A 56,951-nucleotide genomic window follows, 5' to 3' on the forward strand; every position below is an offset into this window, starting at 1 on the left:
GTTTAAATATCCACCATTTTATAGACTAATAGACATTACATTGCGTCACAAAGATTTGGATATGGTAAACGAGGCCGCGGATTATTTTACAACTCTCTTAAAACATAAATTAGGAAATAGGGTATTAGGACCTGAATTCCCGGTAGTGTCGAGAGTGAAAAATTATTATCTAAAAGGTTTATTGATTAAGGTAGAAAAAGAAAGCTCCATAAGTAAAGTAAAGCTAATGCTTCGCAGTTATATAGATGAACTTAATCAATCAAAAGATTTTAAAGCTGTTCAGGTAGTTGTGGATGTTGATCCATATTAAATTACTTACTTTACTTGCAAATACTCTAAAATGCCATCTACATAAGCATTTGCAATCTGTTTTACTCTAGACTCGGGTGTTCTATTTTTAGATTCTATTAATAATTTAAATTCTGTAGCATTGTCTTGATACATTGTTTCTCCATAACAAACAGTGCCTTGTATTAAACGTGTTAATGTTAAATTTCGATGAAAAACCCCTGCGGTATTACTTTCTAAGCAGTATTTGCTCAAATATTCGGCATCTGTATCCTTTGCCAGAGGAATTTTTGTTTTTTGCTCCATTTTTTGAGCTATACTTCCGGAAAAAGCAACAGATTTATCTAAATCATCTGTAATTAATAATCGTATAAGGTTTAGCTTTGTTTCTATGTTGTCAAGCTCTTCCGGCATAAAAGAACCGGGCACAAAGAACATATTGTAGTTTTTTTCAGAGGGAGTTCTCCAGTTTAAATTTTTTTCATCCACATTATAGTGTATTATTAATGTTAAATCGGGTTTAAAGGCATTTATTTTTCTCGCTCTTTCTTTTAATTCGTAATTCAAGAAAAATTTTCTAAAAGCTATTTTTTTTGAAGTTGTGCCAAGAAGTAAATCTTTTTCTTCTGCTGTAATTTCTTTATTTGCAAAGGCATTGGTGACATCCGTTTTTCTTTTTTTATTATACCATTCGTCAAATGTAATACCAAATGCAGTTTGGTCCGGTTTGGTTCGAGTAAGCAATACATTGGCGCCAAAACGTTCTAGTTTTTCTTTTATTAATTGAGCCGTTAGCAGGGTTAATTCTCCTTCTATCAAGGTGTCAGAGTAAGGAGGGAGGGTTAAGTATTTTTCTTCAATAGCAGCAGTTCTCGAGTTCCCCGCAAAATGTCCAGGATCTATTGCAATTTTAACACCCTCAAGAGTATTTTTACTTAGATTTTGATTGACATTAATGAGCGGTGTTGAGTTGATAATGGCAGAAAGCCTTACACTGTCTTTGATGTAGGTACCAATTGTGTCGTAGGAGATAGTTTTTAGGGCAATTTTCCATTTATCTAAATCTTGCCATTGTACAATAAGTTTTTGACGTTTATTGGTATCTACAATTCCAATTCCTTTCGAGCTAATATATACTAAAGAGTCGAGCCTGTTTTTTTTATCGAGCGACTTGCTTAGTTTTTTTGAATAAACATAAAATAAACTATCTCCGTTTATTTGAGCCGAATACTTGTTGGTAAATAAAAAAGTAAACAGAATAATGCTAAAAATTCTCATTTGAAATTACAGTTGTGTAAATTTACAACATGAATTTTACATTTTTAGAACAATTAGTAAAAGAAGTTTCTTTTAAAACTAGCCGAAGTGAGGGAAAAGGTGGTCAAAATGTGAATAAAGTGGCTACTAAAGTTGAATTGTTGTTTAATATTAAGGCTTCAAAGGTATTGTCTGCAGAGCAAAAACAAACAATAGCAGAGAAACTAAAGAATAGAATTGATATTGATGGCGTTTTGCATCTAATAGCTCAAACAGAACGTTCTCAGTTGGCAAATAAAGAAATTGTAGTTAAGAAATTCGTTGAGCTATTGAAAAAGGCACTAACAAAGCCTATTCTGCGTAAACCCACAAAGCCTTCTAAAGCCGCAAAAGCAAAACGGTTGGATGTTAAAAAACATAGGTCCGAAATAAAGAAGGGGCGAAGGGGTGGATTTATTTAGTAAGTGGCAAGGTTTGTTACAATATAATTGACAATTAGTTATAGTTTTACTGCATAATTTTGATTTTTAGGTTCACATGGATTTCTTTTTGGATTATTTGAGAAAACTAAAAATTGCTGATGTCTTAAATGCAAAAGATAGAATTTCAAGTATCGATTTTTTTAGAGGTATTGCAATAATAACTGTGGTTATTTACCATTTTGAAAGAATTCTTCCTTATGGTTATCTTGGAGTTGATTTGTTTTTTGTTATTTCAGGTTTTTTAGTTGGAGGTATTTTAATAAAGGATGTTTTATTAGAAAGGAGGATTAACTATTTTAAGTTTATACTTCAAAGGGGATTTAAAATTTGGCCATCTTATTATTTTTTTATTTTTTTAGGATTGGGAGTAGCATATTTACTCTATAGAAATAGTGAACCTAGTCAAATTATTCCTTGGTGGGATTTAAAAAGATATCTCCTTTTTTATCAAAATTATACAGGAGCTCCATTCCACAATATTTTTGATCATGTTTGGTCTTTGTGTGTGGAAGAACATTTTTATTTAGTATTTCCCTTTCTATTCATTTTTATACAGAAATTTATTAAAGCAGAATTGCGAAAAAAATATCTATTTATTTTTATGGGTTTGGTAATTATATGTGGAGTACTATTTAAGTTATTATCCTTACACTATACAAATAGTAAAGATACATATTCAGGAACCCATAATAGGATAGACGCATTGGCTTGGGGAGCAATGCTTAGTTTGATTATATTCAATTACGGAAATAGGCTAAAAGAAATTAAGAATATATACTTTGTTTCATTGTTAGGAGTGGTGATTTTTGTTCTTTCTATTTTTATTAAAGTAAAGTGTAATTCTTTTTATTTTGATAAGATTATTTTTCATTCGCTTGTTCCTTTTAGTTTTTTTTTACTTGTTTTGGGATTATATCATTATGATTTTTCCAGATTTAAAGTGATAAGAGTAATGGCATACTACAGCTATAATTGGTATTTATGGCATACCATATTTACAATTGTATGTTCCCAATATATAGGTGTCAATGTTGTTGGTTTGATTACTTACCTTATTATTACATTTACAGTAGCTGTTTTTGCTACTGTAATAGTAGAGGAGCCTACCTTGGCAATTAGAGGAAAGATTTTAAAAAAAATATTCGATTAGTTTTGGTATAAGGAGGATTCCAATCGTTTACTTTAACATGTAATTTAGTATTAAATCATAGTTTTGTATTATTTTAAGCACAGATGGTAATTAATAATAATAGTAATGTATAACGATTATAACGAATATGGTTATATGAGTTCGTATTTAACAATATGGGACTTATACATTACGCCCTTTTTTTTGATTATAATTTATTTTATTGGTAAGGTAATTAAGGAAAGGAATATTAGAACTAAGCCGTATTATAAATATTATCAAAGAGCCCTTTTTTTTAAAATATTTGGTTCAATTGTATTTTGTTTGATTTATACACTTTATTATGGAGGTGGTGATACCACCAACTATTATGAGTCTGGGGTTGCAATTGCCAATCTTTTAGATGTTGATTATCATAAGTTTTTTGACATACTTTATAATGGGGAGATCGATAAAAGAATACATTATTTTACAAATGAAACAGGTTTTCCTGTTTATAAGCGAGATGTTCACTCTGCTTTTGTATCAAGGATTATAGCTGTATTTACACTAGTTGGTTTTAAAGCTTATATTCCAACCACTATTCTTCTTAGTTTTGTTTGTTTTATTGGAAATTGGAAGTTATATGTTTTGTTTATTGAGTATTTTCCTAAAATTCAAAAAGAATTATTCATTGCTTTGCTAGCTATTCCATCAATTTTATTTTGGGGGGCAGGTATTTCAAAAGACACCATAACTCTTTCTGCATTGGGTTGGTATGTATATGGGTTCAATAAATTTTTTATTCTGAAAAAAGATAGAATAATCTCCGGTATTTATTTGGGAATAGCCTCCTATCTTTTAATTGTTATTAAGCCTTATATCTTTTTTGCTACGTTACCTGGTTCTGTTATTTGGTTTTTTAGCGATTTTACTCATAGGATTGGAAGTAAGTTGATTAAATTTCTAATAGGTCCTATCTTCTTATCTGTAGCCGTTCTATTCTCATATTATATTCTACTTAATTTTGGAGAGAATCTGGGACAATATAGCTTAGATAACGTATTTAATAAAGCATCTACCACCCAGAAAGATTTTAAAAACAACGAAGCCTATAGTAAAAACTCATTTGATATCGGTGATTTTGAGCCAACGTTAGCCGGATCACTTAAAAAAGCTCATTTGGCAATTGCAGCAGGATTGTTTAGGCCATATTTATGGGATGCTCGAAATGCGGTAATGTTGCTATCTGCCTTAGAGAATACATATATAGCCTTACTTACCTTTTTTCTTTTGTTGAGACTAAAATTTTTTGGATTCTTTTTTTTAATCAACAAACATCCATTACTTCTGTTTTCTTTTTTGTTTGCTCTTTTTTTTGCATTCGCTGTAGGTCTATCTACAGCTAATTTTGGTGCACTTGTTAGATTGAAAATTCCATGCATTCCCTTTTTCGTTGCTAGTTTATTTATACTAAAGCATTTATATCAAGTAAAAAGCGGAAGGAAGCTTGGTATTTAGTTCGAAAAATTATTTGTGTGTTTTTGAAAATTCTATTAGCACATCTATTTAAACTATTTACTTGTTATAAATGAAAATTTTTCTTTTAGGCCGAGTAAGTAACTCTCAATACTTATAACTTATTTTGCTTATGAAGATTGTTATTAGTAATGAAATGGATGTCTCAATCATAAATATTTGCCACAAGTGAGTGTTGAAGGCAAGCTTTCGAGTGATTGTTGTGGTAATTAAAATTCCGATAAAGTGAAAGCAGTATAATCCAAATGTAGTTAGACCTAATTTCGAAATCATTGTGAAATTAGATAGTTTAAAAAGACTGTTTTTAGAAAATGTCTGTTCTAATATTAAAAAAGTATAATACTCGCAATTAGTATTCGCTCAAAGATACGTATTCCATAAATTGGTAAAAGTAATTCATCTCTGAAAAAAAAGATTAACACAAAAATAATATAAATGAAGGATATAGTTTTTTTAGAAAACGACTCAACGAATGTTTTGAATTTAGGCAACATATTTATTAGCCAAGCACCTAGAGCTCCAACTGTCATATCGCCCATGCAAGAAAGAGTATGATGCTCTAGAATAATTGGACTGTCGTTTAAAGCTCTAAAGAGTATACTTACGAGAATAATTAATATAAATGGAATCCAAAGTTTTTTTATCGAAAAAAAATAGATTATTAAAGGCCAAACAAAATAAAATTGCTCTTCTATAGCTATACTCCAGAGTACACCTAATACAGAACAGTCAGGAAGCCCAAGTTTAATTAAATCAAAATTATTTGTAAAGGTAAGGTAGTTAATGTAGTTTGCCGTTTCATTTGGTGTTTGTCCTAAAAGATGTTTTAAAAAAGGAAATATAATAAATCCGAAGAATACACAGAAGTAAAATAATGGCCAAATCCTAAGAATTCTGCGTAACCAAAATTTGTTAATAGATATTTGACCATTTAGCTTTTTTTCTTCAATTAGTAAGAATGTAATTAGAAAACCACTTATGACAAAGAAAAAATTGACACCAATATTCCCATTTCCAAATATGTCTTTCTTAATAAAAGAATAAATTGGGCTGTTTTTTAAAATTATAAATTCGGTATGGAAGCTGTGAAAAAAGAAAACTGACAAGAAGCATAGAAATTTTAATCCGTCTAAATTTTCAAAATATAATTTCTTTTGCATTCTTTATAAAATTCTAGGCTATACTATTGCGTTTTTTTTAATTTAAGTTATTGTATAGTTGTTTTCATTTTTTTCAAGCCACATATGCAAAACTATTAATAGCCATAGTTTATTATATAATTCAGGCTTCCCATTTCTAAAAAAATGAATTAACTCTGACACCCATTTATAGGAAACAATATTGTATTTAGTTATAATCTTATTGCTTAAATATTTTTCAATAAGAAAGCTTAACTCATTTTTAAGCCATATTTCTAATGGTATTGCGAATCCTTGTTTTGGTCTGTTGAAAAATTCTTTTGGAATATATTGATACAAAATTTCTTTTAAAATGTATTTTGTAACACCATTTCTATATTTTAAATCAGGATGTATATTTAGTGAGTATTCAATTAATCTATGATCAAGCAGCGGCACTCTAGTTTCCAATCCAAAACACATGCTAGCTCTATCAACCTTACAAAGCAAATCATCTTGTAAGTAGTAGTTTAAATCAAATAAAACCTGTCGTTCATTACTAGTAAGTGTCCGATTTATTTTCTTATAAATATTTTTATCAAAATAGTATCTATCTGAAAAGTCTGGGTGTATATGTTCCAATAAATCCTTTTGTAAGAAGTACTGTTGTTCTTGAGAAAGTATATTATTGGGAATATCTTCATTGTCTATGAATCGCAATAAATCAAATGCTTTAGGGTTCTTTACTATATATTTTATAAATGGTTTAAGCTGATGTCTAAACTTATTTATAAATGGATTATTTAACCTTTTTGCCCAAATGTAAGATCCATATCCCATAAATAATTCGTCTCCTCCTTCTCCGGAGAGTGTTACTGTAACATGTTCTTTAGAAAGTTTTGATACAAGCATTGTTGGTATAAAAGAAGAGTCTGCAAAAGGCTCGTCATAAATTGCGGTAACTTCTTCAACAAGTTCTAAGGCGTCTTTATATGAAACAATGAATTCATGATGGTTTGTATTTAGGTGTGTTGCAATTTTCTTTGCATAGTTAGATTCGTTGTATTTAGATTCAGTAAAGCCAATTGAAAATGTATTTATTTTCGATCCTGATAAAGCAACAGCCATAGATGTAACTAAGCTAGAATCAATGCCTCCGCTTAAAAAAACACCGTAAGGGACATCGCTTTTTAAGTGATATTGAACAGAACTCATTAGTAAATCACTTAATTGAACCAATGCTTTTTTTTCGTCTTTGATTGCAATTGGTTTAATTATAGTATTTAAATTCCAATAAGGTGATATTTCTAGTTGTTGCTTGTTTATTTTTAATGAATGTCCGGCTTTTAGTTTTTTAATTTTTTGATAAATGCTATCTGGATTCGGAATGAAACCTAAATGGAGAAAATTATATACCGCACTTTTATTTATCGTAAGTTTTTTATTTAAAACCTTTACAATTGCCTTTATTTCGGATGCGAAAATAAAATCATAGCCATCCCAATAGTAGAAAAGAGGTTTTATGCCAACTCTATCTCTACATATAAATAATGTTTCTTCTTTTCTATCATAAATAGCAAATGCAAACATGCCATTAAGCTTATCAATAAACTTAACTCCTTCGTGCACGTATCCTTCAAGAATAACTTCGGTGTCCGAGTGGGTTTTTAGATTAATTGAATAATTCGATTTTAATTCAGCTCCTAGTTCTCGATGATTATAAACCTCTCCATTAAAAACTATAACATATCTTTCGTCTTGAGAGTACATTGGTTGATTTGCGTTAGCAGATAAGTCAATTATACTTAATCTTGTGTGCACTAAACCAACTTTGTTTTCCTTGAAATGACCATTTGAATTTGGTCCCCTGTGACTTAATAAATCAATTTGTTGTGCTAAATTTATATTATTTTGCAATACCCCATTTGTGTAATAACCAGCAATTCCACACATACTAAAAGAAATTTTTAATAAATAAATAGGGGTTGATAACAAGGGCGAAGAAACTATATTTTATAGCTTTAGGAATGTTATTTAATCTATAATAGCTTCCTCCAATAATGAAGTAAGATCTAAATAAAAAAATGTTAAAGTGTATAAAGTTCTTTGAGGAAATTCTTTTTTTGACTTCTTTAATAAATTTTAATGTATCTATAATTAATGAATCAGTAAGAAAGTTAGACATGCTTTTGGGATGCACTCTGTAATATAATTTACCTAAAGAATCTATTGTCCCAAATGTTGCATGTTTACTTAAATCAATCAGGAATAATCTATCTGCACTACTAAACAAATGGAGAGAAAATTTAATATTATGGGTAATTAGCTTTTTCTTGCGAATTAAATAATTAGATGGACATGTTATAATTTCTTGATTGTACAAGAGAATGTTTTGGGTAACATTCATAGTAGCTCCCACAAGTTTAATCGGGCTAGAAATCATGTTGTCTTTTTCATCGATTTTTATAATCTCACTAGAACACACATCTATATTAGGGTTTTCTTCGAAATAGATAATTCGGTGTGATATAAAATCTTTGTCAAGGATGTCATCAGAATCAAGAAATAAAATAAAATCTCCATTTGATAACTCAAGCCCTTGGTTTCTGGAATCAGATACTCCTGAATTGGGTTTGGAGTATAACACAATTCTTGGGTCATTTATTTTTTTTGCTTCATTTATTGAGCTATCGGTTGCACCATCTATTATAACAATAACTTCGATGTTTCGATAACTTTGATTTATAGCAGATGCTAACGTTTGGTAAATGTATTTTTCCGAATTATAGCAAGGAATAATAATTGATACTAAAGGAGATGAAAGTGTTTGCATTCTTACTTTATGATTTCATGCACTTAATGAAAAATGTTTTACAATTTTCTACTTCCATTCTATTTGAATAAACTATTTCGAAATCTGTAATTTCAGGATAAAAAGTTTTTCCTATTAACTTATTCATAATCCAATCAAGTAATTTGATTGGCGTTTTTCTGAAGCCCCTTAGGTAAAAGATTTTTTCAAAAATACTGGCTATTATATTTTGTTTTTTATATCTAGTATATTTTTGCCCCCCAAAGGAAAAGTTTGAAAATTCTTTTTCTATAATTTCTTGCACTTCTTGATATGTAAATTCTTGAGTGTGATAAGGGTTGGTAACAATTCCTGTGGGACTATTTACTTTGATATTTGGAGTTGATAAAAACAAAACGCCTCCTTTTTTTAGAATTCGATTAAATTCAGAAAGTATTTTAGAGTACTCCGTTGAATGTTCTATAGTTTCAAATGATGTAATATAGTCAAAGTGTTCATTTTCAAAAGGAAGCTTAGTTGCATCTCCCACTTTAAAATGGAGATTACTGTTTTTATATAAATTAGAACATTCTGTAATAGCTTCCTCAGATAAATCTATACCATAAACTCTGCTGCCTTTTATTTTTGACAAGTGAAAAGCTCCAAAGCCAGTACCACAGGCAATATCCAATATGGTCGAGTTTTCTTTAATTTCTTCAGATGCGATAATGTATCTATGAACATGCTCACCCCACCACGGACTAATTTCAGTATTTTCTTGTCGTTCTTGTGCCAATGATATTTTACTAATTTTGGTTAAATATATAAAAAGTCTTGCTATCGCAATCTGATATAAGCTAATTTTTACTTTTTCCTTTGATGATTTAAGTCCCGCTAATGTGACTTAAGTAATTCTTATTGATATGCGGATATTTTGATTTTTGTTATTCCTGTTGTGATTATTTCAATTTGTAAACTGTTATTTATTTTAGCATTTGATAATTTATAAATACTTTTACTATTCAAACAATGAAATAATAAATGAAAGTTCTAATTACAGGCGTAGCGGGTTTTGTTGGATCTAACTTGTTAAAATTGCTTCTTACAAATGGTTGTGAGGTGGTTGGGGTCGATAACTTTAGCTTTGGTTTTAGGCGCAATATCGAACCATTTTTAACTAATAAGAAATTTACTTTTTATGAAAAAGATTTAAGAGATATTGAATCACTAACAAAAATAAAATGCGATGTAATAGTTCATCTTGCATCTCAAAAAATACCTAGATATAGTACAGCCCTTTGTACTCTAGAAGATAATGCTTCTATGTTAAAGAACGTTATAAATAAGTGTAAAAAAGATAAAATAAAATTAGTATTTGCCTCTACTTCCGATGTTTATGGAAAGAATCCAATTTTACCATATCATGAAGAGTCTGATTTATTATTGGGACCTACTACGGTTAAAAGATGGGCGTATGCACTCTCTAAAATATATGCTGAACAGCTTATAATTGCCAATAATCAAGAATTTGATTTGGAGTTTACCATAATGCGTTTTTTTGGTTCTTACGGAGTTAATCAAAATACTACTTGGTGGGGAGGCCCTCAGTCGGTGTTTATTCAAAATATTCTGGAAGATAAACCTATTGAAATTCATGGAGATGGTTCTCAAACAAGAACATTTACATATGTAGCAGATACAGTTCAAGGGGTAGAGAAATGTATTTTCCACCAAAATTCTAAAAATGAGATATTTAATATTGCTAGCGAGCCAACACAAGAAATAACTATACTTAATTTAGCCAAACTTATTTGGAAATTAATGAAAGACGATTCAAGTGCTCCAAATATTAAAATGATTCCTTATTCAACATTTGGAAAATATGAAGATGTAATGAGAAGGGTTCCTTCAATTGATAAAATAAAACAAAAATTGGACTATGAACCTAAATTTAATTTAGAACAAGGCTTGACTGAGGCCATTAAATGGCAGTCTAACTTGCTAGCTCAACCAATTTAATTTATTTAGGATGACTAATTATTTTTTGATACCCGTTTTTAATGAAGAACTTAATTTACCTACTCTTTGTTCAAACCTTAAGAGCACACTTGTTGGTGAAAGTAATTTTTATGTATTTGTAGATGATGGATCGTCCGATAATTCAGTCCAAATAATTAGAAGAGAGCTTGCAGATAAGGAATTTATTATTCTTGGAGACGGAACAAATAATGGACCGGGCTTTTCCTTTAATATTGGTTTTGAGTGGATTATAGCAAACTCTAAATCTCAAGATGATATTGTTATAACGCTAGAGGCAGATAATACCTCTGATATAAAATTGTTGCCCAAAATGGTTGTTATTTCAAAACTTGGATTCGACCTGGTTCTAGCTTCAGTTTATGCTCAAGGAGGCGGATTTGAAAAAACTTCCTTTTTTCGAAAAATATTATCGATGATTGCCAATTTTTTCTTTAGATCAATATTTGATGTAAAGGTTTTGACCCTTAGCTCTTTTTATAGAGTTTATAGTTCAGATATTTTAAGGACCATAAAGCAGTCGAATGGTGTAATTATAAACGAGAAAGGATTTATTTGTATGTTAGAAATTTTGTTGAAATCTGTAGCGTGTAATGCTTCAATCATTGAAGTTCCAATGAAATTACACTCTTCCAAGCGTCAAGGTAAGTCTAAAATGAAGATACTTAAAACTAGCATGTCTTATTTAAAGTTTCTTCTTAAGCATAAATTTGTAGGTAATAAATAATCGTTGTAATAATTAATTTTTTTTCATTGAATAGATCTATTAAAGCTTTATCTAGAACTTTTTTTTTAAATGCATTGGATTTTCGTTCATTGGAACGCAGACTTTTGCTTTTTGTTTTATGTTGTTCTGTTTTTATGAAATGGATTTTGATTAACTATGGAATTCCCTACAAAATTCATGTTGATGAGATGGCGATATTAACAGATCCTTTTAAGATTCTTTTGATGTATGCTGAAGGTAATTTTTCTACTCCAACGAATATTCTAAACTGGCTTTATTTAATCTGGTATGCTATAGTTTTTGCAATCGGACTTATTTTTAATCAATGGGATAACTTTGCTGAATTTAAGTTGTTCATGATTTCAGAGAATTCATCATTTTTATTGAGTGGAAGAATGTTTTCTCTATTGATAAGTACATTTGGTTCTTTAGTTTTAACGAAGCTTATTTTTAAAATAACGCCAGCTGCTATTTTTCGAATAATATTCTCGCTTATAGTAGTATTTAATCCAATTGAAATAAATGCAAATAATTGGGTTAAATTCGACCCTTTGGCATATTTATCATATGCCCTTATATTACATACCGCCCATAGATATTTTATAGAGAATAACCACGAAAAGCGCAAACTCTTATATACATTTTTAATTTTGGCATTGGCTGTAAGAATAGAGACAATAGGGTTTTTAATCGGATGTTTTCTTTTTGATATTTTTTGTTTTAGGGGTGAAATCTCTAAATTAGAAAAATTAAAACATGCGTTACCAACTATCATAAAATCATTTTTATTTTATGCAATACTTACGCTTCTTCCTTTTGTATTATTATATAAATATTTGCATCCAGTTGCTTTGGGTTTAACAAATTCAGAAACTTTTGAGCAAGCAATTGTTTCAAAATTAATAAAGCAGTCAGGCTCTGTTATTACTAACATATTAAACTCTTCCTATTATTTACAAGCATTATTTGCATTGTTAGGTCCAGTATTGATTATTGTTTTTTTTATCAATGCCAGAAAAAAAAAATTAGGTTTTGTTTATTTCTCTTTTTTTGTACTAGCGCTTGTCTTAACACTTTTTTTTGTGAAGCACACTCATTATTTATTAGGGGTTTCGGTTTTGATTATCTATTCTGCGCTAATATTTATTTCAGGTATAAGGTCATATAGGGTTAGATATTTATGTTCTATGTTTACTTTAATTTGGATGGTAAGTTACGATGCTTCATTACTATATCAGGTATTGTCTGTCGGAGATGTAAGAGTTCAGGTTAAGGATTATCTAATGAAAAATACAACTTCAAATGATTATATTTTTGTGGAAGGAGTGTTTTCTCAAATAAAGGACTCTCCGGAAAGGTATGGTTTGCGAAGTATTGCATCTAAGGAATTGGGAGGAGGGACTGGTTTATCTACCGAATTGTTAAGCAAAACGCTTAAAAAGGAAGATACAAGAAATATTATTGAAGTATCCGATTATGATTATTATAAAGGAAGTAAGTATGAAGGAGTTTTTACAAATAAACATGATACAAATCAATTTAAGTTGTTGAAGCCAAAGTATTTTTTGTTTGAAGGTGGGGATTATTGGGATTATAAAATGGAAAAGAAGCTAAATAATAATATTCACCAAGACTTCTATAAGTTTATACTAAGTTATTATGTCTTAGATAAATCATTTTTGTATGACATAAATGACCCAAGATTAAAATATAAGAACCACTATTATTTTATTCCTTTTTTGGTTTATAAATTAAAGTAACTTCGTTTTTAACTAACTTGTACTAAATTTTATACAGATTATGTTTACTAATAAATCTATATTAATAACAGGTGGCACGGGCTCGCTTGGAAGAGAACTAGTTAGTTTGATACTGGATAAATGGCCAGCTGTAAAACGACTGGTAATTTACTCTAGAGATGAGCAAAAGCAATATCAAATGGCTCAAGATTTCCCTGAGTCTAAATTCCCCGCAATTCGTTATTTTATTGGTGACGTAAGAGACTTTGTTAGATTAAAACGTGCATTTGAAGGTATCGATTATGTTATCCATGCCGCTGCCATGAAACATGTTCATATTGCAGAGTATAATCCTGATGAGTGTGTTAAAACAAATATTGGAGGAGCTGAAAATGTAATTAGGGCAGCGCTAGAGTCAAATGTATCTAGAGTTGTAGCCCTTTCTACAGACAAGGCGTGTGCACCAATTAATTTGTATGGAGCCACTAAACTGGCATCGGATAAGCTTTTTATAGCTGCAAATAATATTAGAGGAAATAGGGACCTAAAGTTCTCTGTTGTTAGATATGGTAATGTTATGGGTTCTAATGGTTCTGTTATGCCTTTTTTTATAAAGAAAAGAGAAAGTGGTATTTTACCAATAACAGACCCTAATATGACAAGATTTAATATTTCTCTAGAAGATGGAGCTAATATGGTTTTATTCGCTTTGGACAATGCTTGGGGTGGAGAGTTATACGTTCCTAAAATTCCATCTTATAAAATAACAGATGTTGCGAAGGCTATAGGGCCAGATTGTAAATTAGAAATAGTTGGTATACGCCCAGGAGAGAAGGTTCATGAGGAAATGATTACTGCTTCAGATTCATTTACAACTTACGATTTAGGCAAGTACTACACCATTCTACCCCAACAACCAACATGGGATTTATCCGACTTTATAAAACACTTTAGTGCAAAAAAAGTTGTCGAAGGTTTTACATATAATTCTGGTGCTAATTCAGAATGGCTTGATGTGAATGCGTTGTCAAGTCTAATAAAGCATCACGTTGAAAAAAAAATGTAGTTATGAAACCAATTCCTTATGGTAGACAGAACATTTCTCAAGAAGATATACAAGCTGTCGTTGATATACTTCAGTCTGATTATTTAACTCAAGGACCTGCTGTTATAGAATTTGAAAAGAAGTTTGCAGAATATATTGGTTCGCAATATGCCGTTGCTGTTTCAAACGGTACTGCTGCATTACATTTATGTACTTTGGCTCTAAATGTTTCAGTTGGAGATAAAGTGATAACTACCCCAATAACTTTTGCTGCTTCCGCAAATTGCATTAGATATTGCGGTGGAGATGTATTGTTTGCAGATATTGACCCTAATACATTTTTGATTGATATAAATGAGGTTGAAAAGCTTTTTAAAAAGCATCCTAAAGGATCTATTAAAGGTATTATTCCTGTTGATTTTTCTGGTGCCCCGGTAGATTTAGAACAATTAAGAAAATTAGCTGAATATTATGGTTGTTGGATTATTGAAGATGCCTGCCATGCTCCTGGAGGATTTATTAGAGATTCAAAAGGCATTAAACAAAATTGTGGCAATGGCGTTTATGCTGATTTTGCTATTTTCTCATTTCATCCCGTAAAGCACATTGCTACTGGAGAAGGAGGGATGATTACAACAAATAATAAAGATTTGTATGAGAAGCTTTTAATTTTAAGAACTCATGGAATTACAAAGGATGTTGGCTTATTAACTGAAAATCATGGTTCTTGGTATTATGAAATGCAGCAATTGGGTTATAATTATCGTATGCCAGATATTCTTTGCGCCTTAGGCATTTCTCAATTGAAAAGAGCAGAAGATGGTCTAATCCAAAGAAAGAAAATCGCTGATGTATATAGAAATGCTTTTAAGAATAATCCTAATATTCAGCTTCAGACTGAAGTTGAAGGGCACGCCTATCATTTGTTTGTGATACAAGTTCAAAATAGGTTAGGGTTGTATAATTATTTAAGAGAGAAGAATATTTTTGCTCAGATTCATTATATCCCAGTTCATACGATGCCTTATTATAAGCAACTGGGCTGGAAAAATGGCGACTTCTTAAAAGCTGAAAATTATTATCAACACTGTATTAGCTTACCTATTTATCCAACTTTAACAGATTTGGAGCAGAAATATGTCATCAATTGTGTAAACGATTTTTTTAGCCAGAATTAGTTTTTTTATTGAGAATTTAAGTCTTCCATATAAAGATGCGTAAGTATAAATGTTTAGGTCAAAATTCTTGGCATATAGGAGAATATAAGCTTACTCCTATTCGAGACGAGGACAAATATTTGATAATGAATTGGCGAAATGATCAAATTGATATTCTACGACAAAAACATTTGTTGACCAGGAATCAACAAGATACTTATTTTAAGAATGTAGTTTCGGGATTGTTTGATGTATTTAAGCCAGGTCAATTGCTATTTAGTTATTTTTTCAGAGATATTCTTATTGGATATGGAGGTTTGGTGCATATTGATTGGGAAAGCGAAAATGCTGAAGTTTCATTTCTATTAGAAACTAAAAGAAATAGCATTTCGAATTTATTTTTTGAGGATTTCGATAATTACCTCAAACTACTATCAAAAATAGCTTTTGGAGAATTAAAATTTAATAAGCTTCACACAACATTCTATGTTATCGACCAAAGAAAAGACTATAAGTCTGTTTTGGAACTAAACGGGTTTGTTCAAGAGGCAAGATTACATAAACATATTCTTATTAATCACAGTTTACAGGATGTTCTTATTTATTCATTATTTAAAAAGTAAAAATGACTTTAGGCTTGCTGGTTAGTGGTTCATTAGGCTTAATAGTATTAAAGAGCCTCTTGGTAAATAAGAAGTCGATTAGTTTTGTTCTAACAGATAAAAATTCATTAGGTATTATTGAGATATGTAGAGATAATAATATTTTTTGTTTTGCAGGTAATCCTAGAAATGGTAGAGCATTAACTGTAATTAAAGACAAAAAATGCGATATTTTGCTATCAATAAATTATCTTTTTTTGATAGAAGATGATTTAATTAATTTGCCATCTAAAAAAGTAGCAATTAATTTTCATGGATCTTTATTGCCTAAATATAGGGGGCGTACGCCCCATGTTTGGGCTATTATAAACAACGAGACTGAAACTGGAGTTACTGCACATCTTATTGATTCGAAATGTGATACAGGCGACATTATTTCTCAAAGAAAAATTTCGATTGATAGAAATGATACAGGAGCAGATATTCTAGTAAAATTTAATTCTATTTATCCTTCTTTTGTACTAGAAATCCTAGGTCAAGTGGAAAAGGATATTGTCATTAATTCTTGCAAACAAGACGAGCAAAAGGCCACTTATTATGGTAAAAGAACTGAATTTGACGGAGAAATAAGTTGGGATTGGCAAAAAGAACGTATTTTTAACTGGGTTCGTGCTCAGGCAAAACCTTACCCGGGAGCATTTACTTTTAACAATGGGCAGAAAGTTATAATTCATAAAGTTGAATTCTCTGACATCGGTTTTGATTACAATGTTGTAAATGGAACAGTTGTTCTTATTGATTTGGATGGATTTGCTCATGTTAAAACACCAAACGGATGTTTAAAGTTAGTTGATATAGAGTTTTTAGGTAAATTTGAATTAAATCAAATACTTGGAAAAGATGGAGAAGGCGTCACAGCTTAATATAAGTTCTACTAGCAGGCCTTTTATAATTGCTGAAATGAGTGGTAATCACAACCAATCATTGGACCGTGCAATGGAAATTATTAAGGCTGCTGCAGAGTCCGGAGTCAATGCAATAAAACTACAAACGTATACAGCAGATACTTTGACAATAAACCATAAAGGTGGTTTTTTTGATATAACAGATGAAAAATCTTTGTGGGCCGGAAGAAACCTTTACGATCTTTATACACCTTGGGAATGGCATAAGCCTTTATTTGAGTATGCCAATAAATTAGGTTTAGTAGCTTTTAGCAGTCCTTTTGATGAAACTGCCGTAGATTTTTTGGAGTCTTTAAATGTACCACTTTATAAAGTAGCATCTTTTGAAAACAATCATCATCCTTTATTAAAAAAAATAGCTAGAACTGGTAAGCCTATAATTATGAGTACAGGAATATCTTCTATTCAAGATATTTCAGAATCTGTAGAAGTTTTGATGGAGAATGGGTGCGAAAAATTGATTTTATTAAAATGTACGAGTACATATCCCTCAACTTCAGAAAATACTAATTTGGCAACTATTCCATATCTAAAGGAGAAATTTCCCAATTGTTTGATTGGGTTAAGCGATCATACTATGGGAGTAGGTGTATCTATTGCTGCTATTGGTATGGGCGCTTGCGTAATTGAAAAACACTTTACTTTAAGAAGATCAGATGGAGGGGTTGATAGTGCATTTAGTATGGAACCAGAAGAAATGAAAGTATTGGTAGATGAGTCAGAGAAGGCTTGGCTTGCTATTGGTAAGGTTCAGTTAGAGGTTCAGCAAGTTGAGCAGAAAAGCTTACTTTTTAAGCGTTCAATATATGTAGTTAAGGATATTAATGAAGGAGAATTGCTTACGGAAGAAAATATTAGAGTTATTCGCCCTGGTAATGGAGAGCATCCAAGATATTTTGAATCACTAATAGGTAAAAAAGTAAAAAAGAAATTAGAAAAGGGCACTCCTTTTTCAATTAAATATATTCAGTAAATGCGCACAATAGCTATAATTACGGCAAGGGGAGGTAGCAAAAGAATACCAAGAAAGAATATTAAGCCTTTCTTAGGGAAGCCAATAATTCAATATTCAATTGAAGCTGCTATTAATTCTGAGTGCTTTGATGAGGTGATGGTATCTACAGAAGACCAGGAGATAGCTGAGTTTGCACAAAAAAATGGCGCAAATGTGCCTTTTTTTCGATCTGCTGAAAATTCAGATGACTTTTCTACTACTGCAGATGTTTTATTGGAAGTATTGTCTGAATATAAATCAAAAGGAATTGAGTTTGATTATGCTTGTTGTATTTATCCCACAGCTCCATTCGTTTCAGCACAAAAATTGAAGCATGCTTTCGATCGGTTAGTTTCAGAAAATGCGTTGTCCGTTATTCCTATAGTAAAGTTTGGGTTTCCAATTTTGCGATCTCTTAAGCAAGAAAACGGATTTGTTGCTTTTAATTGGCCTGAATATTTAAATTCTCGATCCCAAGATTTACCTAATTCTTTTCATGATGCAGGACAGTTTTATTTTTTCAGAACTCATGATTTTTTTCGAGATAAAAAATTATTTACATCGAAAACAATTGGTTTAGAAATGCCTGAATCAGAAGTTCAAGATATTGATAATGAGGAAGATTGGAAATTGGCGGAAATTAAATACACGTTTTTGCAAGAACGGAATAAAAAACAGTAAATGTATAAAGCTTTATTAATTGGATGTGGAAATATTGGAGCTTTATATGATATTGATAAGGATAGTGTATTAACTCATGCAAAGGCGTATCATTTATCTGAAAATTTTAAACTATTTATTTACGATACTAACATTGAAGCTGCAAATAGAGTAGCTGCCAAATATAACGCAACTGTAGTTCAAGATATTTTTAATGAAAAATTTTATAAATACGATTGTATTAGCATTGCATCGCCTACCGTAACTCATTTCGATATTTTAAAAAAGGCAATTACTGAAAGAGTGAAGGTAGTGCTCTGCGAAAAACCTATAACTTATAAAAGTTCAGAACTACTAGATCTTGAAAACTTATACAAGTTATCATCTACAAAAATTATCGTAAATTATATAAGAAGATTTCAGGAAAAGTACTCTATTCTAAAATCAACTATAGATAAGTGCTTTCCAAATACATTACCAAATGAAATTGTAATTAGGTATACTCGTGGTTTTGCAAATAATTGTAGCCACGCATTAGACACTTTGTCATTCCTGCTTAATAAAGACACCAATTTAGATGTGCAAGTAGAATCAAGCCCCGTTTTTGATGCTTTTGAGAAAGACCCAACAGTTTCATTAAAAGGATTTTGGAATGAAATTCCTATTTATTGTCAAGGATTAATTAATGTTGAATATCCGCTTTTTGAAATCGAACTAATTTATACTGCAGGTTATGTTTCCATTAGAAATTCTGGAAACACAATCGAGGTTTTTGAGCGAAGAAAAACAGATTCTTATTTGTTACCTTTGATTCAAATGGAAAATTGTATCAAAGATTATATGATTCCTGTTGTAGATAATGTTTTTAGAATTTTGGATGGAGAAATAGAAAGAGACAATTTTATAGAATCTATAAATATGAATAAAGAAGTACTAAGAGTAATCAATTTATAATAAAGTATGGCAAAACTGGCTATTAACGGAGGTGTTCCGATTAGGAAAAAATTATTTCCTGCCTATAATACAATAGGAGAGGAAGAGAAGAAGGCTGTAATGAGCGTTTTAAATAGTGGCAACTTATCGCAGTTTTTAGGAGCATGGCACAAAGATTTTTATGGAGGACCTACAGTCCAACAATTTGAAAAAAACTGGAGTGCTGTATTTCAATCCAAGTACGCTATTTCCCTTAATTCAAATACTTCAGGATTATTTACTGCAATTGGAGCCTGTGGAATTAAACCTGGAGATGAAGTAATTGTTTCTCCTTATACTATGAGTGCAAGCGCATTGGCTCCAATTATATATGGCGCTGTTCCGGTTTTTGCAGATGTCGATTACGATAATTTTGGGCTAAGTCCAGAAAGTATTGAAAAAAATATTACTCCAAGAACCAAGGCAATAATAGTAGTACATATTTTTGGCAACCCTGCTAAAATGGATGAAATAATGGCAATTGCCCAAAAATATAATCTTTTTATTATAGAAGATTGTGCGCAAGCGCCCATGGCTAAGTATAAGAATAAATATGTTGGCACAATTGGTCATATTGGCGTATTTAGTTTGAACTATCATAAACATATACATACAGGTGAAGGAGGAGTTATTATAACTAATAGTGATAATTTGGCTGAGCGATGTTATTTAATTCGGAATCATGGAGAAAATATTGTGGAGCCTAAAGGTGTTAAAGACGCGTTTAATACCTATGGATTTAACTATAGAATGACAGAAATGGAGGCTGCTGTTGGGATTGAACAATTAAAAAAACTTCCTAAATTAATCGATGAGCGACTGAAAAATGCAGCTTATTTTGCTAGTAAATTAGGTGCTATCGATGGCATAGAGGCCCCGTTAATTGATGATAATGCGTTAGCTGTTTATTATTTGCAAGCTTTTAAGTTTAAAAAGGATAAAATAGGAGTTGATAGAAATATTTTTATTAATGCAATTAAAGCTGAAATTCCTTCTGCAGAATTAAGAGAGGATACACCTCTAATTGGATCCGGTTATGTAAAACCTCTTTATTTGCAACCCTTGTATCAGCAAAGAGCCACACATTGTTCATTCAACTGTGAAAAATATAAGGGGCAGGTAAATTATAGTAAAGGAATTTGTCCAAATGCAGAGAAGTTACATTTTGAAGAATTATTTACACATGAGTATATGAGACCCGGTATGACAAAGCAAGATATAGATGATGTAATTTCTGCTTTTTATAAAGTAAATGATAATATCAGTGAGTTAGTTGTAAATGTATAATTTGTCAGGAAAAGGGTTATTTGTTTTTAGTGATCCTGGTGGAGCTAAGCCTATACTAGCCTATATAACACTATTTAATTTAAATAATTCTTGTATTGTAATTTCTGATAGGGAGTATGTTTTTTTTTCAGACTATTTAGTACCTGTCCAAAAATACAAAGGAGAGTTACCTATTGATTACATTAAAAAAAATAGACCCGACTTCATATTTACAGGAACTTCGTATACATCAAAAATTGAGTTGTCGTTTATTGAAGCCGCAAATAAACTAAATATACCTACATATACTTTTGTTGATCATTACACACGCTTTTTGGATAGATTTGAAATTAGATCCAATGAATTTATTTTCCCACGATTTATTTTGGTTGGTGATGAAAAGCTCTATTCCATAGCTAAACAAAGTGTATTTAATTCAGAAGTATTAGTAAGTGGAAATTTCCACCATCAATTTTTAAGAAAATGGAAACCCTCCGCTTCCAAGTACAACTTTTTTAAAGAAAATGAAATACCTACAGAAGGTAAGATAATTGTATTTGCTCCAGACCCCTTAACAAATGTTGGAGGAGCTGCTGTTTATGGATTGGATGAGATAAGTGTGTTTAAAGAATTGGCAAATGTATTTAGACGTTTTAATTGTGATGAATATACTTTTATTATTAAAACACATCCAAACCAAAATGTTGAATTGTTAAAAGCTGAAGCTGCATTAATTGATGATGTTAATATCCTTTTTACCCCAAATGCAAACACCAACAGTTTGTTATACTATTCTGATTTGGTAATTGGTATATTCTCTAATATCTTAGTAGAGGCAAACATAATGGGAGTAAAAGTTGTAAGGTATTTAAATAAACTAACAGCAATTGATCCATTTAAAGATTTAAACTTGGGAATAGCCATTAATAGTCAAGATGAGTTATATGATTATTTATCAAAAGATTTAAAAGTAAAAGCATGCAAGAAGTAATCGATCCACGCGATATTTTTATTAAGGGAAAAAGTGTTGTTTTAAAAGCGCTAACTAAGAGTGACGTTGAAAATAGCAACTGGTATGGGTGGTTTAATGACGAGGAATTAAGTAAAACACTTCAGAAACATTATTTTCCTAATTCCTTAGAATCTCAACTAGATTTTTGGGAGAAAAATATACTAAACTCGAGGGATAAACTTCAACTAGGTATTTGTAGGACAGATAGTTCTAATTTGTTAGGCGTAGTAAGTTTAAATAATATTGATTTTATAAATAGAAAGTGTGAATATGCTATTGTAGTTGGTGAGAAGTCTGGTCAAAATATTAATATTTTTTTAGAAACTACCAATCTGATATTTAACCACGCATTTAATACATTGAATATGAATAGAATATATGGTGGGGGTATTTCAAAGGAACTGGTAAGTTTAATGTGTAGGTCTCTTGGTTGCAAGGAAGAAGGAGTTTCTAGGCAAGAAATTTTTAAAAATGGAGAGTACCATGATGCTTACAGATATGGCATTCTAAAAAGTGAATTTGTTTTTAAGTTAAGATAAGGAATAGAATGAAATTCTCTGAGATTCTGCGTTTAAATAAGGAATTTAGATTTTCTCTTGAAAAAACTCCAGTTTATCCTATTTCCGTGATATCTAATGTTGTTGTAAATCAATTGCAACCAATATTGGAGTATGAGTTAAGAGTTAATTTCGTTAATGCTGAAGTAGCTATTGGGGATTACGATGCTATAATTCAAGATAGTGTAAAATCTTCAGAAAAAAGTATGGTGGTTTTGTTTTGGGAAATTGCCAATCTTATCGATGGTTTTCAATATAAAGCCCCTTTATTGTCATTAAAAGAGACGGAAGAGCTTGTTGAAAGATTTAAGTCGGAAATAGACTTTGCGCTAAAAAACTTAGAAAAACTTCCTTTGGTTCTTTTTAATAAGTTCAGTACACTAGCATTCAACCATCCCTATATAAAAAAAAATAATTTTGATTTTATTTGCGATCAACTTAATAATTACATTGAGTCAAAACAATCTCATAATGTTATAATAATTGACATTGATAAATTAATAGCTAAATGTTCAATAGAAAAATCTTTTGATTTTAGAAATTATTATTCTTCTAAAGCCCTTTATTCGGTAGACTTTTTTAGGGAATACGCTTCGTTTATTAAGCCAATAGTTTTATCTGCAACAGGTAAGTCAAAAAAAGCATTGATATTTGATTGCGATAATACACTTTGGAATGGGATAGTTGGAGAGGATGGGTTAGATGGAATTCAAATGTCTTCTAAAACAGCAAAAGGTGTAGTCTTTGAAGAGGTGCAACATTTGGCTAAAGACTTAGCACGTAAGGGAATTGTTATTGGATTAAATAGTAAGAATAATGCCTCAGATGTTAACGAGGTATTTAGCAATAATAAAGCAATTACTATTAAGGATGAAGATATTGTAATTAAGAAGGTTAACTGGAATGATAAAGTGTCAAATCTAAAGGAAATTGCAAAAGATTTGAATATTGGGATTGATAGCCTATTATTTGTAGATGATTCTGATTTTGAAATAAACCTAGTAAGAGAAACCCTACCTCAAGTTGTTACGATGCAAGTTCCAAAACAGCTTTATTTGTATCCACAAGAATTTCGTAAAAGGCAAGAATGTTTTTTTACGTTATCTAATTCCAATGAAGACTCTAATCGTATTAAAATGTACAAAGATGAGCAAAAGAGAGAAACAGAAAAAGCATCTTTTGTCAATATAGGTGAGTATTTAAAGTCGCTCGACTTGAGTATTGTGGTTTATATTGATAATAAAGCTCAAATTGCACGTATTGCACAGCTTACTCAAAAGACAAATCAGTTTAACTTTACAACCAAAAGATATACTGAAACAGAAATTACTAGCTTTATTGAAAGCAAATCACATAAAGTATTTACAATTGAAGTAAGAGATAAATTTGGAGATTTTGGATTAACAGGGGTAATTATTGTTGAAATTAAAGACGATTCAGCTCTAATTGATACTTTTTTAATGAGTTGTAGGGTTTTAGGGAGGAACTTAGAACTTAAATTTTTAGATTTGGTAATCGAAGAGCTTAGACTTATTGGAATTAAAAAAATTGTGGCATCTTATTATAAAACAATAAAAAATAATCAGGTTCAAGTTTTTTATGAGAATAATGGTTTTTTAGTAATGAAACAAAATGAGATTGAAAAGTTTTATGAACTCAATATTGCCAATTATAAATTACATCAATTAGATTACATTAGCTCAAAATATGATAGATAAAATAAAATTAATAATGGCTACAGTTTTTGATGTAGAGTCATCTTCTATAGCTCAAGAAACATCTTCTGAAACTATTGAAAAGTGGGATTCAATTAACCATATGAATTTGATTACGTCATTAGAAGATGAATTTGATATTCGTTTTGATGATGCTGAAATTGCAGAAATGCTTAATTTTAAAGCTATTTTTGAAAGTGTTACTAAAAAAATTAACAAGTAAATAAAATGACAAAGGATTTAAACGAATTGCAACAGGTCTATGATTATGCTTCATATTTACCTGAACAATATAGAAATGAAATAGAAGAGTACTATACCAATAGTATTGGAACAAACGCCTGGAAACTACAAAATTTTCCTAAATATGTTCCTCGTCAGTCTCTCACTAGATTTTTGGTTAGATACGAAATATTCAAAAAAATATTAAATATTCAAGGTTCTATAGTTGAGATTGGCGTTTTAGATGGTGCTAGTTTAATGTCTTGGGCTCAGTTTAGTGCAATATTTGAACATTTAAATCATCAACGGAAGATTTTTGGTTTTGATATGTTTGGTGATAAGCCTTCAATTGGAGAACATGATAAAACAGGTATTGCATTGAAGCAGTATGAGGATGGGAAAATGGGATTGGATTCGTTTGAAGATATTTCAAAAGCGATAAAAGTATTTGATAAAAATAGATTTCTAAATTCTATTGAGAAGGTTGTTTTGGTAAAAGGCGATGTTAAAAAAACAGCTCCTGAGTTTATTCAAAAAAATCCGGAAACAATTGTTAGTTTGCTTTATCTGGATGTAAATCTTTACGAGCCTACCAAAGCTGCTTTAGATGCCTTTTTGCCTAGAATGCCAAAAGGCGCTGTAATTGTTTTCGATGAATTAAATGATAGAGGTTTACCAGGTGAGACTCTAGCGGTTTTGGATTCTATCGATATTAAAAAATTAAGGATAGAACGTTTCCCATTTGATACAAAAATTTCTTTTGCTGTAATTGACTAATTAATTCAATTGTGAAGTACTGTAAAGAATGTCTTCAAACGGATAGCAGACCTGGTATAGCTTTTAATAAAGAGGGAGTATGTCCGGCATGTACCTATCATAAAAGTTTAAGTCTTGTTGACTGGGATGAGCGTAGAGCAGAATTAGATACTATTGTATCCTTTGGTAAAGCGAATAATAGTTCCGGATATGACTGTATTATTGGTGTAAGTGGTGGTAAAGATAGTACTCGTCAGGCATTTTTTGTAAAAGATGTATTGAAAATGAATCCTTTGTTAGTTTGTTTGAGTTATCCTCCAGAACAAATTACACAAAGAGGAGTTGATAATGTGTCAAATATGATTAAACATGGATTTGATTGTATTGTAATAAATCCTGCACCCCAAACTTGGCGAACTCTTATGAGAAGAGGGTTTCTAGAATTTGGAAATTGGGGTAAATCTACCGAATTAGCTTTGTTTAGTAGTGTTCCAAGATTAGCTATTGCGTATCAAATTCCATTAATTTGGTGGGGTGAAAATGCCGCATTACAATTAGGAGATTTAAATGTTATGGGCAAAAATGGAAGTGATGGAAATAATTTACGTAAAATGAATACTTTAGGTGGCGGGGATTATACTTGGATATTGAAAGATAATGAGATAAAAAAAAATGAAATTCTTCAATATTGTTATCCTTCAGAAAAAGATATGGAGGATGCCAATTTAAGAATTACATTTTTAGGCTATTTTTGGAAAGATTGGTCACTAAGAGATAATGGTAATTTTTCTGCACTAAGAGGTTTAGAAATTAGAAATGAAAACCCTGTTGATATTGGAGATTATTTGGGTGTTACAGGTTTAGATGAGGATTGGGTAGGATTGAACCAAATGATAAAGTATCTTAAATATGGATTTGGTCGCGTAACAGACTATGTAAATGAAGATATTCGAAATGGTCGTTTAACTAGAGATGAAGCTATACAGTTGGTAGAGAAATACGATGGAAAATGTTCAGGTAGTTATATAAAGAGTTTTTCGGATTATATCGGAATTACAGTCGATGATTTTTGGGGTCAAATAGATTCTTATGTAAACAAAAGTTTGTTTGAAAAGGATAATAATCTCAGGTGGAAACCTAAATTTAAAGTTGGGTTTAATTCGTGAGTAAGAAACAAAAAATAGTAATTATTGATTATGGTGTTGGAAATGTGCATTCCGTTGCAAACGCTATTTCTTTTCTTGGTTATAGTAAATTAAAAATATCAGATAAGGAGATTGATATTAATGGAGCTGACACTTTGATTTTGCCAGGGGTTGGAGCTTTTGATGAGGCAATGAGAAATTTAAATAAAAGGAATTTACATTTAATTTTGGGGGAAAATGTTTTAGTGAAAAAGAAGAAAATTTTAGGAATTTGTGTAGGTATGCAAATGTTGGCTTCGTATTCTGAAGAGAATGGGATACATAAAGGATTGGATTGGATTAAAGGAAGTGTTAAAAAACTTGAAGTTTCTAGCCCTTTTTCTGTTCCTCATGTTGGATGGAATGATATTCTTATTAAGAAATCTGCCCCTCTTTTTGATAATTGTATTAATATGGCGCATTTCTATTTTGACCATAGTTATCATTTTGAAACAGAGTTGTCTAATATTGCCGCAGAATGCGACTATGGAATTAAATTAACTGCAGCGGTTCAATTAGAAAATATTTTTGGGGTTCAATTTCATCCGGAAAAAAGTCAATTAAATGGACTAAGGATGTTTCGTTCTTTTTTCAATTCTATATAAATATGCTAAAGAAACGTATTGTAGCTACATTAGTTGTAAAGAACAATATTGTTGTTCAAAGTATAGGTTTTTCAAAATTTCTGCCCGTAGGTAAGCCAGATATTGCAGTTGAGTTTTTGAATCAATGGGGGGTAGATGAAATAATTTTTTTAGATATTGATGCTACAAAATACAAACGATTACCTAATTATTCGTTAATTAAAAAAATTTCTCGTAAGTGTCAGGTTCCGTTAACAGTTGGTGGTGGAATAAAAGATATTAACCATATTAAAGAATTAATGCACTGTGGAGCAGATAAGGTTTCGTTGAATAATAGTGCAATAAATAATTCAGAATTAATTTCTGAAGCAGCTACCGTATTTGGGAATCAATGTGTCGTGGCGTCAATCGATGCTACGTACATTAACAACCAATATAAAGTTTATGATTATACTTCGAAAAAAATAATTGATAGATTACCTGCTGATTTTGCAGTTGATATGGAGAGGGCAGGTGCAGGTGAAATTTTAATTAATTCTGTTGACAGAGATGGTTGCTACACAGGATTTGATTTGAATCTCATTAATTCTGTTTGCAATGCTGTAAGAGTTCCTGTTATATGTAGTGGAGGAGCAAAGAATGCAATCGATTTTGTTGAAGTGTTTCAAAAAACGAATGTTTCTGCAGCAGCAGCGGCTAATTTTTTTCATTTTTCAGAACATAGTGTTATTACCTCTAAGGCATTTGTATCAAATAGATTACCTATCAGAATTGAAACGCAGGCTACATATCATTCATCTTCTTTTGATTTAGACCTTAGACTTCAAAAAAAAAATGATGATGCTCTTGAGAAATTGTTATTTACTAAAATTGAAAAAGAGTTAATATAATGATTTGTAGTAGGTGCTTATATACAGATAATCATCCATTGAATATAACCTTTGATGATGATGGGGTTTGCAGTGGATGTAGGGTGCATGAAGAGAAAGATACTTTAGATTGGAATCTTAGGTCAGAGAAACTTGAATCTATACTAAACGAATATAGAAATAAGTCAGGAAATAATTATGATTGTATAATTCCTGTAAGTGGTGCTAGGGATTCATATTTTATTGTACATACAATAAAGAATATATATAAAATGAACCCTTTGCTTGTTACATACAACAAGCAGTATAATACAGATTTGGGTATCAGAAATCTTGCGAATCTAAGAATAAAGTTTAACTGCGATATAATGACTCTTACTGTTAATCCAGAAACAGTAAAAAGAATAACAAGAGCCTCTCTGAGAAAACTTGGAAGTATTTATTGGCATTGTATTGCAGGACAAACTGTTTATCCCGTGCAGGTTGCTGTTAAGTTCAAAATACCATTAATTGTATGGGGTGCTCATCAAGGTCTTGATCAAGTAGGAATGTTTTCTCATTTGGACGAAGTGGAGATGACTCGAAAATATAGAAAGGAGCATGATTTAATGGGGTATGAAGCAGAAGATTTTGTGGATGAGTTTGATGGAATTAGTATAGATGATATTACACAATTTAAGTATCCTGAAGATATAGAACTAGAACAAGTAGGTGTTCGCGGCATATATCTTAATAATTATATTCGTTGGGATTCAATGGATCAGCATAGGAAAATGATTGAGATGTATGATTACGAATCCTATCCACAAACTAGAACATTTGACCCCTATAATGATGTTGATTGTTTTAATTATTCTGACGTACACGACTATATTAAATTTTTGAAACATGGATACTCTAAAGTTACTGACCATGCTTGTAGGGAAATTCGACTAAGAAAAATTACAAGAGAAGAAGGAGAACGGTTGGTGCAAAAGTATTCTCATATTTATCCTAAAAATTTGTCACTTTTTTTAGATTGGATAGGAATGACAGAAAATGCCTTTAATTATATAATTGATGCCCATCGAAATAAAGAAAAATGGAATAGAGATGAGAATTGGCAATGGCAACTGCAAAACGCAATTAATTATACTGTTGATAAGTCCTTAATCGAAAAATCAAGATTACCTCTTTTAAAAAGTAGTTTTAACATTAGAAATACACCTTTAAAAAGAAAAAATTATAAAGAAAATAAATATATATTAGTTGGCAGAGGATTTGGAGAGAGTTAGAATGAGTAGTATTTTTTTCGTGACAAGAGTTAATCGATTTGTAATGTTTTATTGTTGATTTGTGTCATGTTTTTTTTCGATTTACAAAGCTCATCTTTTATATATTTGACAAACATTTTTAAATGTCTCCCAAAAAAATACTATTAGTTACAGGTCCTGACAGAAAAGATAATTATGATTTTTTGTCGAAAGATACCTATAACGACTATTATATTTTATGGCACGAAACTAATAATCAATTGAATGTTTGTGCGGATTTTATTAAGGAAAATTATTTTTGGAAGGATTATAAAACACCATTTGAGTTTATTGATAGTGTTAACCCCGATGTTATAGTTTTTTTTGAGATTTACGACATTAAGCAGATTGCTCTTTGTATAGCTGCAAAAAAAAGGGGTATTAAAACTTTCTATCTAAATCATGGTGCTGCAAGTAATATTCAGTTTGCTATTAGTATAAATAGCGAATTGAGAAAAAGGAATTTTTTTGAGAAAGTAAAAAAAATATTCTCTAAGCCAATTGGAATAATTATCAATTTGTTTTTTTATTACAGTACATTGTTTTCTATAAAGAAGGGAAATCGGTTTAAGTTTTGTGTTTTACCGTTTCATATTTTTTGGTCTCAAAGTTTTCATGCACTCCATCGCATTTATTTTGAGGAACGCATCCCTCAAACATTTATAATTTTTTGTAGAAATAGTTATCTCGAAGCCCAATATCAATACCACTGCACTCAAGAAAATGTAATTTACACGGGGGTTCCTAATTTTGACTCTTATTTTGTAATGATGAACGACAAAAAAGCCTTAACTCAATCAAAAGTCTGTATTACTTTCGTTGATCATCCTTATTTGGAGGTTGGATGGAGAAATTGGACTCCTGAGTTTCATAAAAAAATGGCTTTTAGCTTAAATGCATTTGCCATTAAGAATAATTTGAGTTTATTTATAAAGCTTCATCCTAGGTCAGACAAAAGAAGGTGGGAGAGTTACGGGCTTAGCAAGGATAATATAACACTATTGCAATTTGAAGATTGTTTAGAATATTACCATAAATCGGCATTAATTATAGGATATTCATCTTCTATTATGACAGGCTTTTTATCTGCCAGAAAGAATGTTGTGTTGGTTGGATGGAATCCCCAGCCTGAAATTATCGGCTTTGATTTTTCGCAACATTCAATATGTCATTCTTCATTAGATATAAATGATTTAGATACAAAATTTGAATTTTGGATAAGAAATAATTTAGCAGAAAAAAATGAAAATGAATATGCAAACTTCATAGAGCAGAACAATTTTCCTTTTGATGGAAAAGCAACACAGCGCATTATAAATTGTATTAATCAATGATTTTTAGGTAATGTTCAAAAAATTATTTAAGTCATTTTCTATTTATTCGCTTAGTTCTGTAATATCTGCTATTTTAGGTCTTTTAATACTCCCAATATTAACCAAACATTTGTCTCAAAAAGACTATGGGATTACTGCCTTGTTTAATGCATATGTACTTGTACTATCTCCTTTCTTAAACTTAAGTTCTGGAGGCTATTTTTGGATTCAGTTTTTTAAAAAAGAAAACTCTAAATCCGACTTAAATAAATTGTTTTCGACCTATTTTTGGTTTGTACTTTTTTCTCTTGTTGCAATTACAATAGTTATTGCATTTGTGTTTCCATTTTTTCAAGACTATTCGATTTTTTCTTTTGTTTTTATTTTACTGCTTCCTCTAACCTCTTTCTTATCAATTCTTAGCGATGAACCTAAGAATTTTTTTATTAATTCGAAATTTACCATTTCCTATTTCGTTTATTCTGTATTTATAACAATTGTAGAATTAGGTTTGACGTACTATTTTGTAGTATATGTTTTTCGAAGTTGGGAGGGACGAATATTAGCATGGATTTGTTCGCTTATTATGCAGTTTTTATTTAGTATTTGGCTCTTTGGAATAAAGGTTAAATTAATCTCATTTAGCTTTGATAAAAATGTGCTATATAAAATATTAAATTTTGGTTACCCTCTTATATTTCATCAATTAGGAAAGTTTGTAGTTAATCAAAGTGATAGACTATTTATAACAAAAATGGTTTCGATTGATGAGGCGGGTGTTTACAGTATTGGATATCAAATAGGAGCTACAATATTGTTGCCAATTATAGCTTTTGGTAATTATTATAGCCCATTCGTAATGGAACGTCTGGTAGCTATTGATAATTTCAAGAAGCTTGAGATTACAAAAATGTCTTATACTTTCCTTGGGTTTATGCTCCTTTTCTTTTTTTTGCAAATACTAATTGCTCCTTTCTTTTTTGATGTTTTTATTGATAAAAAGTTTGAACAGGGATTGGAGTACGTTTTTTGGACAGGGTTAGCTTATGTATTTTGGGGAGCTTACTTAATGTTTTCTTCTGTTCTTTTTTATTATGGTAAAACAAAATTTTTAGGTTGGATATCCATATTTAATATTTTATTGAATTGCGTTTTAAATTATTTTTTTATACTTCATTTTGGTGCAATTGGGGCAGCATATGCCACTCTTGTCAGTTTTATTTGTATATTTTTTATTTCTGCTTGGTATAGTAATAGACTCTTTCCGATGCCATGGTTGTTTTTCGTTAATAAATAACTAAATTGTGCGCTTTTATAAGTGAAAAGTGAAAAATGAAAAAAATATTAAAAGAAATCTACCGTTTAATTCCATTTAAAAAACAATTTTTTTTGTTTATTAAATTTTTTTGGACACCACCACACTCTATTTATAAACACCTCCATTTTAATGATGAAATATTAATTAGTGTAGATAATAGTCATAAGTTTAAAATGATGCATTATGGTTTTCAGGTAGAGAATGATTTGTTTTGGGAAGGAATTCATAGTGGTTATGAGGGAATGTCCATGAATCTATGGATAAAATTAGCTAGAAAATCTAATGTTGTTTTTGATATTGGAGCCAATACAGGTACGTATTCTATGGTTACTAAATGTATCAATCCCAATGCTAGAGTATTTGCAATTGAACCAGTTAAAAGAGTTTTTGAAAAGCTAAAGGCAAATGCTCATATAAATAATTTTGATATAGTATGTATTGAAGCCGCTGCATCTAATAATGTAGGGGTAGCAACCATTTACGACACATTTGAAGCACATACTTATTCTGTTACAGTTAATAAAAACAGAAACTTGGCGGAGACGAAAGTATTTACCACGGAGATAAATACAACTACCCTTGATAGTATTATTGAAAAATATGCCATACCAAAGATTGACTTGATGAAGATTGATGTTGAAACACATGAACCAGAAGTATTGGAGGGGTATAGAAAGTATTTTGCTTTGCATAAACCAACTTTATTAATTGAGATATTGAATGATGAAGTTGGTAAAAGAGTTGAAGATTTTGTTAAACCGCTTGGCTATTTGTTTTTTAGTTTAGAAGAGGGCGATTCGATTAAAAAAGTAGATAAGATAATTCAACGCGGTTTCCTTAATTATCTTCTTTGTAGTAGTGAAACTGCTAAAGAATTAGAATTAGTTTAACTTTTAGATCTTTGTTTTAAATATGGAAAGAAAGGGTATTCAATTTTATATTGATACATTTTTTAAAATTTGTACAGAAGAGCGTAAAAATAGATATGAGGCTCATACAATAGCTCATCCATATCTTTATCGGCTTGCAAAAGAAGGTAGTGAGACTATTTTTGAAGTTTTGAAAATGGCAATGTTAGAACCAGACTTCTTTCATCGCAAGGAGGCTAGTCATGCTTTTCAAATTAATCTTACAGGACATTTTGAGCACGAATTTAACTGTAGTTTTTTTGTTCCCATTGCTAGTAGAGAGATTACACACTCGTATTCTCCAATGCATACCCATGGTCCCTATATGATTTCAACTATTAATGCTTATGGAGAAGGTTATAATTCTTTAATTTTTCAAAAAGGATTTAATGTAGTTGATCCTCAAACTGGGCAAGTAGAGATGAAGTTGCAAAAATATCTACGACACAAGCCTCTTAATATTGAGTTTATGGATGAAGATACAGCACATACTGTATTTTATCCTAGAGAAATATGTGTTACTTACGCTTTTTGGACTCATTCTAGGCCCACAAGTAAAATTAATAAGCTGCGTAATCTAAATCTTGTGAGAAAGAATAAAGAGTTAATTAAAAAAATCATCAAACGTCTTATCCCTTCCCCATCAGCAGTTGGTATTGCAGTACACAATGAAGATTATTTTTACCCTAAAGATGGAAAACTATTTAAGGGTTCTGGCAGAGAGATTCAACCAACAATAAATTCATTCCCTCAGAATTTTTTCGCTGTTATTCAAGAAATTGGATTTAACGATTTAAGCTTTTTAGAGGAACTAAAAAGAAAACTTCCTCCTTCTGATTTAAATTTGGCTGGAGAATGGATCGATAAATTTATTAAAGGAGAAAAGATTCAGCTTAATTATGACGGATATAATACACTTCACCCAAGGAGAAATGTTCACATTGATGAGTATAGAAAGGTTTACGAATTCTCTTTGGAAGAGGAATATATTAATTCGTTTTCCAAATAATTTGTTTATAGTGAAATGTAGTATGCCTCAAGCTCTTTTATCTTTTCGTTAATGTTGAATTTTCTTCTTACATCTTGCTCTCCATTTTGGACTAATGTGCATACTAGATTATTGTTTGTAAGTAGTTCCTTAATTGCATTATAAATGTTTTCGGAATTTTTGTAATCTACTACCAAGGCATTTCGTTTGTTTTCAATAAAATCATTGGCAATTCCTGATAGTGTAAATATTGAAGGTGTTTTAGTTACTAATGCCTCAATGTATGTTTGTCCAAATGCCTCACATCTAGAATCGATTGGAGTATGTATATAAATGTCAAATATTTTATAAAGTGCATATAAATCTTCTTCAAATTCTACTTCCAAGTAATTTGAAGAAGGTAATTTTTTTAGTTTTTCCTTTATAATAGGTGAATAGTTGCCCTTACAGTTAAATAGAAGTAGTCGTGCACTAGGATATGATAAAAGTAGTCTGCTAAACGCATCAATAACATATTCTAACCCTTTTAGTTTGATGTATCTAGAAATTACCCCAATTACTGGTTTCTGGTTTTGGGAGTTGTATTTTAATTTTAATTTCTCAATTCGAGTTTCTGAAATTGAATCAACTTCTTCAAGGTCTATGCCATGTTCAATAATTTTAATTTTTTCTGGACTAACCTGTTCAAGTGTGATTAATATGTTTTTTACATTTTCACTTATTGCAATAATGGAAGTACTCATTTTGTTTATAAACTTGTCGTATTTAACAGCATTGGGAGCGTAGGAAATATTAGAGTCAGAATGATGTCTCGTATAAACCCTTTTTTTTATACCAGCAAATTTTGCAGCTGTTAGACCTATTAATGATGCTTCAAATAAGTGAGTGTGAATTATATGGGGTTTTATTTTTTTTAAAATAAGATAGCATTTGAAAAATGAGTAAATAATATTTTTTTTGGAAGTATAGTTTATTCTAATAACTGGAATTTTTTTTTCAATTAAAAAAGATTCAAATGGAGATATTTTACTATTTAATAGAATGAAAAAAATATCAAATTTAGTTTTATCTATTTTTTCCGCTTGCCATTCAAATTGAAAAACTCTATTTTGAATATTAGAGATGATATATACTACTTTTATTTTTTTGTTCACGTTTTTTTTGTTGTGTTATTATACTAGATTTTTATTTTATAAAATGATTTTACTTTCGTTTTAAATTTAAATCAATTTGATAAGTCATCTTCAATTGCCTATTTGTGAAGTGGGTGCTGTCGGTATTAATTTCAGCTGAGTATAACATTCCTGCCGGTGGTAGAGGTTCTAAAAGTAATGTCTTGGTGTTTTTAGATTCCATTAGTATGTAATTCATTCTACTATCATACGCTGCCGAATATTTTTTTACAATAACAAATTGGGTAATAATGTTATAACAAACAAATAACACAAAAAATATTGCCGCTGTTAATCTAACAATTTTATTTTGCTTTTTTATTGATATAGAAAATAGAACGAGGGAAATTGCTAATGAAATGTAAATACATCCCCATATTCGCATCGGGGGCACATCCGAAAGTAAGTAAGCCGCAGGAAATGTTACAAGAAATATTAGAATAAGTAAAAAAGCGAACAGGTAATTACTCTTAAAATACACAGGAGTTAAATTATTTTTGATTGGAGATATAGATTGCCATCCTATAAGCGTACAGAATAAACCAATTATTCCAATTTGCCAATATGCTTTTGTAATTTGAAGAGCGTGTATAGTAAGCATTTTTACAGCAATAACAATCGATGGGGAAGGTAACATTTGCTGCCTCTTTCCGGAGCCTTCACCTAAAATGGTTATCGCTACTGAAATTGAAAATAATACTAAACTCAATCCTATTTTAGTGATGGATATTTTATTTTTATAGAAAAGCAGTAATAATCCCATCAAGAAGCAATAAAAAATAAATACTGGTACTGCAGAACCTCCAATTATTATTGAAAGAAGCGCAATCACTGCTAACCTCCATGCACTATTTTTTGCTTCTATTAAAAATGTGAATAAAAGAACAACTATAATTGCGCTCCAAGTATATTCTGTTGAGCAAAATATCCAAAACCACGACTGTCCTTTATCTAAACTAATCCAGAAGAAACTAGCTGTCAAAAATATAGCAGAATGAATTTTTTTTGCTTTAGATAATTCAAAATTTAACTCACTTTCTAAGACTATGAATAACCTATAGAATGTAATTACGGTTGTTGCTACTAATAGAATAGAATAGGGGAGAAGATTGTTTACATAAATCAACAGTTTTACAAATGGAAGTATTATTAAATAGAAAGCCCAATACGTTGACCAGTTATGGTACATAGCTAACATTCCATCCCATACCCCATAATTATTTAGCAGGTATAATAATGTGAAATCGTCTGACGCAAAGCGATTAAAATAACCAAGTACTAGAATCAGAAATATTGTTAAATATCCCGATACAATAAATAGAATACGAGCGATTGTGTCTGCTATACTTCGATTCAATGTTGTGTTTTCTTTATATAAATCAACATGTTTGATTTTGTAGAAATTCCAATTTCAACCATATCATTTACCCGAATTGATTTAAGCTCAATGGGACTAACTTTTATTTTTTCGGAACCAATTGCAATTTGGTTTTTATTTATGGATAAGATGGAAGCTCTGATTACTTTTTTTTGCCAAGCGCTTCTTTCTTTTATATACATTAAAGTGTGTCCAATAAAAAGCCTTACCAACAAAACTCCCACAATGGCAAGTATTACATTGGCTATAGAGCGCATTGTTTCATTAGTGCCAAGTAAGTGGTGATAATTAATTTGGATAAGCAGTATAAAACAAATCAAGGCTGTAGGTATATATAATAGTCCTTGTTGCAATAGTTTTTTGCGAAGTTTATCTAGAAGTATTTTTTTTTCCGATTCGTTAATATTTTCTAATCTAGCGTAGTACATTTATATGTTTAGGTATAAAATTATAATGTAAATTTAGGTATAAAAACACACGTATTGAAAGTTACATTTTTAGGGACAGGAACATCTCAAGGAGTTCCAATTATTGGTTGTAGTTGTGAAGTCTGCACGTCTTCTAATTCTAAGGACAACCGTTTACGAACATCTATTCATCTTCAAAGTCAATCAACCTCTTTGGTCATAGATACCGGCCCTGATTTTAGGCAACAAATGCTTCGCTACAATATCAAAAGCCTTGATGGTGTTGTTTTTACACATGAACACAAAGACCATACTTCAGGGTTGGATGATATTAGAGCTTTTAATTTTTTGCAAAAGAAAAAAATTCCGTTGTATTTAACACAGCGAGTTCAAGAAGCAATAAAAATGGAGTTTTCATACATTTTTGCTACCGAGAAATACCCTGGAATACCAGAGGTAGATTTGGTAAATATTGATACCCAGCCTTTTTTTGTTGGGGATATAGAACTTATTCCAATTAAAGTAAAACACATGAAATTGCCCGTATTAGGGTTTCGCATAAACGATTTTACATACATTACAGATGCAAATAGTATTGACGATTCTGAAAAAGAAAAAATAAAAGGAACAAAAATATTGGTATTAAACGCGCTCCGACACGAAAAACATCCATCACATTATACCTTACAAGAGGCTTTAGAGTTGGTTGCTGAGTTAAAACCTGAAATAGCCTATTTTACTCATATAAGTCACCAACTAGGTTTGCACAATAATGTGCAACGTACGTTACCTAAAAATATACAGTTAGCGTACGATGGCTTATGTATAGATATATAGTTTTGATTGAGAGCTTCCTTATATTTCGAAGGGCTGATGATACTTCTATTAACAGCCCTTCGAAAAAGGTAATTGTGTAGTATGAAATTAGTTGACTACGCTTTCGGCTTTCAATATTTCTTTTGATAAAACCTTTAGTGTTTTTAATACAGAATCTGGTGTAACAGAAATACTATCTATACCTTCCTCTACCAAAAATTTCGCAAAATCAGGGAAGTCTGACGGGCCTTGGCCGCATATACCTACTTTAACACCAGCTTTTTTCGCTGTTCTGATAAGCATACTTAACATTGTTTTTACAGCAGGGTTACGTTCGTTATACAAATGCGCAATTAACGATGAATCTCTGTCAATTCCCAAAACTAACTGTGTAAGGTCGTTCGAGCCAATTGAAAAACCGTCAATGTGTTTTGCAAATTCTTCAGCCAAAATTATATTAGAAGGAACTTCTGCCATTAAATAAATTTCCAAATTTTCTTTTCCTCTCTCTAGGCCGTATTCAGACATTACTTCCTGCACTTTAATAAGTTCCTCAACCGTTCTACAAAATGGAACCATTACAACAACATTTGTTAATCCCATTTTTTCGCGCACTCTGCGTATGGCTTTACACTCCATACCAAAAGCTTCCTTGTAATCTTTTGAATAGTAACGCGATGCTCCTCTCCATCCAATCATTGGATTTTCTTCTAGCGGCTCAAAATATTTTCCTCCTAACAGATTTCTGTATTCGTTGCTTTTAAAATCAGAAAAACGCACAATTACTTTATTTGGATAAAATGCGGCAGCAATTTTTGCAATTCCGTACGAAAGTTTTTTTATGAAAAAAGTCTCCTCGTCTTCATATCCAGTAATTAGGTGTTGAATTTTAGCTGTCAAATCTTTATCTCCAAGTTTACTATGTTGCATTAATGCAAGAGGATGAGCTTGAATGTAGTTGTTTATAATGAACTCCTCTCGAGCTAAGCCTACACCAGCATTTGGAATATGTGAAAATTGAAATGCCATATCCGGAGAAGCAACATTTAACATTACAGGTGTTTTTACTTTTGGGAAATCACTTACAGCTGTTTCTTGTTTTTGATATTCTATCGCACCATTGTAAATTATTCCTGTATCTCCTTCTGCGCACGAAACAGTAATATGTTGATCGTCCGCTAAAACTTCAGTAGCATTAATACAACCAACAATAGCAGGTACTCCCATCTCACGTGCAACAATTGCTGCATGACAAGTTCTTCCTCCTTTATTGGTAACAATAGCAGCTGCTTTTTTCATGATGGGTTCCCAATCAGGATCGGTCATATCCGTTACAAGTATGTCTCCTGCTTGAAAATCATTTCCATCCAAATGCCCCGTTCTGCCATCTAAAGAATACATTATTTTCACCTTACCACTAGCAATCTTATCTCCAACTGCTATTCCCTTTAATACTATCTTTTCGCTGCGAGTGCTATCTTCAATTTTGTATTCGGTAATTTTTTTTCCGTCTTTTCTAGAATGAATTGTTTCTGGACGCGCTTGAACAATAAATAATTCATTCGAAAGTCCATCTACCGCCCACTCCACATCCATAGGGCACCATTTGTTTTTTAATTTAGAATAATATTCTTCAATTTGTGTAACCCATTTTGCCAGTTGCAACGCTCGCTCATCAGAAATACAAAAGCGGTTTTGCGAATGCTTTTCAACAGGAATAATTTTTACACGCTCATCCGGATTATCTCCATACACCATTTTTTTGTCTTTTATCCCCATTTTTTTTTCAATGATAGAAGTAAAGCCATCTTTGAGTGTAGGTTTAAAAACAATATATTCATCAGGCGAAATAGCACCTTGTACAATCATTTCGCCTAAGCCGTAAGATGCGTTTATTACAACAACATCTTTAAATCCGCTTTCCGTATCTAATGAGAATGCAACTCCCGATTCCGCTAAATCAGACCTCACCATTTTTTGAACACCTACCGATAAGCCAATTTGAAAATGATCGTATCCTAAATTTTCGCGATAGCTAATAGCTCTATCGGTAAAAAGTGAGGCAAAGCAATTTCTAACTGAATTAATTAACGATTCAGGTCCACGCACATTCAAATACGTTTCTTGTTGTCCAGCAAAAGAAGCTTCCGGCAAATCTTCTGCAGTTGCCGAAGAACGAACGGCAACATCTGTAATTTCTTGCTTGTATTGTTGAGATAGTTTTGTGTAACGCTCTACAATTTGCTTTTCAATATCCACAGGGAATTTACCGTTTTTTATGAGTTGTCTAATTTGTAAGCCGGATCTTCGTAACGATTCTATATTGTTCAAATCAATTTTAGCAACAATGTCTTTAATGATTTTATCTAGGTTATTATATTCAATAAATCGTTTATAGGCAGAAACCGTTATAACAAAACCGTCTGGGATATTAATGCCTAGCCTCGTTAAATGTTGCAGCATTTCGCCTAAGGAAGAGTTTTTACCTCCAACAATATCAATGTGAGAAAGGTCAACTTCATTAAGATTTAAAATATAGCTTGTTTTGATGGCTTGCTTTTTCTTTTCCATTTTTATGCGATTAAGTTAAGATTAGGTAGGTATAGGTTAAATTAGTTAAGTAGTGAAAATTGAGAGTGTAAAAATACTAAGATATTATTAAACAAAAAAGCCTCCAGAAGGAGGCTTTTTGCGGTCGGGACGGGACTCGAACCCGCGACCCCGTGCGTGACAGGCACGTATTCTAACCAACTGAACTACCCGACCAAATAGAATTCAAGCTGCAAATATATAAAAATGAACAATAACTACAATGTTTTTTGTTTTTATTTTCTAAATCTATTCCGCTAAATAATATTTTAAAGGGTATTTTTTCTTACTTTTGTAGTCCAAATATGAAAAAAACAGCTTTATATATTTTTGCATTTTATTTTGCATTATTACTGACCGGATGCTCTCTTATAAATCCGAGTATTATGCTTAAAACGCCAAAGGATTTTACCTATACTCAATTTAGCGATTCTTTGTATGCATCGAAGGAGTATAAAATATCGGCAAATGATATTATTGAGTTTAGGATTTATTCGAATGATGGTTTTAAATTGATTGACTTAACTTCTAATTCTAGCTCAAGTAGTACCTACGTTGGAAGTAATTTGAATTCTTGGTTTTATACCATAGATTATGATGGCTTTACAAAGCTTCCGGTTTTGGGGAAGACTAAATTGGCAGGGTTAACAATCAGGGAAGCAGAGTTATTCCTAGAAGAAAAATATTCTAACTATTACGTAAAACCTTTTGTTATTATAAAAATAAATAATAGGCGTGTTATTATTTATCCCGGAGATGCAGGTAATGCAAGGGTAATTCCGCTTTTAAATAATAATACCAAACTAATTGAGGCTATTGCTTATGCAGGAGGGTTGACTGATGGTGGTAAAGCATGGAAAATTAAGCTAATTCGTGGCGACCTTCAAAAGCCTGAAGTCTATTTGATAGATTTGTCTATGATTGATGGAATAAGGCAAGCAGATATGGTTTTACAAGCCAATGATATTATTTATGTAGAGCCAAGAAAATATGTTTTGCGTAAAATCTCCACAGAGGTTACACCTATCGTTTCTTTGCTAACAACAATTGTTTTCTTTACCGCTTTTTATTTCACTACACTTAAGAATAATCAATAGTATTTTTATAATTTCTCAGCATGTATAAAGAAGAAATATCGCAAACGAACGATAGTTTTGAAAGGTATAAGGAGCGTATTTCTAACCTTACTGGCGAATTTGAGTTAGGTTTATTTATTTACATTGCTCGAAGGTCTTTTTGGGTGGTCTTGTCTTTGTTTGCGTTGGCTTTACTAACAAGTTTTTTGTATTTAAGGTACGCCCAACCTAAATTTGAATCATCTACTGTAGTACAAATACAAAATACGAATACAGCAGTTAAAATTTTTAAAGTTGCCGGAGATGATGGTGGTGGCGAATTAGCTCAAACATTAGAGCAACTGCGTTCGAAAATTTTCTTTAAACGTGCATTATCTACATTGCCTCTTGAAATTAGTTATTTTGCAGAAGGTACATTTAAAAACAATGAGCATTATAACAATACGCCCTACCGTATAGAGGTAAAGGTAAAAGAGAAACTTATAAAAGGGACAAAAATTTATATCGATTTTGTTAATCCCAAAATTGCTGAAATTTCTTTTGATTATGCGGGTAAAAAATATAAGGAAAAATGTATTGTTGATGCATGGAAGAGTCATAGCTTGTTTGATATAAAAGTTTCTATTCAAGACGCTTCACAAATTCAAAGTTTAAGAAAGAAACAGGATATTAAGAAAAACGATTATTACTTCGTAATTAATGATCTGGATGTTCTTGCAGCAGAATATTTTCCCAATTTAGAGGTTAAAATATTAAATCAAGATGCGAAAACAGTAAAAATAACATACAAAGACAATGACCCCAAAAAGGCCTCTGATGTGGTAACTGCAATGTCGCAAGAGTTTATCACTTTTGATGTGGAAAAGAAAAGCGAAAGCTCAAAAAGTATCATCAATTTTATTGATGAGCAGTTGAAGTTTGTGTACGAAAGCTTAAAGAGCTCCGAAGTTTTGATACAAGATTTTTTAAAAGAAAACGATGTTAATACAAATGAAGATGTTTACTCTGTTAATTTGGGTAGATATAATCAATTAGAAGATCAGATTATTACTCTTGAAATAGAAGAGCGTGTACTAGAAAACATAGAAAAAAAGATTAAAAAACAAGACAAAATTGATACCTATACATTGTTGTCTATGCTTGCCGGTTCGGAATTTGAAAGCAGTTCTATTACAACTCAAATTAATGCATTGCAAGAGGTAATAATTAAAAAAGAAGAGCTTTTTTACGATTTAACTACTAATGCTGAGTCTATTAAATCAATAGAGTATCAAATTGAAACTAAAAAGAGGTTCTTATTAGAAAGTATTAATTCATTTAAGGAAAAAGTTAAATCAAAAAAGGAAGAATTAAATAGTAAGGCAAGCGAGTTTCAAAATAAGTTTACCAAAGCTCCTGAAAAGGAAATAGAGTATGCAAGACTGCAACGCTTATTTTCCATAAATGAAAAGTACTATACTCTATTATTAGAGAAAAAAACAGAGTACTCTATTTCAAAGGCAGGCTTTGTATCAAACTACTTGGTTTTAGATAAAGCATTCGTTCCTAAAAGTCCTGTTTCGCCATCAAAACGAACAACGTTATCCTTAGCTTTATCTACAGCGGCTTTTTTATCGTTACTTATTATCCTTTTTGGCTATGTTTCTCATGATAAAATAAATTCGCTAACAGAAATTACTAAACAAACTAACGCATCAATAAGTGTATTGGGAATTGTACCTAAATACCACAAGGAAATTCCGGTATCACAATTACTAATTGATAAAAACCCTAAGTCCCTTATTGCAGAAGCCTTTAGGTCGATACGTTCTAATTTACAATTTATAGCTAATTCGCCAGAGGCTAAAATAGTGGCTGTAACCTCTACTATTTCTGGTGAGGGTAAAACTTTTGTTGCTATTAACTTAGCAGGTATAATTGCATTTTCCGGGAAAAAAGTGATTGTTATCGATTTGGATATGCGTAAACCTAAAATTCACAAAGGTTTTCAGGCAGAAAATTTTAGAGGAATGAGTACCATTCTTATAGGAAAAGATACTGTTGAAAATTGTGTTCAACACAGTGCACTTCCTAATTTGGATTATATTACTGCTGGTCCAATTCCTCCTAATCCATCAGAGCTTATTATTAGTAAGCAAATGGACGAAACCTTAGAGAGGCTAAAGTCTCTTTACGATGTAGTTATTATTGATAACCCACCTGTGGGATTGGTTACAGATGGTATAAGTATTATTCAGAGAGCAGATTTTCCAATCTATATTTTTAGAGCAGATTATTCAAAGAGGAACTTTATTCAGAATGTAGACAGACTATATAATGAAAATGGAATTAAGCGATTGTCAGTTATTTTGAATGGCGTTGATGTAAATAGAAAAACATACGGCTATAACTATGGTTACGGTTACGGCTACGGCTATGGCTATGGCTATGGCTATGGTTATTATGAAGAAGGTCGTCCACATAAAGCAAAGAATACCGGTTCTGCACTAAAAAATTTCTTTTCAAAAGACAAGAAAAAAGGATCCGGTAACAAAGGTTATTTAGGCTAATGCAGTTAATTGATACTCCTATAAGTGGTTTATTTGTTGTGCAACCACGTGTTATTGAAGATGCACGTGGTTATTTTTTCGAGTCTTTTAGCGCTTCTGTCTTTAAGAATATCGGTATAGAAGCAAATTTTGTACAGGACAATCAATCTCTTTCCAATAAAGGTGTACTGAGAGGATTGCATTTTCAAAATCCACCGCATGCTCAGGGTAAGTTGGTTAGAGTAATAAAAGGAGCTGTATTAGATTTGGCTGTGGATATAAGAAAAGATTCCGCAACCTATGGCAAGCACTATGCAATTGAGCTAAATGAGCAAAATAAAACGATGTTATGGATTCCGGAGGGTTTTGCGCATGGTTTTTTAACTTTAACCGATAATACAATTTTCTTTTACAAATGCACCAATTTTTACAATAAAGCATCCGAAGATTGCATAAAGTGGGACGATTCTACCTTAAATATTAATTGGGGGCTCTCAAACCCTATTATTTCTGAAAAAGACCAACAAGGCAAGCCATTTAATACCTTCCAAACCTTGTTTTAAAGCCTAATATTGGGTAACTTTGCGGCTTAATTTCAGTTATGATTATAAAATTACTATTCGCATTGTTGCTTTTGGGATTTTCTATTGTACTAAACAATGTTTTGCTACGCTTTTCAAAAACTTTAGGAATAAGAAATCACGATTTAAGTATTGTTAGATGGAGCGCATCTTCCAAGCCTGCTCTTGGTGGAATATCTTTTTTTGTAATATTTTTAATTTCTATTGCTTCCGCTGGCTTTTTAGTTCAAACGCACTTATACAATGCCCGCTTATTGGGTGTTATTGGTGCATGCTGCCTTGGTTTTATAATGGGATTGGCAGACGATGCTTATAATACACGTCCTTTATTAAAATTTTTAGTTCAGGTATCGTGTGCGTTAATATTAATTTTTACTGGAACAATGATTTCATTTTTTGATACAGCGTGGCTTAATTACCTTATTACTATAGTTTGGGTAGTAGGAATTATGAATTCTGTGAATATGCTTGATAATATGGATGCCGTAACAACCAGTGTGTCTATAGCCATATTATTGGGTATTGTGGTGCTTCTCATTTTTAATAATAATACAGACTCTGTTTTGTTTTATGTTTTACTAGGAAATTTAGCGGCATTAGTAGGATTTTTATTTTTTAATTGGTATCCATCTAAAATGTTTATGGGAGATACCGGAAGTCAATATCTTGGGGCATTACTTGCTGCTGTAGGTATTATTTTTTATTGGAATGCGAATGATAATACGGTTGCAATTAATAATCAATGGATAAGATTGGTAGTTCCTTTATTGGCTTTTGCCGTACCTATAATAGATACAACTACAGTAGTTGTAAATAGACTATTAAAAAAACAGTCGCCATTTGTTGGTGGGAAGGACCACACTACTCATCACCTTTTTTATATTGGATTAACAGAGCGAAGAATAGCAATCTTGTTGTTTAGTATCTCGTTAGCTTCTGTGGCAATGATAGTTTGGTTTTTAAATAATTATGAGCTAACAATAAATACGTTTAAATACTTGGCGTATATAAGTTTTATATTCTTTTTTTTGCTATTGTACGTGCCTACAGTTATTGTAAAGAGGAACAACAATAAATAGTGCGTTGCAATAAAAACAAAAATGAACTACAAATGAAAGCGATAACAGAGATTACAAAGTATAAAAAACATATAATAGCTTCTTTAGTATTAGTAGGCTTGTTTTTGGCTATAAAATTATTTATTTATGCGTTTAGTGAATCTAAAGATGATAATAGCTACCAACAGTATTTTAACAGTCACTACAAAGTATTTAGTTTAGGATTACCCAAGGATTTAAATTTTGCTGGAGAATATGTGCCAATAAATGATTTTTCAGTTAGAGAGGCTTTGGATAGAGAGTTATTGGTTAATACGTATTGGCAATCACAAACACTTTTACTGCAAAAAAGAGCAAATAGATGGTTGCCAATTATTGAGCCTATTCTAAAAAAGAATGGTATTCCTGATGATTTTAAATACATAGCTATTGTAGAAAGTGGATTAACAAATATTGTATCGCCCCAAAAAGCCACAGGATACTGGCAAATAATTGAAAGCACCGCTAAAGTATATGGGTTAGAAATAAACGAAGAGGTAGATGAGCGTTACAATGTTATTAAATCTACCGAAGCTGCTTGCAAATATTTTAAAGAAGCATATAGCAAATTTAAAAATTGGACACTAGTAGCCGCATCATACAATATGGGAATGGGTGGGGTAGAAAGGCAGTTGGAAAAACAGAAAGTTTCAAGCTATTACGACTTACTTTTAAATGACGAAACATCTCGATATGTATTTAGAATAGTATCTGTAAAAGAAATATTTACTAGACCGGAGGCATATGGTTTTATTGTTCGAAAAAAACACCTGTATTCTGCAATCCCAACTAATGAGATTGTAGTTGATTCATCTATATCAGATTTGACGGCCTTTGCATTAACTAACGGCCTTACGTATAAAGTATTTAAAATATTTAATCCTTGGCTAAGAAAAAACTCGCTAACTAATAAGGAACGAAAGCCGTACAAAATATTACTACCTAAAAATGAGTTTTTAACTGCCGATATTGATTGGGAGTATGGAGAATCTGATGGTTCTAGTCATATTGCGGCTGCAGTAGATTCTGCACAATATACTGTTTTGTCGGATACAATTAATAGAGTTATTCATGTTGTTAGAGAAGGGGAAACCGTATCTTCACTAGCAAATAAGTATCAAGTAGATGAACAACAAATTAAAATGTGGAATATTTTGTCTGAGAATAATTCTTTAGTGCCTAATCAGGAAATAATTATTTTCAAAAATAGAAAGAACTAAGCTATATGCAAGATTTTGTAGCTCCGGAAACTGAAGAGTTAGAAGTAATTGGAGCGCGTGTCCATAATTTAAAGAACGTATCATTAAAAATTCCAAGAAATAAACTTGTTGTTTTTACCGGACTAAGTGGGAGCGGAAAATCGTCATTAGCATTTGATACGATATATGCAGAAGGGCAGAGGCGTTATATAGAAAGTTTTTCGGCATATGCCAGGCAGTTTTTGGGTAGTTTAGAACGACCCGATGTAGACAAAATAACAGGGCTTAGCCCTGTTATTTCTATTGAGCAAAAAACTGTAAATAGAAATCCTAGATCTACAGTAGGTACCATTACCGAGATTTATGATTTTATGCGTCTGCTTTTTGCACGTGCCTCTGACGCATATTCATACGTTACCGGAGAAAAAATGGTGCGGTATTCGGATGCTCAAATAATTGAGTTGCTAATCCAAAAATTTGATAAAAAGGAAATAATTTTACTTGCCCCACTCGTAAAAGGAAGAAAAGGGCATTATCGAGAATTGTTCGAACAGCTTGCCAAACAAGGCTTTTTGCGTGCACGTGTAGATGGGAAAATAATCGAACTACATAAACGAACACAGCTTGACAGGTATAAAATACATGATATTGAAGCTGTAATTGACAGAATAGTAATTAGTGAAGCTAACAAGCAACGTATTATAGATTCACTTCAAGTTGCCATGAAACAAGCCAAAGGAACTGTGATGGTTATAGAGGCGGATGGAGACCAAGTACAGCATTTTAGTAGGTACTTAATGTGTCCTACTTCCGGTGTTTCTTATGACGAGCCACAACCCAACTTGTTTTCGTTCAATTCGCCATACGGGGCTTGTACTAAGTGTAATGGGTTGGGTGAAGTTTCTGAAATTGATATAAAAAAAATTATTCCTAATTCTAAGTTATCTATTAAGAAAGGCGCTATAATTCCACTCGGAGAGTACAAGAATAACTGGGTATTTAGACAAATAGAAGCTATTGCAGAAAAATACAAATTTACACTAGATACACCTGTTGAAGATATTAGCGAGAATGCAATTAATGTTATTTTGTTTGGTTCAGAGGAGGTATTTAAAGTAAAAGAGCAAGCCGATAGTCAGGCAACCTCTTATTCTATGAATTTTGAAGGTATTGTGAATTTTATTATTCGTCAGCAGCAGGAGTTAGGCAGCGAAAGCATTGATAAGTGGGCGCAAGGCTTTATGAATAAGGTTGTTTGTGCTACATGTAATGGTGCACGTTTGAAAAAAGAAGCACTGTATTTTAAAATTGGGCAAAAAAATATTGCCGAATTAGCAGCACTTGATATTAATGATTTGAAGGTTTGGTTTGCTGATTTAGAACTGAAACTAGATAAAAAGCAAAATGTAATAGCTAAAGATGTTTTAAAAGAAATTCGTTCTCGAATAGATTTTTTAATCGATGTTGGATTAGATTATATAAAATTGGATCGAAGCTCCAAAACCCTTTCTGGGGGAGAAGCTCAACGGATTCGATTAGCCACGCAAATTGGTTCGCAGCTAGTTGGTGTGTTGTATATTTTAGATGAACCAAGTATTGGGCTTCATCAGCGTGATAATACACGATTGATAGAGGCGCTAAAAAATCTGCGAGATATTGGCAATTCTGTATTGGTTGTAGAGCATGATAAAGAGATGATTCTTGCGGCTGATTATGTAGTAGATATTGGTCCTTATGCCGGAGTGCATGGTGGACATATTGTTGCAGAAGGAACTCCAAAACAATTAAAGAAAAGCAACACCCTCACAACAGATTATTTATCCGGTAAAAAAAATATTCTTGTACCAAAGCAAAGACGCAAAGGGAATGGAGAGGAGCTTGTATTAACTGGAGCCAAAGGAAATAATTTAAAAAACCTTACCGTTAAATTTCCATTGGGTAAGTTTATTTGTATTACGGGTGTTTCCGGAAGTGGAAAATCTACTCTGGTTAACGAGACACTGTACCCAATTCTTAGCGCGTATTTGTATAATTCGCTTAAGAAACCAATGCCGCATACTTCTATAACAGGGCTTAAACATATTGATAAAGTAATTGATATAGATCAATCTCCAATTGGTCGAACACCACGTTCTAATCCTGCTACCTATACGAATGTGTTTTCCGATATACGAGCATTGTATGCCGAATTGCCTGAAGCAAAAATTAGAGGGTATAAGCCCGGCAGATTCTCTTTTAATACAAAAGGTGGTAGATGCGAAACATGTCAAGGTGCTGGAGTTAAGACTATAGAAATGAATTTTTTGCCAGACGTATATGTTTCGTGCGAAGCATGTAACGGCAAAAGATACAATAGAGAAACTTTAGAAATTAGATATAAAGGCAAATCCATAAACGATGTGCTGAATATGACCATTGAGCATGCTGTTGATTTTTTTGAAAATATTCCTGCAATCGTTTCTAAAATAAGGGCGTTAAAAGAAGTTGGACTTGGATATATCACATTAGGGCAGCAATCTACAACACTTTCGGGAGGAGAAGCGCAACGAGTAAAGTTAGCTACGGAGCTTTCTAAAAAAGAAACCGGTCGTACGTTTTATATTTTAGATGAACCAACAACCGGTTTACATTTCGAGGATATTCGAATTTTATTAGAGGTGCTAAATAGATTGGTGGATGCCGGTAATACCGTATTAGTTATAGAACACAACATGGATATTATTAAAGTTGCGGATCATGTAATTGATATTGGTCCAGAGGGGGGAGATAAAGGGGGCCATCTTTTATGCGAAGGCACTCCGGAGGAAATAGTAAAAAACAAGAATAGTATTACTGCAAAATACTTATTGGAAGAATTAAAATAGATTTTTTAATTCCTTTAAATTAGTGGTAAAATTGTACATACTTAATTGATAAAAATATGTTTGAAAGTTTAAGTGATAAGTTAGAAAGAGCGTTTAAGGTTCTTAAAGGTCAAGGGAAAATTACAGAAGTAAACGTTTCAGAAACGTTAAAGGAAATTAGAAAAGCCTTGCTGGATGCGGATGTTAACTACAAAGTAGCTAAAACATTTACAGATACTGTAAAAGAAAAAGCATTAGGACAAAACGTGCTTACGGCAATATCTCCAGGTCAATTATTAACAAAACTAACCCACGATGAGCTTACCCAACTAATGGGTGGACAAAAAGCTGAAATATCTTTAGCCGGAAATCCTACGGTAATCCTAATGAGTGGATTGCAAGGTTCTGGTAAAACAACTTTTTCTGGCAAGTTGGCTAACTTTTTAAAAACAAAAAAAGGAAAAAGTCCATTATTGGTAGCTTGCGATATTTACCGTCCAGCTGCAATTGACCAATTGCATGTATTGGGTGAGCAGATTGGTGTTCCGGTGTTTTCGGATAAAGAAAGTAAAGATGCTATTTCTATCGCTAAACGTGGTATTGAACAAGCTCGATTAAATGGTAATTCTGTTGTAATTATAGATACCGCAGGTCGTTTAGCGGTTGATGAACAAATGATGAATGAAATTGAAGCTATTAAAAAAGCAATATCTCCTCAAGAGATTTTGTTTGTTGTAGATTCAATGACAGGTCAAGATGCAGTAAATACAGCAAAAACCTTTAACGAGCGATTGGATTTTGATGGTGTGGTACTTACCAAACTTGATGGAGATACCCGCGGTGGTGCTGCATTGTCAATTAAATCGGTGGTAAATAAACCTATCAAGTTTATTGGTACTGGTGAAAAAATGGAAGCTATTGATATATTTTATCCGGAACGTATGTCGGATAGAATATTGGGAATGGGGGATGTTGTAACTCTTGTGGAACGTGCTCAAGAGCAATTTGATGCAGAAGAAGCCAGAAAAATACAAAAGAAAATTGCTAAGAATCAGTTTACATTTTCCGATTTTTTAAATCAAATTCAGCAGATTAAAAAAATGGGAAATATTAAGGATTTGATGGGCATGATTCCGGGTGTGGGCAAAGCAATTAAAGATATTGATATAGATGACGATGCTTTTAGAAGCATTGAAGCTATCATCCATTCTATGACTCCAAAAGAACGAGAAACTCCTGATATTATTAATGGTAGCCGCAGACAACGAATTGCGAAAGGGAGCGGAACTACTATTCAGGATGTGAATAAGCTGTTAAAGCAGTTTGAAGATATGCGCAAGATGATGAAAACCATGAACAACAAAGATCAAATGATGAAGATGATGCGCAATATGCCAAAGATGGGGCGATAGCATTCTTTGAATTATTTTTTGTATATTCAATAATCTTAAATTCCCCCTCTATTTTTAATTAGTTATATGCTATTACTTGACGGTAAAAAGGTTTCGGATTACGAATTGTCTAAGCTTGAAATAGAGATTAATAAAATCAAACAATCCGGAGGTCGAGTTCCGCATTTAGCTGCTGTTCTTGTTGGTAATAATCCCGCTAGCGTAGCATATGTAAATTCAAAAATTAAAGCATGTGCTAGGATTGGGCTTACATCTAGTTTAGTTTCTTTGCCCGAAACAATTTCCGAAATAGAACTTACCCAAAAAATTAATGAACTAAATGATGATGCATCGTTAGATGGTTATATTGTTCAATTACCTTTGCCAAAGCATATCAACGAGCAATTTATTTTAGATAAAATTGCTCCCGAGAAAGATGTAGATGGCTTTCATCCGGTAAATATTGGCAGAATGACACTTTCCTTGCCGTGTTATTTGCCTGCAACTCCCATGGGTATTATTAAAATATTGGAGTATTATAAAATTGAAACAGAAGGTAAGCATTGCGTAGTTGTTGGGCGCAGTCACATTGTTGGCACACCAATTAGTATTTTACTTTCTAGAAATGAATATCCTGGAAACTGCACCGTTACAATTGCACATAGCAAAACAACCGATTTGAAGAGCATTTGTAGACAAGCAGATATTTTAATTGTTGCACTTGGAAGGCCTGAATTTATTGACGATTCATATATAAAAGAAGGCTGTGTTGTAATTGATGTAGGTATAAATAGGGTAGAGGATACAAGTACCAAAGGATATAAAATTGTGGGCGATGTAAATTTTACCAGTGTTAAAAATAAGTGTAGTGCAATTACACCTGTGCCCGGAGGAGTGGGTCCAATGACAATTATTTCATTGTTGGAAAATACATTAAGGGCCAATTTAAAACAGATTTATTAAAATAAACTATGAGCGTTTTTAAAAAATATTTAGTTGGATTATTGCTAACTACCATTTTCGTTTCGTGTAAAAATGATATTGATGTTTTGGCCGACTGGAAGCAAAATACGGTTGTTTATGGATTGTTAGACCAATCAGAGACTACTCATTATATAAAAGTGGGAAAAGTATATTTGGGAGAAGGAAGTGCAATAGATATGGCACAGATACAAGATTCGTTGTATTACAAAAACAATGTCTCTGTTGTGGTAGAAAGATGGAAAGGAAGTACATTAGTTACGAGTTATCAATTAAATAGAGATTCTTCTATAGCTAAAAATCCGGGAGATTTTCTTAATCCTAAACAAATACTGTACACTTTTACGGCTCCGTTGTTTGATGATAGCCAATATCGATTGAGTATTAAAGATGCAGCTACAGGGCATACTGTTACAGGTCAAACATCACTTATTAAAAGTAGTTTAAGTATTGCACGACCAACTACCAATCAAGTAATGGATTTTGCGAATTACAATCGTACTTTTGACATTCAATGGAATGCTGCTGCAGGAGCTAGAATTTACCAGGTTTTTGCAGTGTTTCATTACAAAGAGTATGGTCTTACAGATACAGTTGTTAAATCGATTACTTGGCCGGTTTCGGAAGTTAGGGTGCCAACTTTAAACGGGGGAGATCCTTTTACACTTAACATCGACAAAAAAGCGTTTTATAAATATATAGCGGGAGCAGTTTCTAATGGCAGCAATGTGTTTGGCAGAGAGCCTCTTTATTTAGATGTTTTATTTACAGCAGCCGCGGACGATTTAGCTACATTTATTGAAGTTGGCAAGCCTTCAACCGGCATTGTTCAAGAAAGACCAGAATATACCAATTTAACAGGGGGATATGGAATATTCTCTGCCAGATATACTACCGGAGTTTACTCTCGACCATTTAATGCTAGAACGCTCGATTCTTTGTGTAGTGGTCAGTATACAAAAAATCTTAATTTTTGTTATTAGATATAGTAATTAGTTGGTAGTAATTGCTCCTTGCTCCACTTTAAAAATGGAATAATCAACATGCAGTTTAGCAAATAGATTGTTCATTCTTTCGTAGTTTGTATCCGTTATAAAAACCTGCCCAAAATCTTTATGACTAATGGTTTGTATAAGCTGTGTCATACGTGTTTCATCTAATTTGTCGTAAATGTCATCCATCAATAGAATTGGTGTAATCCCCAAAGTTTCAAAAATGAAATAATATTGAGCAAGCTTTAGTGCCAATAGATAGGATTTCTGTTGTCCTTGTGATGCAAATCGTTTTATAGGAAAGTTATTTAGGGTAAATTCTAGATCGTCTTTATGTATGCCCGAAGTAGTGTATTCTGCATACCTATCTCTAGGTAGAGCAGCTTCCAAAATGTTTTCGAAAGCCCCCTCGTTTAATGATGAAATATAGGTTAACCCCACCTTTTCTTTCCCTCCTGAAATTTTCTGGTAGTTTTCTTGAAATAGAGGCTCGAATTGTGATATGAACTTTTTTCTCTTTTTATTTATTCTTTCACCAAGCGGAATAAGCTGTCCATCCCAAACTTCTAGTTGCGAATAGTCGAACGAATTTGTTTTAGAAAAATTTTTTAAAAGAGCATTTCTTTGTGTTAATACTTTGTTGTATGAAATTAAATCTTCCAAATATTCTTTATCAAACTGAAAAATTACATTGTCAATAAATTTCCTTCTAAATTCACTTCCTTCTGATATTAACTCACTATCCGATGGAGATATCATTACCAAAGGAATTAAGCCAATGTGGTCGGATAATCGTTGGTATTCTTTCTTGTTTTTTTTGAATGATTTTTTTGCTCCTCGTTTTTGTCCACAATGTATTTCGTATTCATTTCCATCGTTCAAAAACGCACCTTGAATTACAAAGAATGGCGCATCATGCAGTATATTTTGACTATCTATTGGATTGAAAAAACTTTTGCAAAATGATAGGTAATAAATTGCATCTAATAAATTAGTTTTTCCCTCGCCATTGTTACCTGTAAAGCAATTTAGTTTTTTTGATAAATTAATATCTGCTTGCGCACAATTTTTAAAATTTATAATTGATAGGTGCTTTAAGTGCATTTTGAATACTATTGTTTAAGTAAGCTTTTGTAAAGCCTATCAACATTGCTTGATAGCGCATGGTAAGAAAATTTGTTTTTTACAAAATCCCATCCCTTTTCCGACATTTTTTTTCTAACTGTATCATTTGATATTAGTTCTGTCAGCTTTTCTGAGAAAGCTTCAGGAGTAAAATTATTTACTAAAAATGCCGTTTCGTTTGGAAGCACAATGTTTTCAATGCCGCCTACATTTGTTGTGATTATTGGTTTGTTGGCAGCTTGGGCTTCTATTAAACTTACGGGAGTGCCCTCGTTAAATGAAGTTAGTGCAATTATTTCTACGCCATTGCATACCCAATCTACATTTTTTATCCATGAGGTAAATGTGATGGTTGCTTTTCTTTTTTCCTTTAGAAAATCTACGGTGTCAATACCCAAAGAAGCAGCAATAGCTTCTATGTTTTGTCTTTCTTCGCCATCGCCTACAATAAACGCCCTCACTTTTTTATCCGTTGATTTTAGAGTGATACTAAGCGCATCTAAAAAGAGCTTGTGATTCTTAATTGGCACTAAACGGCCAACAATAGCAATAGCAATTTCATCATCATCAACTAAATAGTGCTCTCTAAATGACTTTCTTTTTTCTGCGGCACCATTTTGAAATCTTTCTAAATCAAAACCCAGATTAACTACATGTGTTTTATTGGGATTGCAGATTTTAAATTTTTCGGTAAGTTCTTTTTTTTGTATTTCGCTAATTGCGATAATTGCATTTGTTTTAGACGCTAAAAAACGTTCTATCATTTTATATATTGCCGTTTTCCAAGAAGCAAAGTACGAGTGAAAAACATGACCATGGAATGTATGCACAATAATTGGCACTCCGCACGTTATTGCAGCCAATCTGCCCAATGTGCCTGCTTTTGATGCATGTGTATGCACAATGTCCGGTTTGTGCTCCTTAATCAATTTGCGTATCCTTAAAAACGATTTTAAATCGTTCAATGGATTAATTGATCTTCGCATTTCAGCAATTATAATGGGTTCTATACCTAAATTGCGTACTATAAACTCCGAACTCTCTTCTGTATCATCTTTTTGCCCACCTACAAGAATAGTTTCGTACTCAGCAGGTAGATATTTTGTCAAATAAGCTACATTGTAGGTAGGACCACCTAAATTAAACCTATTGATGATGCGAATTATCTTTGGCATATAAAAGCCGTAAAGGCTGTTAGAAAACTAATTTATCTTGTAAGACGATAACCAATACTGCCATTAATTGTCCAATCAAATTCCATAGTGGTTGAGTATTTGTCAAAAGGGTCGTTATTCGTAAAGAATTTAAGCATTCCTAAGCCAACTGCCGCATTCAAGTTTAACCCATTCAATAATTGAAGACTAACGCCTCCCATACCTTTTACGGAAGTTCCCCAATCTTTAACTAAATGTACAAAACTAACATTCGGTCCCGCATAAAAGCGGTGATGTCCATCTCCCAATACAAATTCACCGACTCTGCGCTCATAATTATATACTTCACCAATGTAATAGCGCCCCTCTATCCCAAATTCTTGATATGTTTTACCCACTCCAATTGTCACAGGAATTCTTATCCCAATGTTTAATGAGTCCATTACATACTCATAACCAACGGTAAATTGGTTAAAAGCGAATTGAACCGGATCACAAAAGAATAAATGAGGCGTTAGTCCTCCATTTTCTTTAGTTGGAAATGATTTGAGTTCGTTTAGTCGATTTATTTTTGTTGGATTAAAGGATGCTTGACCGAAAATAAGGCTTCCAATTGCAACAAATACGATAAAAAGGGAGATTTTTCTGTTCATTTGTGGTTGTTATTTTTGTTTCAATATAAAAACTTTTTGTCAATACGAAAAGCATTTATATATTTGCAAACGATTTTTAGGTAATTTAATATAAAAGAAAGATGAAACGTACATTTCAACCATCAAGAAAAAAGAGAACTAATAAACATGGTTTTCGCGAAAGAATGTCTACTGCAAATGGTAGAAGGGTGTTGGCTGCTAGAAGAAAAAGAGGTAGAAAAAAATTAACTGTATCGAGCGAAAAAACACACAAATAATCCTTGAATATTTGGAAGTTTACCAATTAAACAAAAGAAAAGCTGCTCCACAAGAGCGGCTTTTTTTGTGTTTAACCTATTTTATTTGCCTAATTTACTTACTTAAACCTATTATATGCCAAAGGATAGTTCAATAAAATCAGTGCTAATTATCGGTAGTGGTCCAATTGTTATTGGGCAAGCTTGCGAGTTTGATTATTCAGGCTCACAAGCAGCACGTTCGCTAAAGGAAGAAGGTATTGAAGTTACCTTAATAAACTCGAATCCGGCTACTATAATGACGGATAAGGTTACCGCAGAACATGTTTATCTGTTGCCTTTAACAACGCAATCTATTGTTAAAATTTTAGAAGAGCGAAAAATAGATGCCGTATTGCCTACTATGGGCGGACAAACAGCACTAAACTTGGCAATGAAGTGCGATGAGATGGGGATTTGGAAGAAATATGGTGTGCGAATGATTGGAGTTGATGTTCAAGCCATTCAAATAACGGAGGATAGGGAAAAATTTAGAAATAAAATGATCGAGATAGGTGTTGGCATGGCTCCATCACGTATTGCTCGTTCTTTTTTAGAAGGAAAAGAAATTGCACAAGAATTTGGATTTCCGTTGGTAATAAGACCGTCTTTTACCCTTGGTGGCAGCGGAGGAGCTGTTGTATATAAAAAAGAAAATTTTGATTCGGATTTAAATAGAGGGTTGCATACATCCCCGATTCATGAGGTGTTGATAGATAAAGCTGTTTTAGGATGGAAAGAATTTGAATTGGAATTGTTGCGTGATGCGAATGACAATGTGTGTATTATTTGCTCAATCGAAAATTTTGATCCGATGGGAATTCACACAGGAGATTCGATAACAGTTGCTCCTGCAATGACATTAAGCGATAGCACATTTCAGCGTATGCGTACGTTAGCTATCAAAATGATGCGTTCTATCGGCAATTTTGCAGGTGGCTGTAACGTACAGTTTGCGGTAAGTCCGGATGAAAAAGAAGATATTATTGCAATTGAGATAAATCCTCGTGTTTCCCGTTCATCTGCACTGGCAAGTAAAGCTACAGGGTATCCTATTGCCAAAATAGCTTCTAAACTGGCTATTGGTTACAATTTAGATGAAGTAGAAAATCAAATTACTAAAAGTACTTCGGCCTATTTTGAACCAACATTAGATTATGTTATTGTAAAAATTCCGCGATGGAATTTTGATAAATTTAAAGGCGCTAAGCGAGAATTAGGCTTTCAAA

52 protein-coding genes and 1 tRNA gene are annotated in these 56,951 nt (G+C 32.0%); 40 read left to right on the forward strand and 13 right to left on the reverse strand.

All coding sequences use genetic code 11. The features are described from left to right. A partial coding sequence (locus J0M08_08140; protein ID MBN8703020.1) for a primosomal protein N' occupies positions 1-310 on the forward strand: 310 nt, incomplete at its 5' end. Positions 311-315: 5 nt separating this feature from the next. Here J0M08_08140 and J0M08_08145 read toward each other — a convergent pair. Then, complete coding sequence (locus J0M08_08145) at positions 316-1,566, reverse strand: N-acetylmuramoyl-L-alanine amidase (protein MBN8703021.1); 1,251 nt, start codon at positions 1,564-1,566, stop codon at positions 316-318. 29 nt (positions 1,567-1,595) lie between these two features. Here J0M08_08145 and arfB point away from each other — a divergent pair, with 29 nt between their 5' ends. The 3 genes from arfB (at position 1,596) to J0M08_08160 (ending at position 4,656) form a co-directional block, all read left to right on the forward strand. After that, positions 1,596-2,006 (forward strand): aminoacyl-tRNA hydrolase, encoded by a 411-nt coding sequence (gene arfB, locus J0M08_08150; protein MBN8703022.1) that lies wholly within the window; start codon positions 1,596-1,598, stop codon positions 2,004-2,006. 76 nt (positions 2,007-2,082) lie between these two features. Next, positions 2,083-3,177 carry an acyltransferase gene (locus J0M08_08155; protein MBN8703023.1) on the forward strand — a complete coding sequence of 365 codons (1,095 nt, stop codon included), beginning with the start codon at positions 2,083-2,085 and terminating at the stop codon, positions 3,175-3,177. Between the two features lie 303 nt (positions 3,178-3,480). Then, positions 3,481-4,656 carry a hypothetical protein gene (locus J0M08_08160; GenBank protein ID MBN8703024.1) on the forward strand — a complete coding sequence of 392 codons (1,176 nt, stop codon included), beginning with the start codon at positions 3,481-3,483 and terminating at the stop codon, positions 4,654-4,656. Between the two features lie 344 nt (positions 4,657-5,000). Here J0M08_08160 and J0M08_08165 read toward each other — a convergent pair whose 3' ends face one another. The 4 genes from J0M08_08165 to J0M08_08180 are packed head-to-tail and all read right to left on the reverse strand — an operon-like array spanning position 5,001 to position 9,379. Beyond that, a complete protein-coding gene (locus J0M08_08165; protein MBN8703025.1) occupies positions 5,001-5,834 on the reverse strand; it encodes an acyltransferase in 834 nt (277 codons plus the stop codon). 42 nt (positions 5,835-5,876) lie between these two features. Beyond that, a complete protein-coding gene (gene asnB, locus J0M08_08170; GenBank protein MBN8703026.1) occupies positions 5,877-7,745 on the reverse strand; it encodes an asparagine synthase (glutamine-hydrolyzing) in 1,869 nt (622 codons plus the stop codon). 1 nt (position 7,746) lies between these two features. Continuing rightward, a complete protein-coding gene (locus J0M08_08175) occupies positions 7,747-8,625 on the reverse strand; it encodes a glycosyltransferase family 2 protein (GenBank protein ID MBN8703027.1) in 879 nt (292 codons plus the stop codon). A 7-nt stretch (positions 8,626-8,632) separates the two neighbouring features. Next, positions 8,633-9,379, reverse strand: coding sequence for a class I SAM-dependent methyltransferase (locus tag J0M08_08180; GenBank protein ID MBN8703028.1), 747 nt, complete (start codon positions 9,377-9,379; stop codon positions 8,633-8,635). A 245-nt stretch (positions 9,380-9,624) separates the two neighbouring features. Between J0M08_08180 and J0M08_08185 the strand changes: the two genes are divergently transcribed. The 24 genes from J0M08_08185 to J0M08_08300 all read left to right on the forward strand — a co-directional run bounded on the left by J0M08_08185 (position 9,625) and on the right by J0M08_08300 (position 33,486). Further along, on the forward strand, positions 9,625-10,602 hold the full coding sequence (locus tag J0M08_08185) for an NAD-dependent epimerase/dehydratase family protein (GenBank protein MBN8703029.1): 978 nt from the start codon (positions 9,625-9,627) through the stop codon (positions 10,600-10,602). 10 nt (positions 10,603-10,612) lie between these two features. Continuing rightward, entirely contained in the window at positions 10,613-11,347 is a 735-nt protein-coding gene (locus J0M08_08190) for a glycosyltransferase family 2 protein (GenBank protein MBN8703030.1), read from the forward strand. 26 nt (positions 11,348-11,373) lie between these two features. Beyond that, on the forward strand, positions 11,374-13,107 hold the full coding sequence (locus J0M08_08195) for a hypothetical protein (protein MBN8703031.1): 1,734 nt from the start codon (positions 11,374-11,376) through the stop codon (positions 13,105-13,107). Positions 13,108-13,147: 40 nt separating this feature from the next. Then, positions 13,148-14,152: a UDP-N-acetylglucosamine 4,6-dehydratase (inverting) gene (gene pseB, locus J0M08_08200; GenBank protein ID MBN8703032.1), complete on the forward strand. Its 1,005-nt coding sequence runs from the start codon at positions 13,148-13,150 to the stop codon at positions 14,150-14,152. Between the two features lie 2 nt (positions 14,153-14,154). Next, entirely contained in the window at positions 14,155-15,309 is a 1,155-nt protein-coding gene (pseC, locus tag J0M08_08205; GenBank protein MBN8703033.1) for a UDP-4-amino-4,6-dideoxy-N-acetyl-beta-L-altrosamine transaminase, read from the forward strand. Between the two features lie 35 nt (positions 15,310-15,344). After that, the gene (locus tag J0M08_08210) at positions 15,345-15,911 is read left to right on the forward strand and encodes a GNAT family N-acetyltransferase (protein ID MBN8703034.1); all 567 of its coding nucleotides are present in this window, start codon (positions 15,345-15,347) and stop codon (positions 15,909-15,911) included. Positions 15,912-15,913: 2 nt separating this feature from the next. After that, entirely contained in the window at positions 15,914-16,813 is a 900-nt protein-coding gene (locus J0M08_08215; protein MBN8703035.1) for a hypothetical protein, read from the forward strand. After that, positions 16,791-17,828, forward strand: coding sequence for a pseudaminic acid synthase (pseI, locus tag J0M08_08220; GenBank protein MBN8703036.1), 1,038 nt, complete (start codon positions 16,791-16,793; stop codon positions 17,826-17,828). Before J0M08_08215 ends, pseI begins: the two co-directional genes overlap by 23 nt. After that, positions 17,829-18,530, forward strand: coding sequence for a pseudaminic acid cytidylyltransferase (gene pseF, locus J0M08_08225; protein MBN8703037.1), 702 nt, complete (start codon positions 17,829-17,831; stop codon positions 18,528-18,530). It begins immediately after the preceding gene. Continuing rightward, positions 18,531-19,463 carry a Gfo/Idh/MocA family oxidoreductase gene (locus J0M08_08230; protein ID MBN8703038.1) on the forward strand — a complete coding sequence of 311 codons (933 nt, stop codon included), beginning with the start codon at positions 18,531-18,533 and terminating at the stop codon, positions 19,461-19,463. Positions 19,464-19,469: 6 nt separating this feature from the next. After that, positions 19,470-20,768 carry a DegT/DnrJ/EryC1/StrS family aminotransferase gene (locus J0M08_08235; protein ID MBN8703039.1) on the forward strand — a complete coding sequence of 433 codons (1,299 nt, stop codon included), beginning with the start codon at positions 19,470-19,472 and terminating at the stop codon, positions 20,766-20,768. Then, positions 20,761-21,738: a hypothetical protein gene (locus J0M08_08240; GenBank protein MBN8703040.1), complete on the forward strand. Its 978-nt coding sequence runs from the start codon at positions 20,761-20,763 to the stop codon at positions 21,736-21,738. Before J0M08_08235 ends, J0M08_08240 begins: the two co-directional genes overlap by 8 nt. Further along, positions 21,726-22,298 carry a GNAT family N-acetyltransferase gene (locus tag J0M08_08245; GenBank protein MBN8703041.1) on the forward strand — a complete coding sequence of 191 codons (573 nt, stop codon included), beginning with the start codon at positions 21,726-21,728 and terminating at the stop codon, positions 22,296-22,298. Before J0M08_08240 ends, J0M08_08245 begins: the two co-directional genes overlap by 13 nt. Positions 22,299-22,306: 8 nt before the next feature. After that, positions 22,307-24,034: an HAD-IIIC family phosphatase gene (locus J0M08_08250; protein ID MBN8703042.1), complete on the forward strand. Its 1,728-nt coding sequence runs from the start codon at positions 22,307-22,309 to the stop codon at positions 24,032-24,034. After that, entirely contained in the window at positions 24,024-24,254 is a 231-nt protein-coding gene (locus J0M08_08255; GenBank protein MBN8703043.1) for an acyl carrier protein, read from the forward strand. Before J0M08_08250 ends, J0M08_08255 begins: the two co-directional genes overlap by 11 nt. Before the next feature lie 5 nt (positions 24,255-24,259). Continuing rightward, positions 24,260-25,030 (forward strand): class I SAM-dependent methyltransferase, encoded by a 771-nt coding sequence (locus tag J0M08_08260; protein MBN8703044.1) that lies wholly within the window; start codon positions 24,260-24,262, stop codon positions 25,028-25,030. Positions 25,031-25,041: 11 nt separating this feature from the next. After that, complete coding sequence (locus tag J0M08_08265; GenBank protein ID MBN8703045.1) at positions 25,042-26,175, forward strand: N-acetyl sugar amidotransferase; 1,134 nt, start codon at positions 25,042-25,044, stop codon at positions 26,173-26,175. Further along, positions 26,172-26,798: an imidazole glycerol phosphate synthase subunit HisH gene (gene hisH / locus J0M08_08270; protein ID MBN8703046.1), complete on the forward strand. Its 627-nt coding sequence runs from the start codon at positions 26,172-26,174 to the stop codon at positions 26,796-26,798. The genes J0M08_08265 and hisH overlap by 4 nt, the downstream gene beginning before the upstream one ends. 2 nt (positions 26,799-26,800) lie before the next feature. After that, entirely contained in the window at positions 26,801-27,667 is an 867-nt protein-coding gene (gene hisF, locus J0M08_08275) for an imidazole glycerol phosphate synthase subunit HisF (protein ID MBN8703047.1), read from the forward strand. Then, positions 27,664-28,920 carry an N-acetyl sugar amidotransferase gene (locus tag J0M08_08280; protein ID MBN8703048.1) on the forward strand — a complete coding sequence of 419 codons (1,257 nt, stop codon included), beginning with the start codon at positions 27,664-27,666 and terminating at the stop codon, positions 28,918-28,920. The genes hisF and J0M08_08280 overlap by 4 nt, the downstream gene beginning before the upstream one ends. A 122-nt stretch (positions 28,921-29,042) precedes the next feature. Further along, positions 29,043-30,272: a hypothetical protein gene (locus J0M08_08285; protein ID MBN8703049.1), complete on the forward strand. Its 1,230-nt coding sequence runs from the start codon at positions 29,043-29,045 to the stop codon at positions 30,270-30,272. 10 nt (positions 30,273-30,282) lie between these two features. Continuing rightward, entirely contained in the window at positions 30,283-31,548 is a 1,266-nt protein-coding gene (locus tag J0M08_08290) for a polysaccharide biosynthesis C-terminal domain-containing protein (protein MBN8703050.1), read from the forward strand. Between the two features lie 35 nt (positions 31,549-31,583). Then, entirely contained in the window at positions 31,584-32,459 is an 876-nt protein-coding gene (locus J0M08_08295; protein ID MBN8703051.1) for an FkbM family methyltransferase, read from the forward strand. Between the two features lie 22 nt (positions 32,460-32,481). Continuing rightward, positions 32,482-33,486, forward strand: coding sequence for a hypothetical protein (locus J0M08_08300; GenBank protein MBN8703052.1), 1,005 nt, complete (start codon positions 32,482-32,484; stop codon positions 33,484-33,486). Between the two features lie 5 nt (positions 33,487-33,491). On the opposite strand, the gene J0M08_08305 is transcribed toward J0M08_08300, so the two are convergent. Genes J0M08_08305 through J0M08_08315 form a run of 3 tightly spaced genes read right to left on the reverse strand, consistent with a single transcriptional unit; the run spans position 33,492 to position 36,443 of the window. Further along, on the reverse strand, positions 33,492-34,619 hold the full coding sequence (locus J0M08_08305; protein ID MBN8703053.1) for a glycosyltransferase family 4 protein: 1,128 nt from the start codon (positions 34,617-34,619) through the stop codon (positions 33,492-33,494). Between the two features lie 49 nt (positions 34,620-34,668). After that, positions 34,669-35,994, reverse strand: a complete 1,326-nt coding sequence (locus tag J0M08_08310) for a hypothetical protein (protein ID MBN8703054.1) — start codon at positions 35,992-35,994, stop codon at positions 34,669-34,671. Continuing rightward, positions 35,991-36,443: a hypothetical protein gene (locus J0M08_08315; GenBank protein ID MBN8703055.1), complete on the reverse strand. Its 453-nt coding sequence runs from the start codon at positions 36,441-36,443 to the stop codon at positions 35,991-35,993. Before J0M08_08315 ends, J0M08_08310 begins: the two co-directional genes overlap by 4 nt. Before the next feature lie 54 nt (positions 36,444-36,497). Between J0M08_08315 and J0M08_08320 the strand changes: the two genes are divergently transcribed. Next, the gene (locus J0M08_08320; protein MBN8703056.1) at positions 36,498-37,259 is read left to right on the forward strand and encodes an MBL fold metallo-hydrolase; all 762 of its coding nucleotides are present in this window, start codon (positions 36,498-36,500) and stop codon (positions 37,257-37,259) included. 87 nt (positions 37,260-37,346) lie between these two features. Here the strand turns inward: J0M08_08320 and ppsA are convergent, their stop codons facing one another. Together ppsA and J0M08_08330 are read right to left on the reverse strand one after the other, a co-directional pair. Then, positions 37,347-39,809, reverse strand: coding sequence for a phosphoenolpyruvate synthase (ppsA, locus tag J0M08_08325; GenBank protein MBN8703057.1), 2,463 nt, complete (start codon positions 39,807-39,809; stop codon positions 37,347-37,349). 121 nt (positions 39,810-39,930) lie between these two features. Further along, positions 39,931-40,004: transfer RNA gene (locus J0M08_08330), tRNA-Asp, on the reverse strand. 128 nt (positions 40,005-40,132) lie between these two features. Between J0M08_08330 and J0M08_08335 the strand changes: the two genes are divergently transcribed. The 9 genes from J0M08_08335 to J0M08_08375 all read left to right on the forward strand — a co-directional run bounded on the left by J0M08_08335 (position 40,133) and on the right by J0M08_08375 (position 52,506). Continuing rightward, positions 40,133-40,924 carry a polysaccharide biosynthesis/export family protein gene (locus tag J0M08_08335; GenBank protein ID MBN8703058.1) on the forward strand — a complete coding sequence of 264 codons (792 nt, stop codon included), beginning with the start codon at positions 40,133-40,135 and terminating at the stop codon, positions 40,922-40,924. Between the two features lie 20 nt (positions 40,925-40,944). Continuing rightward, a complete protein-coding gene (locus tag J0M08_08340) occupies positions 40,945-43,452 on the forward strand; it encodes a polysaccharide biosynthesis tyrosine autokinase (protein MBN8703059.1) in 2,508 nt (835 codons plus the stop codon). After that, positions 43,452-43,994 (forward strand): dTDP-4-dehydrorhamnose 3,5-epimerase, encoded by a 543-nt coding sequence (gene rfbC / locus J0M08_08345; GenBank protein MBN8703060.1) that lies wholly within the window; start codon positions 43,452-43,454, stop codon positions 43,992-43,994. Before J0M08_08340 ends, rfbC begins: the two co-directional genes overlap by 1 nt. A gap of 38 nt (positions 43,995-44,032) precedes the next feature. After that, positions 44,033-45,091, forward strand: a complete 1,059-nt coding sequence (locus J0M08_08350; protein MBN8703061.1) for an undecaprenyl/decaprenyl-phosphate alpha-N-acetylglucosaminyl 1-phosphate transferase — start codon at positions 44,033-44,035, stop codon at positions 45,089-45,091. Positions 45,092-45,123: 32 nt separating this feature from the next. Next, complete coding sequence (locus tag J0M08_08355) at positions 45,124-46,329, forward strand: transglycosylase SLT domain-containing protein (GenBank protein MBN8703062.1); 1,206 nt, start codon at positions 45,124-45,126, stop codon at positions 46,327-46,329. Positions 46,330-46,334: 5 nt separating this feature from the next. Then, on the forward strand, positions 46,335-49,172 hold the full coding sequence (gene uvrA / locus J0M08_08360; GenBank protein ID MBN8703063.1) for an excinuclease ABC subunit UvrA: 2,838 nt from the start codon (positions 46,335-46,337) through the stop codon (positions 49,170-49,172). 56 nt (positions 49,173-49,228) lie between these two features. Then, on the forward strand, positions 49,229-50,563 hold the full coding sequence (ffh, locus tag J0M08_08365; protein MBN8703064.1) for a signal recognition particle protein: 1,335 nt from the start codon (positions 49,229-49,231) through the stop codon (positions 50,561-50,563). 66 nt (positions 50,564-50,629) lie between these two features. Then, positions 50,630-51,505 carry a bifunctional methylenetetrahydrofolate dehydrogenase/methenyltetrahydrofolate cyclohydrolase FolD gene (gene folD, locus J0M08_08370; GenBank protein ID MBN8703065.1) on the forward strand — a complete coding sequence of 292 codons (876 nt, stop codon included), beginning with the start codon at positions 50,630-50,632 and terminating at the stop codon, positions 51,503-51,505. 8 nt (positions 51,506-51,513) lie between these two features. Further along, positions 51,514-52,506 carry a hypothetical protein gene (locus tag J0M08_08375; GenBank protein ID MBN8703066.1) on the forward strand — a complete coding sequence of 331 codons (993 nt, stop codon included), beginning with the start codon at positions 51,514-51,516 and terminating at the stop codon, positions 52,504-52,506. 9 nt (positions 52,507-52,515) lie between these two features. Here the strand turns inward: J0M08_08375 and J0M08_08380 are convergent, their stop codons facing one another. The 3 genes from J0M08_08380 to J0M08_08390 are packed head-to-tail and all read right to left on the reverse strand — an operon-like array spanning position 52,516 to position 55,447. Next, complete coding sequence (locus J0M08_08380; protein MBN8703067.1) at positions 52,516-53,619, reverse strand: DNA replication/repair protein RecF; 1,104 nt, start codon at positions 53,617-53,619, stop codon at positions 52,516-52,518. A gap of 8 nt (positions 53,620-53,627) precedes the next feature. Continuing rightward, positions 53,628-54,815, reverse strand: a complete 1,188-nt coding sequence (locus tag J0M08_08385) for a glycosyltransferase (GenBank protein ID MBN8703068.1) — start codon at positions 54,813-54,815, stop codon at positions 53,628-53,630. 32 nt (positions 54,816-54,847) lie between these two features. Then, positions 54,848-55,447, reverse strand: a complete 600-nt coding sequence (locus tag J0M08_08390; GenBank protein MBN8703069.1) for a hypothetical protein — start codon at positions 55,445-55,447, stop codon at positions 54,848-54,850. Between the two features lie 101 nt (positions 55,448-55,548). Here J0M08_08390 and rpmH point away from each other — a divergent pair, with 101 nt between their 5' ends. After that, complete coding sequence (gene rpmH, locus J0M08_08395; GenBank protein ID MBN8703070.1) at positions 55,549-55,704, forward strand: 50S ribosomal protein L34; 156 nt, start codon at positions 55,549-55,551, stop codon at positions 55,702-55,704. Between the two features lie 115 nt (positions 55,705-55,819). After that, on the forward strand, positions 55,820-56,951 hold a 1,132-nt coding region (gene carB, locus J0M08_08400), incomplete at its 3' end, for a carbamoyl-phosphate synthase large subunit (GenBank protein MBN8703071.1).

It is taken from the genome of Bacteroidota bacterium (assembly GCA_017303975.1).
Classification (GTDB): Bacteria; Bacteroidota; Bacteroidia; order JAFLBG01; family JAFLBG01; genus JAFLBG01.

Excerpts from the sequence above, each read along its gene's own strand:
- J0M08_08295 (MBN8703051.1), top strand. The coding sequence starts at position 31,584 with ATGAAAAAAATATTAAAAGAAATCTACCGTTTAATTCCATTTAAAAAA.
- J0M08_08260 (MBN8703044.1), top strand. The coding sequence starts at position 24,260 with ATGACAAAGGATTTAAACGAATTGCAACAGGTCTATGATTATGCTTCA.
- J0M08_08385 (MBN8703068.1), bottom strand. The coding sequence starts at position 54,815 with ATGCCAAAGATAATTCGCATCATCAATAGGTTTAATTTAGGTGGTCCT.
- J0M08_08165 (MBN8703025.1), bottom strand. The coding sequence starts at position 5,834 with ATGCAAAAGAAATTATATTTTGAAAATTTAGACGGATTAAAATTTCTA.
- arfB (MBN8703022.1), top strand. The coding sequence starts at position 1,596 with ATGAATTTTACATTTTTAGAACAATTAGTAAAAGAAGTTTCTTTTAAA.
- pseF (MBN8703037.1), top strand. The coding sequence starts at position 17,829 with ATGCGCACAATAGCTATAATTACGGCAAGGGGAGGTAGCAAAAGAATA.
- ffh (MBN8703064.1), top strand. The coding sequence starts at position 49,229 with ATGTTTGAAAGTTTAAGTGATAAGTTAGAAAGAGCGTTTAAGGTTCTT.
- pseB (MBN8703032.1), top strand. The coding sequence starts at position 13,148 with ATGTTTACTAATAAATCTATATTAATAACAGGTGGCACGGGCTCGCTT.
- J0M08_08315 (MBN8703055.1), bottom strand. The coding sequence starts at position 36,443 with ATGTACTACGCTAGATTAGAAAATATTAACGAATCGGAAAAAAAAATA.
- uvrA (MBN8703063.1), top strand. The coding sequence starts at position 46,335 with ATGCAAGATTTTGTAGCTCCGGAAACTGAAGAGTTAGAAGTAATTGGA.
- J0M08_08245 (MBN8703041.1), top strand. The coding sequence starts at position 21,726 with ATGCAAGAAGTAATCGATCCACGCGATATTTTTATTAAGGGAAAAAGT.
- J0M08_08240 (MBN8703040.1), top strand. The coding sequence starts at position 20,761 with ATGTATAATTTGTCAGGAAAAGGGTTATTTGTTTTTAGTGATCCTGGT.
- hisF (MBN8703047.1), top strand. The coding sequence starts at position 26,801 with ATGCTAAAGAAACGTATTGTAGCTACATTAGTTGTAAAGAACAATATT.
- J0M08_08355 (MBN8703062.1), top strand. The coding sequence starts at position 45,124 with ATGAAAGCGATAACAGAGATTACAAAGTATAAAAAACATATAATAGCT.
- J0M08_08380 (MBN8703067.1), bottom strand. The coding sequence starts at position 53,619 with ATGCACTTAAAGCACCTATCAATTATAAATTTTAAAAATTGTGCGCAA.
- pseC (MBN8703033.1), top strand. The coding sequence starts at position 14,155 with ATGAAACCAATTCCTTATGGTAGACAGAACATTTCTCAAGAAGATATA.
- J0M08_08375 (MBN8703066.1), top strand. The coding sequence starts at position 51,514 with ATGAGCGTTTTTAAAAAATATTTAGTTGGATTATTGCTAACTACCATT.
- J0M08_08190 (MBN8703030.1), top strand. The coding sequence starts at position 10,613 with ATGACTAATTATTTTTTGATACCCGTTTTTAATGAAGAACTTAATTTA.
- ppsA (MBN8703057.1), bottom strand. The coding sequence starts at position 39,809 with ATGGAAAAGAAAAAGCAAGCCATCAAAACAAGCTATATTTTAAATCTT.
- J0M08_08250 (MBN8703042.1), top strand. The coding sequence starts at position 22,307 with ATGAAATTCTCTGAGATTCTGCGTTTAAATAAGGAATTTAGATTTTCT.
- rpmH (MBN8703070.1), top strand. The coding sequence starts at position 55,549 with ATGAAACGTACATTTCAACCATCAAGAAAAAAGAGAACTAATAAACAT.
- J0M08_08350 (MBN8703061.1), top strand. The coding sequence starts at position 44,033 with ATGATTATAAAATTACTATTCGCATTGTTGCTTTTGGGATTTTCTATT.
- J0M08_08390 (MBN8703069.1), bottom strand. The coding sequence starts at position 55,447 with ATGAACAGAAAAATCTCCCTTTTTATCGTATTTGTTGCAATTGGAAGC.
- J0M08_08210 (MBN8703034.1), top strand. The coding sequence starts at position 15,345 with ATGCGTAAGTATAAATGTTTAGGTCAAAATTCTTGGCATATAGGAGAA.
- pseI (MBN8703036.1), top strand. The coding sequence starts at position 16,791 with ATGGAGAAGGCGTCACAGCTTAATATAAGTTCTACTAGCAGGCCTTTT.
- rfbC (MBN8703060.1), top strand. The coding sequence starts at position 43,452 with ATGCAGTTAATTGATACTCCTATAAGTGGTTTATTTGTTGTGCAACCA.
- J0M08_08185 (MBN8703029.1), top strand. The coding sequence starts at position 9,625 with ATGAAAGTTCTAATTACAGGCGTAGCGGGTTTTGTTGGATCTAACTTG.
- J0M08_08285 (MBN8703049.1), top strand. The coding sequence starts at position 29,043 with ATGTCTCCCAAAAAAATACTATTAGTTACAGGTCCTGACAGAAAAGAT.
- asnB (MBN8703026.1), bottom strand. The coding sequence starts at position 7,745 with ATGTGTGGAATTGCTGGTTATTACACAAATGGGGTATTGCAAAATAAT.
- J0M08_08255 (MBN8703043.1), top strand. The coding sequence starts at position 24,024 with ATGATAGATAAAATAAAATTAATAATGGCTACAGTTTTTGATGTAGAG.
- J0M08_08235 (MBN8703039.1), top strand. The coding sequence starts at position 19,470 with ATGGCAAAACTGGCTATTAACGGAGGTGTTCCGATTAGGAAAAAATTA.
- J0M08_08155 (MBN8703023.1), top strand. The coding sequence starts at position 2,083 with ATGGATTTCTTTTTGGATTATTTGAGAAAACTAAAAATTGCTGATGTC.
- J0M08_08340 (MBN8703059.1), top strand. The coding sequence starts at position 40,945 with ATGTATAAAGAAGAAATATCGCAAACGAACGATAGTTTTGAAAGGTAT.
- J0M08_08230 (MBN8703038.1), top strand. The coding sequence starts at position 18,531 with ATGTATAAAGCTTTATTAATTGGATGTGGAAATATTGGAGCTTTATAT.
- J0M08_08335 (MBN8703058.1), top strand. The coding sequence starts at position 40,133 with ATGAAAAAAACAGCTTTATATATTTTTGCATTTTATTTTGCATTATTA.
- J0M08_08290 (MBN8703050.1), top strand. The coding sequence starts at position 30,283 with ATGTTCAAAAAATTATTTAAGTCATTTTCTATTTATTCGCTTAGTTCT.
- J0M08_08145 (MBN8703021.1), bottom strand. The coding sequence starts at position 1,566 with ATGAGAATTTTTAGCATTATTCTGTTTACTTTTTTATTTACCAACAAG.
- folD (MBN8703065.1), top strand. The coding sequence starts at position 50,630 with ATGCTATTACTTGACGGTAAAAAGGTTTCGGATTACGAATTGTCTAAG.
- J0M08_08215 (MBN8703035.1), top strand. The coding sequence starts at position 15,914 with ATGACTTTAGGCTTGCTGGTTAGTGGTTCATTAGGCTTAATAGTATTA.
- J0M08_08300 (MBN8703052.1), top strand. The coding sequence starts at position 32,482 with ATGGAAAGAAAGGGTATTCAATTTTATATTGATACATTTTTTAAAATT.
- J0M08_08175 (MBN8703027.1), bottom strand. The coding sequence starts at position 8,625 with ATGCAAACACTTTCATCTCCTTTAGTATCAATTATTATTCCTTGCTAT.